54 protein-coding genes, 1 pseudogene and 1 riboswitch (1 of these 56 only partly in view) are annotated in these 57,090 nt (G+C 64.4%); of the genes and pseudogenes, 30 read left to right on the top strand and 25 right to left on the bottom strand.

From position 1 onward, the window contains the following. From A39O_RS0119485 to A39O_RS0119455, 7 genes are all read left to right on the top strand, one after another. Nucleotides 1-345: the end of a TonB-dependent receptor gene (locus A39O_RS0119485; protein ID WP_020506345.1), read on the top strand. Its footprint begins 1,263 nt before the window's first position; 345 of the gene's 1,608 nt are visible here — the last part of the coding sequence; its start codon lies beyond the left edge, outside the window; it ends in the stop codon at nt 343-345. Nucleotides 346-366: 21 nt separating this feature from the next. Next, nucleotides 367-507 carry a hypothetical protein gene (locus tag A39O_RS41005; protein WP_157640278.1) on the top strand — a complete coding sequence of 47 codons (141 nt, stop codon included), beginning with the start codon at nt 367-369 and terminating at the stop codon, nt 505-507. Between the two features lie 181 nt (nt 508-688). Continuing rightward, a complete protein-coding gene (locus tag A39O_RS0119475; protein WP_020506344.1) occupies nt 689-1,579 on the top strand; it encodes a metal ABC transporter substrate-binding protein in 891 nt (296 codons plus the stop codon). Continuing rightward, nucleotides 1,576-2,178 (top strand): ATP-binding cassette domain-containing protein, encoded by a 603-nt coding sequence (locus A39O_RS0119470; RefSeq protein WP_020506343.1) that lies wholly within the window; start codon nt 1,576-1,578, stop codon nt 2,176-2,178. The genes A39O_RS0119475 and A39O_RS0119470 overlap by 4 nt, the downstream gene beginning before the upstream one ends. A gap of 197 nt (nt 2,179-2,375) precedes the next feature. Continuing rightward, a complete protein-coding gene (locus tag A39O_RS0119465; protein WP_020506342.1) occupies nt 2,376-3,185 on the top strand; it encodes a metal ABC transporter permease in 810 nt (269 codons plus the stop codon). A gap of 431 nt (nt 3,186-3,616) precedes the next feature. Then, complete coding sequence (locus tag A39O_RS34320; RefSeq protein WP_211211635.1) at nt 3,617-4,381, top strand: RpnC/YadD family protein; 765 nt, start codon at nt 3,617-3,619, stop codon at nt 4,379-4,381. A 273-nt stretch (nt 4,382-4,654) separates the two neighbouring features. Further along, complete coding sequence (locus tag A39O_RS0119455) at nt 4,655-7,366, top strand: ATP-binding domain-containing protein (protein ID WP_020506340.1); 2,712 nt, start codon at nt 4,655-4,657, stop codon at nt 7,364-7,366. 292 nt (nt 7,367-7,658) lie between these two features. Here A39O_RS0119455 and A39O_RS42245 read toward each other — a convergent pair whose 3' ends face one another. The 6 genes from A39O_RS42245 to A39O_RS0119425 all read right to left on the bottom strand — a co-directional run bounded on the left by A39O_RS42245 (nt 7,659) and on the right by A39O_RS0119425 (nt 13,823). Next, a complete protein-coding gene (locus tag A39O_RS42245; RefSeq protein WP_020506339.1) occupies nt 7,659-7,799 on the bottom strand; it encodes a hypothetical protein in 141 nt (46 codons plus the stop codon). Between the two features lie 169 nt (nt 7,800-7,968). Further along, on the bottom strand, nt 7,969-9,792 hold the full coding sequence (locus A39O_RS0119445) for a UvrD-helicase domain-containing protein (RefSeq protein WP_020506338.1): 1,824 nt from the start codon (nt 9,790-9,792) through the stop codon (nt 7,969-7,971). Nucleotide 9,793: 1 nt separating this feature from the next. Then, nucleotides 9,794-10,576 (bottom strand): hypothetical protein, encoded by a 783-nt coding sequence (locus A39O_RS0119440; RefSeq protein WP_157640277.1) that lies wholly within the window; start codon nt 10,574-10,576, stop codon nt 9,794-9,796. 151 nt (nt 10,577-10,727) lie between these two features. Then, complete coding sequence (locus A39O_RS0119435) at nt 10,728-11,120, bottom strand: type II toxin-antitoxin system VapC family toxin (RefSeq protein WP_157640276.1); 393 nt, start codon at nt 11,118-11,120, stop codon at nt 10,728-10,730. Between the two features lie 889 nt (nt 11,121-12,009). Then, the gene (locus tag A39O_RS0119430; RefSeq protein WP_020506335.1) at nt 12,010-12,654 is read right to left on the bottom strand and encodes a DUF3226 domain-containing protein; all 645 of its coding nucleotides are present in this window, start codon (nt 12,652-12,654) and stop codon (nt 12,010-12,012) included. Continuing rightward, entirely contained in the window at nt 12,651-13,823 is a 1,173-nt protein-coding gene (locus A39O_RS0119425) for an AAA family ATPase (protein ID WP_020506334.1), read from the bottom strand. The genes A39O_RS0119430 and A39O_RS0119425 overlap by 4 nt, the downstream gene beginning before the upstream one ends. Nucleotides 13,824-14,382: 559 nt before the next feature. Here A39O_RS0119425 and A39O_RS0119415 point away from each other — a divergent pair. The 3 genes from A39O_RS0119415 to A39O_RS0119405 all read left to right on the top strand — a co-directional run bounded on the left by A39O_RS0119415 (nt 14,383) and on the right by A39O_RS0119405 (nt 16,129). Further along, complete coding sequence (locus A39O_RS0119415) at nt 14,383-15,057, top strand: histidine phosphatase family protein (protein ID WP_020506332.1); 675 nt, start codon at nt 14,383-14,385, stop codon at nt 15,055-15,057. A 188-nt stretch (nt 15,058-15,245) separates the two neighbouring features. Further along, nucleotides 15,246-15,785 carry a DUF2887 domain-containing protein gene (locus tag A39O_RS0119410; protein WP_026199541.1) on the top strand — a complete coding sequence of 180 codons (540 nt, stop codon included), beginning with the start codon at nt 15,246-15,248 and terminating at the stop codon, nt 15,783-15,785. Continuing rightward, nucleotides 15,770-16,129 carry a DUF4351 domain-containing protein gene (locus A39O_RS0119405; protein WP_020506331.1) on the top strand — a complete coding sequence of 120 codons (360 nt, stop codon included), beginning with the start codon at nt 15,770-15,772 and terminating at the stop codon, nt 16,127-16,129. The genes A39O_RS0119410 and A39O_RS0119405 overlap by 16 nt, the downstream gene beginning before the upstream one ends. A 47-nt stretch (nt 16,130-16,176) precedes the next feature. Here A39O_RS0119405 and A39O_RS43630 read toward each other — a convergent pair. From A39O_RS43630 to A39O_RS0119380, 5 genes and pseudogenes are all read right to left on the bottom strand, one after another. After that, nucleotides 16,177-16,403: pseudogene (locus A39O_RS43630) on the bottom strand (helix-turn-helix domain-containing protein). Between the two features lie 48 nt (nt 16,404-16,451). After that, a complete protein-coding gene (locus tag A39O_RS34310) occupies nt 16,452-17,339 on the bottom strand; it encodes an energy-coupling factor ABC transporter ATP-binding protein (protein ID WP_020506329.1) in 888 nt (295 codons plus the stop codon). After that, nucleotides 17,336-18,088, bottom strand: coding sequence for a cobalt ECF transporter T component CbiQ (gene cbiQ / locus A39O_RS0119390; RefSeq protein WP_020506328.1), 753 nt, complete (start codon nt 18,086-18,088; stop codon nt 17,336-17,338). Before cbiQ ends, A39O_RS34310 begins: the two co-directional genes overlap by 4 nt. Further along, the gene (locus A39O_RS34305; RefSeq protein ID WP_020506327.1) at nt 18,075-18,416 is read right to left on the bottom strand and encodes an energy-coupling factor ABC transporter substrate-binding protein; all 342 of its coding nucleotides are present in this window, start codon (nt 18,414-18,416) and stop codon (nt 18,075-18,077) included. Before A39O_RS34305 ends, cbiQ begins: the two co-directional genes overlap by 14 nt. Then, nucleotides 18,413-19,084, bottom strand: a complete 672-nt coding sequence (locus A39O_RS0119380; protein WP_020506326.1) for an energy-coupling factor ABC transporter permease — start codon at nt 19,082-19,084, stop codon at nt 18,413-18,415. Before A39O_RS0119380 ends, A39O_RS34305 begins: the two co-directional genes overlap by 4 nt. Before the next feature lie 148 nt (nt 19,085-19,232). Beyond that, nucleotides 19,233-19,432: riboswitch (cobalamin riboswitch) on the bottom strand. 29 nt (nt 19,433-19,461) lie between these two features. On the opposite strand from A39O_RS0119380, the gene A39O_RS38810 reads away from it, so the two are divergent. The 3 genes from A39O_RS38810 (at nt 19,462) to A39O_RS0119365 (ending at nt 20,923) form a co-directional block, all read left to right on the top strand. Continuing rightward, entirely contained in the window at nt 19,462-19,647 is a 186-nt protein-coding gene (locus A39O_RS38810) for a DUF1826 domain-containing protein (RefSeq protein ID WP_322786458.1), read from the top strand. Between the two features lie 134 nt (nt 19,648-19,781). Further along, entirely contained in the window at nt 19,782-20,318 is a 537-nt protein-coding gene (locus A39O_RS0119370) for a hypothetical protein (protein ID WP_020506324.1), read from the top strand. Further along, a complete protein-coding gene (locus A39O_RS0119365; RefSeq protein ID WP_020506323.1) occupies nt 20,315-20,923 on the top strand; it encodes a ParA family protein in 609 nt (202 codons plus the stop codon). The genes A39O_RS0119370 and A39O_RS0119365 overlap by 4 nt, the downstream gene beginning before the upstream one ends. Before the next feature lie 244 nt (nt 20,924-21,167). Here A39O_RS0119365 and A39O_RS0119360 read toward each other — a convergent pair whose 3' ends face one another. Beyond that, nucleotides 21,168-21,767 carry a YceI family protein gene (locus tag A39O_RS0119360; protein WP_020506322.1) on the bottom strand — a complete coding sequence of 200 codons (600 nt, stop codon included), beginning with the start codon at nt 21,765-21,767 and terminating at the stop codon, nt 21,168-21,170. Nucleotides 21,768-22,079: 312 nt separating this feature from the next. Between A39O_RS0119360 and A39O_RS0119355 the strand changes: the two genes are divergently transcribed. From A39O_RS0119355 to A39O_RS0119345, 3 genes are read left to right on the top strand one after another with little or no spacing between them, the layout of a single operon-like run. Further along, entirely contained in the window at nt 22,080-22,805 is a 726-nt protein-coding gene (locus A39O_RS0119355) for an ABC transporter ATP-binding protein (RefSeq protein WP_020506321.1), read from the top strand. 24 nt (nt 22,806-22,829) lie between these two features. Further along, complete coding sequence (locus A39O_RS0119350) at nt 22,830-24,101, top strand: ABC transporter permease (RefSeq protein ID WP_020506320.1); 1,272 nt, start codon at nt 22,830-22,832, stop codon at nt 24,099-24,101. A gap of 20 nt (nt 24,102-24,121) precedes the next feature. Continuing rightward, entirely contained in the window at nt 24,122-24,742 is a 621-nt protein-coding gene (locus tag A39O_RS0119345; protein ID WP_020506319.1) for a DUF3299 domain-containing protein, read from the top strand. A gap of 10 nt (nt 24,743-24,752) precedes the next feature. Here A39O_RS0119345 and A39O_RS0119340 read toward each other — a convergent pair whose 3' ends face one another. Both A39O_RS0119340 and A39O_RS34300 read right to left on the bottom strand, forming a co-directional pair. Next, a complete protein-coding gene (locus A39O_RS0119340) occupies nt 24,753-25,430 on the bottom strand; it encodes a lytic transglycosylase domain-containing protein (RefSeq protein ID WP_020506318.1) in 678 nt (225 codons plus the stop codon). Between the two features lie 30 nt (nt 25,431-25,460). Then, a complete protein-coding gene (locus tag A39O_RS34300) occupies nt 25,461-26,096 on the bottom strand; it encodes an NUDIX domain-containing protein (RefSeq protein WP_020506317.1) in 636 nt (211 codons plus the stop codon). A 248-nt stretch (nt 26,097-26,344) separates the two neighbouring features. On the opposite strand from A39O_RS34300, the gene A39O_RS0119330 reads away from it, so the two are divergent. Then, nucleotides 26,345-26,872: a YcbK family protein gene (locus A39O_RS0119330; RefSeq protein ID WP_026199540.1), complete on the top strand. Its 528-nt coding sequence runs from the start codon at nt 26,345-26,347 to the stop codon at nt 26,870-26,872. A 393-nt stretch (nt 26,873-27,265) separates the two neighbouring features. On the opposite strand, the gene A39O_RS0119325 is transcribed toward A39O_RS0119330, so the two are convergent. Then, nucleotides 27,266-29,092, bottom strand: coding sequence for an RNB domain-containing ribonuclease (locus A39O_RS0119325; RefSeq protein ID WP_026199539.1), 1,827 nt, complete (start codon nt 29,090-29,092; stop codon nt 27,266-27,268). 114 nt (nt 29,093-29,206) lie between these two features. On the opposite strand from A39O_RS0119325, the gene ygfZ reads away from it, so the two are divergent. Next, nucleotides 29,207-30,238 (top strand): CAF17-like 4Fe-4S cluster assembly/insertion protein YgfZ, encoded by a 1,032-nt coding sequence (gene ygfZ / locus A39O_RS0119320; RefSeq protein WP_020506314.1) that lies wholly within the window; start codon nt 29,207-29,209, stop codon nt 30,236-30,238. A gap of 205 nt (nt 30,239-30,443) precedes the next feature. Here ygfZ and A39O_RS0119315 read toward each other — a convergent pair whose 3' ends face one another. From A39O_RS0119315 to prfB, 3 genes are all read right to left on the bottom strand, one after another. Beyond that, nucleotides 30,444-30,896, bottom strand: a complete 453-nt coding sequence (locus A39O_RS0119315) for an REP-associated tyrosine transposase (protein WP_026199538.1) — start codon at nt 30,894-30,896, stop codon at nt 30,444-30,446. A gap of 298 nt (nt 30,897-31,194) precedes the next feature. Next, nucleotides 31,195-32,730, bottom strand: a complete 1,536-nt coding sequence (gene lysS, locus A39O_RS0119310) for a lysine--tRNA ligase (protein WP_040528235.1) — start codon at nt 32,728-32,730, stop codon at nt 31,195-31,197. A gap of 32 nt (nt 32,731-32,762) precedes the next feature. Next, a protein-coding gene (gene prfB, locus A39O_RS0119305) for a peptide chain release factor 2 (protein WP_157640279.1) occupies nt 32,763-33,861 on the bottom strand; the annotation gives its coding sequence in 2 pieces (ribosomal slippage) (nt 32,763-33,785 and nt 33,787-33,861; 1,098 coding nt in all). 146 nt (nt 33,862-34,007) lie between these two features. On the opposite strand from prfB, the gene A39O_RS0119300 reads away from it, so the two are divergent. The 8 genes from A39O_RS0119300 to A39O_RS0119265 all read left to right on the top strand — a co-directional run bounded on the left by A39O_RS0119300 (nt 34,008) and on the right by A39O_RS0119265 (nt 40,904). Further along, nucleotides 34,008-34,724, top strand: coding sequence for a transposase (locus A39O_RS0119300; RefSeq protein ID WP_026199536.1), 717 nt, complete (start codon nt 34,008-34,010; stop codon nt 34,722-34,724). Nucleotides 34,725-34,732: 8 nt separating this feature from the next. Then, nucleotides 34,733-36,586, top strand: a complete 1,854-nt coding sequence (locus A39O_RS0119295; RefSeq protein WP_020506309.1) for a hypothetical protein — start codon at nt 34,733-34,735, stop codon at nt 36,584-36,586. Then, complete coding sequence (locus A39O_RS0119290) at nt 36,583-37,152, top strand: hypothetical protein (RefSeq protein WP_157640275.1); 570 nt, start codon at nt 36,583-36,585, stop codon at nt 37,150-37,152. The genes A39O_RS0119295 and A39O_RS0119290 overlap by 4 nt, the downstream gene beginning before the upstream one ends. Nucleotides 37,153-37,166: 14 nt before the next feature. Beyond that, nucleotides 37,167-37,742, top strand: coding sequence for a flavin reductase family protein (locus tag A39O_RS0119285; RefSeq protein ID WP_020506307.1), 576 nt, complete (start codon nt 37,167-37,169; stop codon nt 37,740-37,742). Between the two features lie 236 nt (nt 37,743-37,978). Continuing rightward, a complete protein-coding gene (locus A39O_RS0119280; RefSeq protein ID WP_020506306.1) occupies nt 37,979-38,569 on the top strand; it encodes a hypothetical protein in 591 nt (196 codons plus the stop codon). 28 nt (nt 38,570-38,597) lie between these two features. Continuing rightward, nucleotides 38,598-38,897, top strand: a complete 300-nt coding sequence (locus A39O_RS0119275; RefSeq protein WP_020506305.1) for an HPr-rel-A system PqqD family peptide chaperone — start codon at nt 38,598-38,600, stop codon at nt 38,895-38,897. Continuing rightward, nucleotides 38,894-39,814, top strand: coding sequence for an HprK-related kinase A (locus tag A39O_RS0119270; protein WP_020506304.1), 921 nt, complete (start codon nt 38,894-38,896; stop codon nt 39,812-39,814). The genes A39O_RS0119275 and A39O_RS0119270 overlap by 4 nt, the downstream gene beginning before the upstream one ends. Next, nucleotides 39,801-40,904: a nucleotidyltransferase domain-containing protein gene (locus A39O_RS0119265; RefSeq protein ID WP_020506303.1), complete on the top strand. Its 1,104-nt coding sequence runs from the start codon at nt 39,801-39,803 to the stop codon at nt 40,902-40,904. The genes A39O_RS0119270 and A39O_RS0119265 overlap by 14 nt, the downstream gene beginning before the upstream one ends. Nucleotides 40,905-40,953: 49 nt before the next feature. On the opposite strand, the gene clpB is transcribed toward A39O_RS0119265, so the two are convergent. Next, complete coding sequence (clpB, locus tag A39O_RS0119260; RefSeq protein ID WP_026199534.1) at nt 40,954-43,554, bottom strand: ATP-dependent chaperone ClpB; 2,601 nt, start codon at nt 43,552-43,554, stop codon at nt 40,954-40,956. Nucleotides 43,555-43,677: 123 nt separating this feature from the next. Here clpB and A39O_RS0119255 point away from each other — a divergent pair, with 123 nt between their 5' ends. From A39O_RS0119255 to A39O_RS0119245, 3 genes are all read left to right on the top strand, one after another. After that, a complete protein-coding gene (locus A39O_RS0119255) occupies nt 43,678-44,304 on the top strand; it encodes an HD domain-containing protein (RefSeq protein ID WP_020506301.1) in 627 nt (208 codons plus the stop codon). Between the two features lie 193 nt (nt 44,305-44,497). After that, the gene (locus A39O_RS0119250; protein WP_020506300.1) at nt 44,498-46,726 is read left to right on the top strand and encodes a patatin-like phospholipase family protein; all 2,229 of its coding nucleotides are present in this window, start codon (nt 44,498-44,500) and stop codon (nt 46,724-46,726) included. Between the two features lie 99 nt (nt 46,727-46,825). Next, on the top strand, nt 46,826-49,018 hold the full coding sequence (locus A39O_RS0119245) for a patatin-like phospholipase family protein (RefSeq protein WP_020506299.1): 2,193 nt from the start codon (nt 46,826-46,828) through the stop codon (nt 49,016-49,018). Nucleotides 49,019-49,128: 110 nt separating this feature from the next. Here the strand turns inward: A39O_RS0119245 and A39O_RS0119240 are convergent, their stop codons facing one another. The 6 genes from A39O_RS0119240 to A39O_RS0119215 form a co-directional block, all read right to left on the bottom strand. After that, nucleotides 49,129-50,196, bottom strand: a complete 1,068-nt coding sequence (locus A39O_RS0119240) for an acyltransferase family protein (protein WP_157640274.1) — start codon at nt 50,194-50,196, stop codon at nt 49,129-49,131. Nucleotides 50,197-50,228: 32 nt separating this feature from the next. Then, on the bottom strand, nt 50,229-51,560 hold the full coding sequence (locus A39O_RS0119235) for a phenylacetate--CoA ligase family protein (RefSeq protein ID WP_020506297.1): 1,332 nt from the start codon (nt 51,558-51,560) through the stop codon (nt 50,229-50,231). Between the two features lie 11 nt (nt 51,561-51,571). Further along, nucleotides 51,572-52,009 carry an ACT domain-containing protein gene (locus A39O_RS0119230; RefSeq protein ID WP_020506296.1) on the bottom strand — a complete coding sequence of 146 codons (438 nt, stop codon included), beginning with the start codon at nt 52,007-52,009 and terminating at the stop codon, nt 51,572-51,574. 93 nt (nt 52,010-52,102) lie between these two features. Next, nucleotides 52,103-53,437, bottom strand: coding sequence for a phenylacetate--CoA ligase family protein (locus A39O_RS0119225; RefSeq protein ID WP_020506295.1), 1,335 nt, complete (start codon nt 53,435-53,437; stop codon nt 52,103-52,105). A 306-nt stretch (nt 53,438-53,743) separates the two neighbouring features. Continuing rightward, nucleotides 53,744-54,238, bottom strand: a complete 495-nt coding sequence (locus tag A39O_RS0119220) for a 2-oxoacid:acceptor oxidoreductase family protein (RefSeq protein WP_020506294.1) — start codon at nt 54,236-54,238, stop codon at nt 53,744-53,746. A gap of 9 nt (nt 54,239-54,247) precedes the next feature. Then, entirely contained in the window at nt 54,248-55,888 is a 1,641-nt protein-coding gene (locus tag A39O_RS0119215) for a thiamine pyrophosphate-dependent enzyme (RefSeq protein WP_020506293.1), read from the bottom strand. Between the two features lie 587 nt (nt 55,889-56,475). Here A39O_RS0119215 and A39O_RS0119210 point away from each other — a divergent pair. Continuing rightward, nucleotides 56,476-56,775, top strand: coding sequence for a hypothetical protein (locus A39O_RS0119210; protein ID WP_020506292.1), 300 nt, complete (start codon nt 56,476-56,478; stop codon nt 56,773-56,775). Nucleotides 56,776-57,090 lie beyond the last annotated feature (315 nt).

Genomic DNA, 57,090 nt, shown 5'->3' with positions numbered 1-57,090 from the left:
CGCTCCAGCCCCCACCCGGAGGCGCTTGGCGCATCCCGCGACTTCACCAGCGACGGACTCTATGCGCAGGCGGTTTACGGCTTTGCGCCCAAGTGGACCGCGGGCCTGCGCTACGACATCTTCGGGATGACCAACGAGGTGAGCGGCGGCACGACCTCCCAGGACTTCGGCTCATCGAACCGCTGGACGCTGGACATCACCTGGAATCTCTCGGAATTCTCGCGCCTGCGCGCCCAGTACGCGAAGAACGACATCCTGGAGGAGCCGGGTCAGCGCGAACGCTTCGACGCCTTCTATCTCCAGTTCCTGATGAGTATGGGGAGCCACGGGGCGCATACCTTCTAACGGCGAAGGCTCCTCAAGCGCATGAGAACCCTGTGGGAGCGGCCTCCGGCCGCGATGGGGCACACCCTGAACGCCCAGACCGCGCGATCCCCCGCGGCGGCCTCGATCAAGATGCCGGCCACTTGGGCTCGCCGGGTGCGTAGTCAGGCCATCCTGGCCTGACACCATCAGGGCTGGAAGCCCTGACTACGCACGCCGCTGGTCGGGATTACGATCAAGGCCCCCGCGGCCCTGTCGCGGCCGCAGGCCGCTCCCACGGGGGAACTTCATGTCTCGGATGCGGTGTGCATCCTTCAATGACCGTTGGCCATGCTGCCATGACCGTCACTTTTTGGAGAGTATTATGATCGGACGTTTTTGCACCGCCCTGATCGGGCTCATAGCCCTGGCCGCGGTCCCGGCCGCGGCGCTCGAAATCGTCGCCACCGCGCCCAGCATGGGCGCGCTGGCGCGCGAAATCGCCGGCCCCGGCGCCCAGGTGACGGTGCTGGCGGGGCCGCAGCAGGACCTGCATCGGCTCCAGGCAAAACCCAGCATGATGCGCAGCCTGCGCGACGCTGACCTGCTGGTCGCCATCGGGGCCGAACTCGAAGTCGGCTGGCTCCCGGTGGCGATCAGCAGTGCGGCCAATCCCCGCATCCAGCCGGGCCGCCCAGGCTATTTCGAGGCGGCTGCCCAGGTGGATCTGCTGGATAAGGGCGGGTCGGCGGACCGTGCTCAGGGGGACGTGCACCCGGTGGGCAATCCACATATCGATCTGGACCCGGTGCGCATGGCGGCGGTCGGCCAGGCCCTGGCGGGGCGCCTGGCCCAGCTCGACCCGGCCGCTGCCGCGACCTACCGCGCCCGCGCGGAAGCCTTCGCCACCCAGGCGGCGACCCGCACGGCCGGTTGGCGGGAGCAGTTGGCCGGGGCGCCCGGCGCTGTGCTCTATCACCGGGATGCCCTCTATCTGCTGGACCGTTTCGACCTCCCCTTGCTCGGCACTATCGAGCCGATCCCCGGCGTACCGCCGACCGGGCGCCAGTTGAGCGCGCTGACCGCCGCACTCAAGGGCGGCCGGGGAGTCATCCTCTATACCCCGTATCAGTCGCCCCAGGCGCCCCAGGCGCTGGCGCGCGACCTGGGTTGGACGGCCATCCAACTGCCGCTGGAGCCGCCGGCGGACGCGGACGGCAAGGGCTACCTGGATCATCTCGGGCGCTGGGTCGCGGCGCTCGCGAGTGCCCGGTGAGCGGCAACCCGGCGGCAGCGCCCCTGCTCCGACTGGAGCAGGTGGTGGCGGGCTATGCAGCGCCGGTGGTGGGGCCGATCTCGTGCAGCATCCAGGCGGGGGACGTCCTGGGGTTGTGGGGCACGAACGGGAGCGGCAAGTCCACCCTGCTCAACGCCATCGCCAATGCCGCCCGGATTTTCTCCGGGCGGATCGAGCGCGCACCGAATCTCACCCTGTTCTACCAGGAGCAGCGGCCGGTGCGCCTCCCGGCCATGCCGCTGACCGGGCGTGACCTGCTGCGGTGTGCCGCCGTCCCGACCCACCGACCGCCGCCGGGGCCCTTGAGCCAACACCTCGATCGGCGCCTCGACCGGCTGAGCGGCGGCCAGTACCAACTGCTGTGCGTCTGGGCGGCGCTCGCCGGGTCGGCGGAGCTGGTGTTGCTCGACGAGCCCACGAACAACCTGGACCCCGAACACGAACGTTTGCTGGCGCTGCTGCTGGCGCAACCGCCGGCGTACCGCGACGACCGGCGCGCGGTCCTGCTGGTCAGCCACGAACGCGCCTTTCTGGAGAGCGTCTGTTCGCGGGTTCTGGAGCTTGCCCCGGATGCCTGACCGTACAAATCGCACAGCGACCCCGTGGGAGCGGCCTCCGGCCGCGATGCGATGCCGCGGTCAACGCCAACGTTCGCTATCCCGCGCGGCTCCATCGCGGCCGGAGGCCGCTCCCACGGGAGACCCGCACCTCACGAGGTGGGTCATCGCCTACCTATGACTGTTCGCGTGTCAACGACTCTGTTCAGGCTGATCCAATGAATTGGGAAATCTATGCAGATCCACTGTTCCGGCTGCCCTTCGCGGCCGGCTTGCTGATCGCCGGGGTATTGCCGGTTCTGGGCGCGCTGCTGATGTTGCGCGAGGAATGGCTGGCCGCCCTGGGGCTGGCGCATCTGGCCGCTGCCGGCGCCCTGCTGGGGCTTGCCGTCGGCGCCCCCGCCATGCTCGGTGCGAGTCTGGGAGCGCTCGGCGGCGGGGCGGTGAAGTCGCTCGGCGGGGCGCGCGGGAACACGGCGTACGGTTTCATGATCTTGATCGGCTGGTCGGCGCTGCTGCTGGCGGCGGCCAATACCTCCGCGGGCGATGCCTTGGGACAGGCGGTGATGGACGGTCAGATCTATTTCGCCGGCTGGACTGAACTGGCCGCTGCCGTGCTGCTGACCGGGCTGGCCGTGACCGCCCTGCCCCGGCTCATGCCGCGGCTGCTGCGCGCCCGCTTTTTTCCGCGCCACGATACGGCCAACCGGCTGCCGGCCTGGCGCTGGCACCTGGGGTTCGATCTCCTGGCGGCATTCGGCGTGGCGGTCGGGACGGCGACCCTGGGCTTGCTGGGCGCGTTCGCCCTGGTCCTGGTCCCCGCCTGGGCGGCCTTTCGGATCGCACCCGGATGGGCCTGGACACTTTGGCTCGCAGGGCTCATGGGTGTCGCAGCCTATCTCGCAGCTTTCGTCCTCGCCCTGGGGCTCGATCAGCCCTTCGGGCCGGCGCTGACGGCGGTCTGCCTTGCGCTCGGCGGCTTGATCGGCGCGCTCAGCCGGCCGGCACAGGGCCGCCGCGGCGCGTGATGAGTCCGTTGACTTCACCTTTAAGCGATGGGCGCCCCGGCCGCGCCCGCCGCGCGACACGCGCGACTATTGGGCAAGCATTCCTCGTAGGTCGGGTCAGCGCAGCGTCACCCGACGTTTCTTGCGTCTGGTGGCACCACGCGACGGTATCCGCGTCGCGACGTGCTCCCGAATTGGAGCCTGGGCGCCAGATCGTCGTTCCGGCCGCCGGAAGACTGGAGGCCGAGGCTTTAGCCGGTCGACATCGCGCCTGCGTGACCCTAAGGATCGGTGTCGCGAAACTCTGCGCTCGGGTTAAGTCCGACAGACTGCTAAACCGCGCCCAGGACGGGATGCGTAATTTTGGCATCGGTGCGGTGTCAACCGCACCGGCCAAGCGTGCGGCTAAAGCCGCACCGACAAATTACGTTTCTCGCACTGGGCGTGGTTTAGTGCATGTAGAGGTGCAGGGCGAGCCGGAGGCGGCCTTCGCCGAACGCATGTTCGTGTACAACCATCGGCTGCGCGATGCCCGCGGCGTACCGGTGGCTAGCCTCGCGGTCCTCGCCGATACCAGCCCGCGCTTCCGCCCCAAGCGCTACCGGGATAGTCTCTGGGGCTGCTCCATCGACTTTCGCTTTCCCGTCGCCAAGCTGCTGGACTGGGACCGGCCCGCGCGGTGGGCGGAGCTGGAGCAGAGCCACAACCGCTTCGCGCTGGTGGTCATGGCCCAGATTCGCGCCAAGGACCGGGGCGATGCCGACCAGCGGCGGGCCTGGAAGCTGCGGTTGATCCGGCTGATGTATGATCGCGGCTATGACCGCGGCACGATCCTGGAGCTGTTTCGGGTCATCGACTGGATGATCCGGCTACCCGCGGAGGCCGAGGCCGCCTTTCGCAAAGACCTCTACGACTTCGAGGCGAGCAAGCAGATGCCCTATATCACGACTGTCGAACGTGCGGGAATCAAGAAAGGCCTTCGGCGGGGGCTCCAGCGGGGGCGCCAGCAAGGGGTCCGGCAGGGGGTCCAGCAGGGGGTCCAGCAGGGGGTCCAGCAAGGCGAGGCCGCATTGCTCCTGTGGCAGATCGAGAAAAAGTTCGGCGCGGACGTTGCGCAGCGCTGTCGCGGCCGGGTGGAGACCGCCGACAGCGACGACCTGCGGATCTGGTCGGAGCGCATCCTGACGGCGGACAGCATTGCGCAGGTGCTCGACTGAGCGAGCAAGTGGTCTGAGAGGTTGTGAAAGAAGATAATGGACTAGGCTCAGCAATTCCCGGCGAACGCTAACCCACTGAAAAACGAGCCGCATTTTTGCCAATTTTCGGTGGATTGCAAGCTGGGTTTAGTTAAATCAGGCACTTCACTCTTGTTCGCCGGGAATTGCTGGACTAGGCTCAATTAAATTCTTTTCCGTCTTCAAATTTAATTGAGCCTGGTTCCTTATCCCTGAGGCATCCTATCCCCTGTTCTAGAGCAACCGGAGCCAACGATGAAGGAAGACGACAAGGGTTACATCCAAGGGGTCGCGACCGAAGCCCTCGATATCTTTGCAACGGTCGCGGGGCAGGCGCGACAGAGGCTCGAAGATGGTTTCCATGGGATTCGCCCAGATGACCTGACCGACTTCAACGTCGCAACCGACCGAAACGCACTCGGGCGCATACAGCAGCTCAATCAAGAGAAGTATCGTAATCTCGTCACCCTGCGCGATGAGCCGGCCATTGCGCGAGTGGTTGTCGATGACTTCGGCGGCAACCGCGAGACCTATTACATCTGCCGCACCGCACCGCCTTCAGGCATCGGCACCGCCAGATTTGCGAGCAATCGCGCCCCGATTGCCCACATTGCGGCGCTGGAGGTGGGGCAGACCGCCACCCTCCCCGACGGTCGCAAGGTCGAAGTCGTCGAACGCTCCCTGCTACGACCGAGACGAGAGAAGGATGTTTGGGATTCACGCGATTCCATCGTCGAGTCGAAGGGTCTTGGTCCTCTCACTATTGCGTCCCTGCGGGCCTTGCTGGAAGAACTGGCGGTCGAGGCCGACGGGGACGTGCTGGGGCAACTGCTGGCGGAGGATCAGCAGGCAGCCAACATCGTGGAAGGCATCAGGCGCAGTGTCATCACCAAGATGGAACTGCGCGACCGCCCGGTGCTGGATCAATATCAGGACGAGATCTTTCGCCTGCCCTTGAACAAGCGCCTAGCCCTCCTGGGTCCCCCGGGGACCGGTAAGACGACGACCCTGATTCGCCGTCTTGGACAAAAGCTCGATCTGGAGTTCCTTGACCCCGGTGAGCGCGCAACGGTGGATCTGGTGGCGGCCGAAGGTGGTCTGCCGCACACTGATAGCTGGATCATGTTTACGCCAACCCAGCTCCTCAAGAAGTATCTCCAAGAGGCATTCAATCGGGAAAGCATCGCCGTGCCCAATAAGCGCATCCGCACCTGGAACGACTTTCGCCACGAGTTGGGGCGCGAGGCATTTGGCATTCTACGCACAACAACCGGCAGCGGCAGCTTCGTCCTCAAGGATACGACCACCTATCTGTCGACGGACACCCAGGCGCAAGCAATCGGTTGGTTCGACGACTTCGAGCAGTGGCAGCGGGCCAGGTTCCTGGAAGAGCTGTCACAGTCGGCACAACGCCTTGAGGAGGATCGGGATACCGCCGTCTCCGCGCTTGGAGAAGCGCTGAGCGCTGTGCTGAGGCGCAGCCAATCCGGGAGCGAGGCGGCCACGCTGATCGCGCTGGCGACGGAGGCGGATAAGGCCGCCGAACTGCGGAGCAAGCTCAAAGGCGAAACGGATCAGGCGATCCGCGGCGCCTTGAGTGTGCAGGTTAGAAAGGACAACGGCTTCCTTGATGCCCTGGGTGATGTCATCGAGCGGATTAAGGACCAGTCAGCCTCGGATGACGACGACCTGGATGAACAGGACGAGCAGGACACAGAAGACGAAGAGACGACACCCTCGGCGACCAAGCGGCAACGTGCCGTGACGGCATATATGCAAGCGGTCCGCGCCCAAGCCCGCGCGACCGCCACCGGTCGGAGCATCAGCAAGAAATCGCGAAACGGGGTTGTCTTGGAATGGCTTGGGGACCGGGCCCTGGAGCAGGCATCCCGGGGCGAGATTGGCATCAGCCTGGTCCGGCAGACCCATCTTCAACGCTTTGCCAACCCGGTTCGGGATTACTTCCACCGCATCCCGTCGCGCTATCGGGCATTCCGGCGAGCCCGACAGCAAGAGGCCCGCTGGTACCAGGGCCAGGCAATTCCGGCCAGCGAACTGGATCCCCTGGAGCTTGACGTGATGCTCCTGAGCAACGTGCGTGGCGGCGGTGATCTGCTGCGCGACCCACGCATCGCGAAGAATCTGAATGACCGTCGCTGGGCTGTGTTGGAGCCCCTGGCGCGCCGGAATCAAAACCAAGTCCTGGTCGACGAGGCCACCGATTTCTCGCCGGTCCAGTTGGCGTGCATGGCCGGACTTTGCCATCGTTACACCCGGTCGTTCTTCGCCTGCGGGGACTTCAACCAGCGCCTGACGACCTGGGGTACTCGGTCTCGTGGTGATCTGACTTGGGCGATCGGCGATATAGATATCAGGGAGATCAACGTCTCCTATCGCCAGAGCCGACAGCTCAACGAACTCGCCGGTGCGATTATCCGGGCGGCGGGGGGGGTGGGCGACGTCGGGGTACTACCGGAGAAGGTGGACAGCGAAGGGGTCAAGCCCGCGCTGCTGGAGTCCGCAGGCGATTTCCTCGTGGTAGTCGATTGGCTATCGGCGCGGGTTCGTGAGATAGAGCGGTTCGTCCGTCAGCTACCGTCCATCGCCATCTTCGTTAACCAGGAGTCCGAGGTGCAGCGCACCGCCGATGCGCTGGACGCGGCACTTGGCGCAGACAACATCCGAGTCTCTCCTTGCCCCCAGGGCCAGGTCATGGGGAACGACAGCGACGTTCGGGTCTTCGCGGTGGAGCATATCAAGGGCCTTGAGTTCGAAGCGGTGTTCTTTGTCGGCGTTGATCGACTGGCGGACCTTCATCCGGAGCTCTTCGGCAAGTACTTGTATGTGGGAACGACACGTGCGGCAACCTATCTTGGAGTTGCCTGCGTTGGCCTTCTGCCCGCCCAAATCGCAGGACTGCGGGAAGTGTTCGTCCCGTCCTGGGAATCCGGGCGGGAGGACGCTTAAGGGAACTAAATGCAGTGTCAGCAAGGGCAGGAAATAGTGGTCAATAGAATAGGGGAATAGAGCGTATGCCGGGGTAGGCCACGATATTTCCGCGGGCAGTCGCGCGACGCTCCGAGCTGCTCGCAAGACCGTCCCGCAGAGATGCAACGCCGCCCCAGATTGCGCTATTGCCCCATCCGGGCTATGCCCCTGAAGCGGGCGCCCACCGGTCGGACTGTTCGGGTATCCGGACCCGCTGGAGCCGAGCCTGCAGCCCGGATCGGGCGAGCGCCAAACGGACACCGAACGAACCTCAGTCCGGTGTCGCCACCCGCGCCCGCAACGCCTGCTCCGCCAGTCCGGCGACGGTCGCATCCTGCCATTGGTCGCCTCTCCAGCGGGTGTAATCGACTGGTTCCCCATGCATGCCTGCGATAAAACGTTCGGCATCCATCGGGCCGAGCGCGGGGGTCAGCGCCAGGGGGCCTAAGTTAATGCACTGCGTTGTGTTCGATGGAACTCAGCCTTTCTGACAATTTCTACTGTACCGCTTGACCGTCACTGTCACCGGATGGCTCGGCCGTTTCCCTCTCCCGGGTTGCATGGCGTAAGAAGGCGACTCATCATGGTCGTTCGGTTTTTCTGATAGAAGTTCGTACCAGATCGATGCGGTCTATCAATGATCGGAATTGCATGAAGCCCTCCGGGCCGAATGATTGGCGCACTTTGGGATTGTTCTCACAGTCCGCTATTGCATCTCCGATGTTCGCCCACTCTACCGGGGTCCGGTTCACCGTTTTCTTCTTGCCTGGCACGACGTTGCGCAGCTTCTCGATAAGCAGGCTGCTTAGCCCAAGAGCACCTTCGGTGTAAAGAAACTCTGGTCCCGACATATCGAACACGCGCTTCAACTCACCCTCGTCGTAATGACGGGTATTTTCCAGACGTGAAGGCACCCCACATCCGACAGCAGGTTCTTTATCGAGATATTGGCCCCACTCCTCCAACAGAAAGTTCGCATCCGCACTCGCCAAGAGCGGCGAGCATGATCCGGAATAAGAAACGATGAGCTGATTCTTCGCACGAGTCATTGCGACGTAAAAGCGAGCCAAATCTCGAAACCGTTCCTTTTGTGGTTTGAGCGGATCAGGAATCACCTTGTCGCTACAATTCACAATGATCATTGTGTCGAACTCAAAGCCTTTGGTATGCTCCAAGTCGCTCACATAGAGCGCGTTGTCAGTGATAGTCACGTTCCCGTCAAGCACTGGAACGTTGAGTTTCGTGCCAAAGTTCTGAATTTCGTAAAGGCTATATCCGCAGAAGGAGATGCAACCCTTACTAGTCGGCTCTTCTTCTTCGCTTGTCCTCAGATACGCAAGCGCGAAGGCGATCTCTTCTTCTAATGATGATGCCCTGAGCATAAGGGGAGGTGCCGCACTGAAGTCCGCATACTCCGGATCCAGAATCTCAAAATCTCCAGAGTCAAGCATTTCCTCGCTCAGATTACAATAAAGGACACCGTAGGCCGCGAGTAAGATTTCCCGGCTGTTGCGGTAATTTTTCTTAACCTGCATATTGAATAAGCTGGGAATCTCGATACCTGCCTCGCGAAAGCTTCGATGCTTTGCCGATACCTGCTGAGCCGCATCACCACAGAAAAATAGGTCGTTCTCTGCCGGACTGACGAACTTTCGCACCAACTGATACTCCATGGTTCCAAAGTCCTGCGATTCGTCCACCAAAATACAGCGATACAGCGGCTTGAGCCGGTCAATGTATTGGTAAAGTGCTGTGGCGATACCAAGGTAGTCCGTGACGCCGATATCACACATCTTCTTTTCCCAAAATTTCAGTCCATCAAGGAGCAAGGTGCGAAACCTTGCGTCGAGGGGATAGCCCCTGCCGTGCCTTTCAAGGTCGAGATAGCGTTTTCGATCTCCGCTTGGAACCGCACTGCGAATCCAGTCAAACTCCTCGCGGATGTATTTCTCTGCGTCAATATTTCGCGCAATCACTGAATCGTGCACTGGGTGGAGTACCTTGGCGCTAGAGTTGTTAAGCTCACAACGATAGTACTCCCTCCAAATCTCATCGATATGCTCCATGCTCTTCCATGTGACGTCGTCGTAGAGCTTATCGTTCTCCGGCTCAAACCGGTGCAGCAGTTCCTGACAGAGCGAAAAAAACGGCTTAACGTCAATACGCGACCGAACATCCACCGGACAAGCGGCTTCCACCATTTCGTTGATCAATCGGGCAAGCTGGCGATTCAGCGTAAGAATCAGAACCCGCTCGCCCTCGTACGTGTCGGCGAGGCGCACGGCGCGCTTAACGACAATGCATGTCTTTCCGGAACCGGAAACGCCGCTAAGCTTTGCAGGGCTTGAGAAATCTTTGTCAACAACTTCCTGCTGATCCGGATGCAGAAAGAGCATCCAGTCCATATTAGGATGCAGACTTGACAAAGTGCTCGAACACCCTTTGGAAGCGAGGATCGTCTGCGCGGATCGTCTTGATCGTCTCGCTGTCAGCAAGCCGTCTTATCTCATCTTTAGTTAACTCGACGATTTCGCGAGTTTCTCCCAGAAAAAGTTTCGCGCGATCAATGGCCTGTCTACGTTTATCTTGGCGTAACAATGAAAATACGTCATAAATAGCCTGTGCCCTGTCGATATCATCAATTGCCTTTGTGATTTCGTAGATGTCCGACTCTTCGTTGATCGATTCAAGTTCCTCGAGTTTGCGTACTAGCTGACGAGGCAACCCTTGGACAAGGCGGTCGAAATAGGTCTCAGGAGTTAGTCCTTCGTACAACTTACCCTTGGTGAGAGCCGACGGTCCCGTCAGGGCTGACTCAATGCCGAGTCCTCTTGGGGTTCTTTGAACATCCACCATGCGACCATGCTCGTCGGCCGCTAGGGTGAGTCCACGATTACGCTCTAACCAAGCGTCGCAGGCGGTATGATCTCCGGCGAAGCAGAATAGGGTGACATCCTTTTCGGTAATCGTGATGAGGCGGGCAAACCCTATCAGATCGTACTTCAAGCACTTACTCACGCGATTCTCGCCATGTTTGGTCTGCCTGAAACCTGCAAATGGGTAAGTGTCAGGAACCCCTATGCCACCAAGTATTGCCCTGACCTGTAGTGCTGCCTTTTGAAAAAGCCCTCCTTTTTGATAAAGATCTCTAACGCTAGACATAAAGTCTTTGTGATGCCGATATTCCATGTTGACCTCCTCTCATGCAGCCGCAGCAATTCCGGGGACAGTTTACTGACCTGGTGGGAAAGCGGGAGCGGACAGCGATTGGCGGCCCGAACTCCCGACCATCGCGCGTCGCTGCAACACCGACCCGGAGTCCGTTATCGCTCCATCCGGGCTAGACATCTAGGGCTGTATGGCCTCCAGAGAGCCGCCCAGTACATCGACCCCCATCCCTCCGGCGGCGAGCCTCAATCGATCTGGTCCAGAATTCGTCGCAACCGTAGTGCAGGACGGTCGCCAGGTGGAGTGCGTCGGGGGTTTTCAGTCCGTAGCCTGCCCGCAGTTGACATGCTCGATCGAAGATGCGGCCGTCGCTGCCAAGCCAGCGTTGCGCCGCAAGGAAGTCCTCGTCATCCGCAACCAGCTTGGTATTCGACTCTCGCAGCGGCTTGATGATCGCCTCCAGACGCACAAGGGGCGAGACGCACAGGAGCGTGTCGCTGCTTCGCGCCAAGAATTCGCGTGTCCGCTCGCTGAGCCGCCCGGCATCCTCGATCAGGTAGATCACGATACAGGTATCGAGATAGGCACGGCGTATCAATGGTCCCCCCAGTCCTCACGGAGCGCCGCGATCCGGCGCTGCACCTCGTTCGGGTCGCTGACAGGGCGTTGGGCCAAACGCGGGGATGCAACAGGGCCAAGGCGTCGGCCGCTGTCCCCCCGGCGGCAGGGGACGCCGTGCGGCGGCCGGACGGATCGGCAGCAGGGTCAGATAGGGCGGCTCCAGCGGGCGGACCCTTCCGTCTCGGTCGATCACGACTTCGATCGTTGTCAGCATGACTTAGCCTCGTGAGTACAGATGCGGCAGTCCTCTGCTGAGATAAATCAGCACGGCGACATGCCTCCGATGCTCAAAGCGACAGGCGGACAGCATACTACCTACAAGCGCAGCGCGCTGCTTGATGGTGCCAGAACCCGCCAACCTGGCTCCCGGGCAATCAGGACCGCCAGTTCGTCGCGAAACAGCCGTCGGGAAACAGCGGGCCGAAAAGATGCCAGGCTCAATTCAATCCACCGGACGCAGGCGAGTTTGATTCGGCCTGAATTTAATAGAGATAGGCCCGAATGGCACTCAGTTAAGGGCGAGACCTTAATATATCAGTGGCTTGCACTGGCCGGTCGGCGTCAAGATTCTGACTTCTCAGAAGCGGCACGCCTGGCTTTCGTGCATCTGCGGAGATCCGGGGACAATTTACTTATCTCTCCGCTGGCCACGCCGACCGAATTGAGTAAACTGTCTTCGGAATTCGCGGCCGTAGCGATCGAGATCGTCGCCATCGCGCCCAGTGACGGTGCAAGCCGGACCGCAGCAGGACCTACACCGGTTCCAGGTCAAACAGCGCGTCGGCCCAGTGGCATGTAGCGAACCCGTCAGGCTTACAGCAGCGGGCCGGAAGTCACGCGAAGAGTCGTTCCATCCAGGCCACGAACCGGCGTGCCGCAGCGGCGTCATGGGCGAAAGTCGCCGCCCGGATCGCGGTGCCGAAGGGCTGGCCGGGCTCTTTCTGCCAGGCTAGCCACGTATGGATGTGGGCCTTGATGAAGTCGGATGGTGTGAATCCGGCGCCCAGTCGAACGGCGCGCGTGGTGCTCTCCTCGGCCCAGGCCCAGCAAGGGTCGGCTGGCGGCACGAGCAGGGCAAGGAAGTCCTCAAGCTTGCCCGGGTTCTGGTTGTCGGGCATGAGCCAGACGCCAATTCGCTTGCCGTCCATCCGTTCGACCACCGTACCTTCTGGGTCGGGCCGGGTCGGCACCGGGAAACCCTCGTCGGATAACAGGTCGCATACCGACTGCCACCGACGTTCGGGCGAGAAGTCCGCATCCAGGACGACCCCGACCCGGCGATAAGAACGGACCGCAAGCGGCAGGGACTCCAAGGCCAGCGTGTCGCCTTTGGCGTCTGCGACGAAGGGATAGTGAGGAGCAGGGTTGTCCCAATCCCAGCCGTATTTGGCAGTCAACGCGATGATCGACCACTGATCGTCCCGCCCCTCGACGATCAGTCGATGGGGCGCGCTCGACCTCACCTTCGATGCACTCATCCCCGCACCTCGATGTGATGGCGTGCGGCGATCTCGATGTCCGCGGCCGAGTAGCGCACCGCGGCGGGCTCGGTCCGGTCGATGCGGTGTACCGAGACCTCCGCCGCCAGGTCTGGGGCGTCGGTTTGGAGCCAGGCTAAGGCGCGGATGCAGTCGCCGCTGTGGGATGTGGCGAAGACCTGCACATCGAGCCGCCGGGCGGACTCGATGACGAAGCGCCACATGGACTCCAGCGTGGTGTAGTGGAGTCCGGTATCGATCTCGTCGATCAGTAGTACGCCCTTGGCCGAGAAGGTCATGTAGATCGCTTGGGCAAGCAGTCGCTTCATCCCATCGCCCAGACTGCCGAGGGGCATCCGTTGCTCTTCACCCATCAGCTTCACAAAGGCGGTGCTTTGCGAGCCTTGCCCGATGAACGCGAGCCGCTGGATGGCGGGCTCGATGATCTGCAATGCTGAGATGACCTTGTCCTCCTCCGGGCTAAGGACGAGCAAATCCCAGATGGCCTGAAGAAACCCCGGCGGGGCACCTTCGGTACCGAGGAACCAAACTCTTACAGGTTTGTCTTTTCTCATCGCCGATATTACAGCGGAGACACTTGCTAAAGCGCCGACTCCCTCTCTGCTTTTGTCGTTTGGAGGCAGCAAGGGTTTGGGCGCTTCACCGCGAGTGAGATTTGCGGTAGATCCAAAAAGGAACCCATTCTCTCCGATCGGAACGGGAGGCTTACCTTCCGGATTGTCCGGCCCGGTCATCACCAGTTCAAAGGGGAGTCCGACTCCGACCAGGTCAATCAATGGATCAAGCTTCGCGGGATCCGCTTTATTTGGCCGAATACTGCAACCGACAACCCGGGCGGTATTGCCGTAACCGGCACTCAACTTGAACGACACGCCGTCGCGGATCTGATGTCCATGAAATAGATGGCTCAAATCGACATCCCAACCGGTCGCGCTCTGGCCGGGCGACTCAGGCCAAATCTCACGTCGCCGTATGGGACTGCTCCACAGCGAAGCGAGTTTCCCGCCCAACGCCACCATTTCCACCGCATCCAGCAACGAGGTCTTGCCTGCATTGTTCTTCCCGACCAGCAGGTTGACCCGGGTCAGATTGGGGAGATCGAACGAGTCGAAGGCCCGAAAGCCTTCGATCTTTAGTGAGTCGTACATGGTCAGCGCAACCTTTGTCTCTGAGGAGCGGCGGGGCTCGCTAGCGTCTAGCGCCCGGCGACGGCGCTACAGTAGCCCAAGCAGAGGTCCGGACCAAGCCGGGAGACGGCATCGCCCTTCTACTTGCTCGACGCCATCGCTCGATCGACGTAGGCTCCGCGTCCGCTTCAGGTATTTCCGGTGCACGACGTCCGGACACCGAACGCAGGGCAAGGTCCGACCGGCGGGCGCTGCCCCGGCGCGCGGATCAGGTGCCGCCGTCCACGAAAGTCAGGGCAAACCGGCTGCACTCGCCTTCGACTCCAGCGCCCGGCTGCTCGCCACCTCCGGCGCCGAATACGACACCGTCCGGAGCTCGACAGACCTCTTGCCCAGGCGAGCGTTGAACCAAGTATCCTGTTGCCGTATCGGGTGAGTTGCCAGCTTTTTCCTGTTGCATTGGTCAGGCTTCACGCCGATGGTGAAGGTGCCGGGGTCCGGCGACAAACCCTGGCTCTAGCCGGCGAGCGGTCACGGTTCAGCCCCCGTCGACCACTGCCCGCCCCAACGGAGGTTTCATATGCCGACCCGAATCTATCTGGTGCGCCACGGCGCGACCGAACTGACCGCCGAGGACCGGTTTGCCGGCTCCACTGAGGTAGCCTTGTCCGAAGAGGGGCGCACCCAGGTCGCGGCGCTGGCGCAGCGCCTGCGCTGCGAGCGCCTGGACGCGATCTACGCGAGCCCGATGCAACGTACCATGGAGACGGCGCGAATCATCGCTGTACCGCATGGGCTGGAACCGCTTGTCCAGCCCGATTTACGAGAGATCGCCTACGGGCACTGGGAGGGTCGCTCCCGCGACGAGATCGAGGCCGACTACGCCGACGAATACGACGCCTGGCAGGAAGACCCGCTCACCGTCGCGCCGCAGGGTGGCGAGTCCGGTATCGACGTGCTGGCCCGCGCCTTGCCGGTGCTTCGCCGCATCGTGCAGCACCATCGACACCAGGCGGTGCTGGTGGTTTCCCACAAGGGGACCAATCGGCTGCTGGTCAGCAGTCTGCTCGGCTTCGATGCCCGCGGCTATCGCGACCGACTCGACCAGAGCCCGGCGAGTCTGACCATCCTCGACTTCGCCACTGACGTGCGTGCGCGGTTGCGGCTGTTCAACGACGTCTCGCATTACGAGGGGGTGCCGGCCCGTGTGCTACAGAAGCGGCTGTCGCGTTGGTGGAGCCGCCCCGCCTGCTGACGGAGGGAAATAGGTGACGTACCACGGAATCGCTATCCCCCAAGCAATCTGCGGGGTCGCGTCGCTGCTGGTTTTCCCGGCAGTAGGCTTCTTTTCCAATGGCGAGTGTCACAGCGGACTTCTCGCCGATCCGGCCAACGAGCACTCAGGGGCAGACCACGGTTTCCTTTGCCACTAAGAGACACCGTATGAAGACCGACCGCGAGATCTATACCCTGCTGGGGGCCGACGCCGAGACCCTGGCGATCCTCACCGACGGCATCCGGGTGCGCGGACCGTATCGATTCGAGGCCCTGGAGGTCAAAGGGCTCGACCGGCGCACCGACGGCGTCCTGCTGCCGGAGGCGCCCGACGAGCCCATCTGGGTCATCGAGTTTCAGGCGCGGGACGATCCCAAGATCTATCACCGCTCGGTGGTAGAGTTGGGGCTGGTCGGCGAACGCAACCTGGGGCGCGTGGTGCGCGGACTGATCTTGTTCGCCACCCCGGCGCTCGACCCCCGCACCGAGCCCTGGTACGCCGCCGCGCGGCAGCCGGACGCGCCGTTGCGCGTGGCCTATCTGCAGCCAATCCTGGAGGCCCTGGAGCGGCGCGAGCCGGGCATCCGCTGCTGGCCGTGTTCCTGCCCTATCGGATCGCGGACCCGGAGCGACTGCGCCAAGAAGGGCCACGGGCCCTCGGGCGCATCGCCGCCGCGGCGCTGCCGCAGGCCGTGCGCGAGCGCCTGACCGACGTCTTTTTTTCGTGGCTGACGGTGCGCTTCAGCCATCTGAGCTATCCGGAGATTCTGACCATGTTTGGGATCCAGACCCCGTTTGAAGAGACCCGGACCTACAAGGAATTGGTGGCCATCGGCCACGAGAAAGGGCTTGATGAGGGGCGCGAGGAGGGCCGCCGCGAGGAAGCCGCGAACCTGCTGCTGCGCCAAGCCACGCGGCGCTTCGGTCCGCTGCCCCCGGAGCTTGAGGTCCGCCTCGATGCGCTGCCGCTCGCGCGCCTCGAAGCCCTCGCCGAGGCCATCTTCGACCTCGCCAGCCAATCGGACCTACGGGACTGGCTGGGCAGGCCCTGAGCGGAACAGCCGCGGGACCTCAGTTTGTCCGGGAATCGCGGGGACCGTCAGGCCGCGGCCAATTCCCGCAGTACCTCGGGGTGCCGCTCGGCCACCTTGAGCAGGGTCTTGGCGGCACCGCTGGGCTGGCGTCGACCTTGCTCCCACTCTTGCAGCGTGCGCACCGACACGCCCATGAGCGCGGCGAACTGCGCCTGCGACAGGCCGGATTGCCGCCGGGTGGCGTGATCGGCGAGTACACCACAGTCCCGAGGCCGGCGTTCATCTGGCGGATCGATTCCAGTAGCTTCTCTCCGAGCGCATCGCTGCCTGCGCTGGCCCGTCATGCCTTGAACGCGTGCGGCGAGCGCGGGCATCTCGCCGTAGGGGCGGCCTTCGCACTCTGTAACCGGGCGATCAGGGCGGCCGGCGTGCGCGGCGGAGGTTGCGGGTCTTCCGGACCACCGCCGAACCCCAGGGCAACGGCCAGGGCCAACAGGGTGGGCGTTCGCAGGTGCGCGGCGCGCAAGCGTTCCGCATCCGCGAGGGTCGCCAGGGCTTCACCCTGACAGACCACGAGGCCTTGACCCAGGATGGCCACGTCATCCGCCCAGCCATAGGCCAGGTCAACATCATGGGTGGAAAACACCAGGGTCGTGCCGGCCAGACACAGTTGTTCCAGGGCGGACAGCAGGTGGGCAACGCCCTGGGGGTCCAGCCCGGCGGTGGGTTCGTCCAGAATCAGAACCTCGGGTCGCATCGCCAGCACCCCGGCGATGGCGACCCGCTTCTTCTGGCCGAAGCTCAAGGAATGGGTCGGACGCTCGGCCAATGCGGCGATGCGCAGGGTCTCCAACGACTCGGCGACCCGGGCGCGCACAACCGCCTCCGGCAGTCCCTGATTGAGCGGGCCGAAGGAGACATCCTGCTCGACGGTGGCCGAAAAGAGTTGGTCGTCGGGCTCCTGCAAGACCAACCCGACCGTGTTGCGCCAGACGTTGAGGGCCTGACGGCCATACCCCGCGCCCGCGCCGTCCAGTAAGACCTGGCCGCGGGAGGGCTTCAGCGTGCCGTTCAGGTGCAGGAGCAGGGTGGTTTTGCCGCAGCCGTTGGCACCCAGCAGGGCGAGCTTGCGGCCCCGCGATACCTCAAGGTCCAAACCGCTCAAGGCAACGATGCCTCCAGGGTAACTGTATTCCAGCCCCCGGGCAGACAGGATGACCGGGTTCATGCCAAGCCCCGATCCAGCAACACGGATCCCAGGGCGACCGCCAGCAGCAGACCCCCAATCCCCGCCAGCCGGCGCCGGGACAGGGGACGCTCCGGCGTCAGGACGCGCAGTTCGCCGACGTACCCGCGGGCGGCGAGCCCGACCTCCAGGCGGCGCGCCCGCTCCAGGGCCCGTTGGAACAGGGTCGCGATCAGGAGTCCCAGTGATTTGAGACTACGTGGCCGGGTGCTGTAACCCTGCCGCGCGGCCTGTGCCTGCTGACCCGCCAGTGCCCGCTCCGCGAAGATGAAGATCAACCGATAGATCAGGAGCGCGATCTCGACCACGGCGGCCGGCACCCCCAAGCGGCGCAGCCAGGGGACCAGTTCCGCGACCGGAGTGGTCAAGGCCAAAAAGGCCAGACAGGACAGTGCCCCGAGGGAACGCAGGGTCACCTCCAGGGCGAGCGTCGCCCCGGCCGGGGAACAGGAAAGGTGTAACCCGTCACGCAAGTCGAGCGAGAGCGCCAGAAAGGGCGCGCTGGTGAGCATGAACCCCGTCGGCAGAGCCATGACCCCCAGGAAGGCGCGCATGGGAACAGCGGCCCCAACCACCGTCGCACCGGCCATGAGGAGGCATAGCAGGGGTCCGGCGGTCAGGGGCGGCAGCGTCAGGGCCAGGACCAGCCCCCCGCCGGCGAGCAACAGATGCTCGCCGGGGTGGTGACGGCGCCAGCGATTGGTCCAGGCGTGCCGGTCAATCGCGAGCATCGACGGCCTGCGCGTCGAGCCTGGCCGGGTCTGCGTCCGATTTGCGCCGCTGTGACTCACCGCGCCGCAGACCGAGGTAATAGCCGAGCAGACCCGCCCCCAGGGCCGCCTGCAGGGCAAACAGCAGGCTTTCGATCTCTCCGCTCGGCGGCTCCCACAGGGGCGTGAACCAGGGCTGGTAGTCCGGATTCGCCGCGGTGATCGCGGTCTGGGCTTGGGCATCGGCCCCGGCGAAGGGCTCGGCAAGCCCGCCGGGCAGCGGGAGGATCAGCGGCAGGGCGGCAATGACCACCACCGCGGCCAGGAGCAACAGATTGGTGCGTTTCATCGCACCACCCCCGGAGCGAAGGCCAGTTCGTCAAGGTCGTCCCGGCTGAATTGGATCAGCAGGTTGACCACCAGCACGGTGAGCAGCCCCTCGATGATGGCCAACGGGATCTGGGTCAGCGCAAAGACGCTCCCGAACTTGGTCACGGCGCCCAAGAAGCCGCTGACCGGATCGGGGAAGGCGAGCGCGAGCTGCACCGAGGTCACCAGATAGGTGGCCAGGTTACCCAGGGCGGCGGCCAGAAACACGCCCAGCGCCAGGGGGCCGCCCAGGGTGCGGGCGAGCCGGAACACCCCATAGGCGACCCAGGGGCCGGCGATGGCCATGGAGAAAATGTTGGCGCCCAGGGTGGTCAGGCCACCATGCGCCAGCAGCAGGGCCTGGAACAGCAGCACGATGGCCCCCAGCACCGCCATCACCGCGGGGCCGAAGAGGATGGCCCCCAGCCCCGTGCCGGTGGGATGCGAACAACTCCCGGTCACCGATGGGATTTTGAGTGCGGACAGCACGAAGGCGAAGGCGCCGGCGCTGGCCAGGAGCAGCTTGGCCCGCGGATGCTCGCGGGTGACCCGCGCGACGCTGCGCGCGCCCATAACCAGAAACGGCAGGGACGCAAGGCCCCAGACGGCAGCATGAACCGGGGGTAGGAACCCCTCCATGATATGCATGACAACGATCGCTCCACAGTGAAGGGGCGGATCGCTCTGGGGAGAGACCACGGGACACCCAGGCCAGCCAGCCACCGGCCGGCCCTGGGAGTTCCAGGCAAGCGGAAATCTTGCATCTCGCCACCGGAACACCCCGCCCGGATTGACTGATCGACACCCGACACCGGCAGGTCTCCTGGCTTGCAGGTCGGCGCCGACACCCACCTTCCCGGCGCCGTCCGGCGGCCAGTGGTGATTTCGGGTGCGACTCGCTGCGTACAGTTGCGGGGGCAGCCATGGCTTTGAACCATGTTCCCTTTTCATCCCCCGGGGCGTGACCGCGGGGGAACCGGTGTCGTTCGCTTCTTACTTTAAGACCTTCCTGTTCGGCTGGTCAAATCAGCCTCCGGGTCGGCCATGAGTCCATCCTCCGCCACGGGCACCCGGCGCGCATGCAGACCGGCTGGGTGGGCCTCATGAAGGGCGCGATCTATCCGGACAACCGAGCCTTGGGGCTGGTGCATCGCTCGCCCCCCATCGCCGGCACCGGTGAGACCCGGATACTCTATTGCCTAGACGCCTGACGCTCGGCGGCCTGATCGACTCACTCCATCAATGCGCTCCATCAATGCGCTCCACCGGCCGACATACGGCCGTGGCGTCGAATGATGGGTTCATTGGCTCTACCTGCCTAACTCAGCCAACCACGGAGACTGCCATGACCTTGATCCATCGCTACCGTCCGCTGACCTCGCCGCTGCTGGTCGTTGCCCTGACCGTCGCCGCGGCCGGGCTGGCCCCGCATGCGACTTGTGCCGCCGACGTCGCCAAAATGGAAGCCGAGCACACGTCCTGGGCCGAGGACCACGCCCGCTGGAGTGCCGAGATTGCCGACGCCGAGACCGCGCATCGTGCCGCCGAAGCGGCGGCCTACAAGCTGTTATGGCTGATCAGCCGGCACCGCAGTGAGATCGCCGCAGATGCCACCGAAATGCGCGCACACGGTGAAGCGATCACCGCCCATGAACAGGCGCTCGCTGCCGGCACGGACACGGTTGCGCTCGACGCGCAACATGCGCAGATGGCGGCCAAGCATGCCGCACATGCCGCGGCACATGCCCACGAAGCCGACCTGCACGGCAAAATTGCGGCCATTGTCCGCCAGATCGAGGCACTGCCACCGACAGCACCGGGCCACCCGAGCGCCGACGGCCCGGCAACCCACCCTGCGGGGTCCCCGTCGGCCGGCCAGTGAGGGCATCGGCGCCCGGCCCGCGGCGGACCGTCTTCTGGCATCAAAAGGGCGGCACCGGCAAGACCACGCTCGCCATTGCCTATGCCGTCCGCCTGGCCATGGACGGCCACCGGGTCCTGCTGATCGACACCGATCCCCAGGGCACCGCCACCGCCTGGGGTGAACGCTTTGCCGCGCGCTGGGGCTTGGTCGTGCGCGGCGCGTGCGGCACCGCGATCTGGCGCAGTCTCGCCGACCGGATGCCGGGTTTCGACCACCTGGTGCTCGACTGCCCCCCAACCATTACGAACGGGACCATGGACACCCTCATCGGCGCCGATCACCTGATCATCCCGGTGCGTCCCGCCTTGCCGGACCTTTGGGCGCTGGAGGATGTGGCGCAGATCCTCGCCGATCTGCGCGTCGGCGCCGCGGCACCCCGCACCCGTGTCGTCTTCAATCAGCATAGCGGGGAGGATCTGACGCCGCTCGTCGCTGTCGTTGTCGGGCTCGGCCTTCAGGCCTTGCCCGCGCCTATCCCGGCGGCTCCGGCCTGGTCAGCCTTGTTTTCCGGAGGCGGACCGCCATCCGGCATTGCCGCCTTGTTCGACGCGGCGAGCGGATGACGGCGTCCCGCACCGCCACCCGGCGCGTGGTGGCAGCCACGCCCGTGGGAGCGGCGTCCCGCCGCGATGGGTGCCGCGGTAACCTCAAACGGTAGAGCTACAGCCCGGCCCCATCGCGGCGGGACGCCGCTCCCACAGGGTCGCTACGCGACATTCACGGTAACGCCTCGACCGCCGGTGCACGATGTCCGGGCACCGGACGCGGGGCAAGGTCCGACCGGCGGGCGTTGCCCCGGCGCGCGGATCAGGTCCCGCCGTCCACGAAGGTCAGGACGAAATTCACCGGCACCGCGTTGCTGATGGCCGCGAGACCGGCCAGTTCGCGCAACTTCTCCACGCCGTCGCTCATGCCGAACTTGGCCGCATCGATCACCAGCGGTTTCACGCTCGCCACCATCACGGTGTTGGCGGAGACCTTCGCGGCCTGCACCACCAACACCATGGGCTGGGTCTGACCGTGCAGGGACAGCACGCCCTCGGCGGTGATCTCGGCAATCTCGCCGACGGCCATCGACTTGATCCGCTCCGGGTCGATCTTGGCGGTGAGCACGGCTTCTTTGTAGTCGGCGGTGTCGAACAGGAACTCCCGCATCCGCTCGTCGCGGATGGGTATCAGGGTCTCGACGCTGTCCAGCATCAGGACGATTTTCGCCTGGCCGTCGGGTGCGATGGTGCCGGCGATGTCCTTGAACGTGTGAATCTCGGCTACGTCCTTGCCCTTGATGGAAATGAAGGCCAGGTGCGAACGGGCCGGGTCGAGATTCCAGTCCGCCCAGGCTGGGGCGGCGGAGAATGCATAAGCGATCGCGACGAATCCGAGCGTGGTGAGAGCGGGACGTTTCATGGTGTTCCTCCAGGTTGTTATCCACCCCTGAAGGTGGCGCACCGCGGCCGGAACACAAGTGACGATCATAGTGACTTCGTACCTGATATCCAGACAGACCCTTGGTGTAGGGGCGGGTTTGAAACCCGCCCCTACGTCCGGTTATCACGTCCGAATGCGATGCGTAGGGCGCAGGGTCGGCGACGACCGGCAACACCTCCACCGGGATCCGGCTGAATAACGTGCGGAAGACCGAAAAGTGCAGGCTCGTCTGGTACAATGTAACATTCGCGCCGCCTGAACCCCTGGCCGCACCGACTCACTTGATCGATCATGACCGCTGCTCCCCTGCTTCCGCCCACCCCGGCGGCGATTGCCATCCGTGACCTGCGCTTTCGCTGGCGGGCGGACTTGCCGCCGGTGTTGGCTATCGACTCCCTGGACATTCAACCGGGTGAGCGGATTTTCATCGAGGGACCGAGCGGCAGCGGCAAGACCACCCTGCTGGGGCTGCTGTCGGGCGTACTGCCCGTGGTCGACGGGACCCTGACCGTGCTGGATCAGCCGCTGCATCGCCTCGGCGCGGTGGAGCGCGACCACTTCCGCGCCGACCACGTGGGCTATGTGTTTCAGATGTTCAACCTGATTCCCTATCTCTCGATGCTGGATAATGTCACCCTGCCCTGCCGCTTCTCGCGGCGGCGGCGCACCCGCGCGCTGGCGCGCGGCGGCAGCCTGAACGCGGAGGCGGTGCGCCTGCTCGCTCATCTGGACCTGGACGACCCCGCCCTGCGCGCCCGCCCGGTGACTGAACTCTCGGTCGGTCAACAGCAGCGGGTGGCGGCGGCACGGGCATTGATGGGCGCACCCGAGATCCTGATCGCCGACGAGCCCACCTCGGCGCTCGATGCCGACCGGCGCGCCGGCTTCGTCGAACTGCTGTTCCGCGAATGTCGGGAGGCCGGGCTGACCCTGGTCTTCGTCAGTCACGACGCGAGTCTCGAAGGGCTGTTCGACCGGACCCTGCGACTCGCTGAACTGAACCTCGCGGCGGCCTGAAGGACACTGGGGCGAACACGCACTATGCCAATTCTTATACTCGCCTGGAAAAGCCTGCTGAACCGGCGCTTCACCGCGCTGCTGACGCTGCTGTCGATCGCCTTCAGCGTCACCCTGCTGATCGGGGTGGAGCGACTGCGCGGTGAGGTGCGCGAGGGCTTCACCAATACGGTCTCCGGCACCGATCTGATCGTCGGCGCCCGCGGCGGCCAAATCAACCTGCTGCTGTACGCGGTGTTCCGCATCGGCAACGCCACCAACAACATCTCCTGGGAGAGTTATCAGGCGATCACAAACCTCCCCAAGGTCGCCTGGACCATCCCGCTCTCATTGGGTGACTCGCACCGGGGCTTTCGCGTACTCGGCACCACCGCGGCCTATTTCGAGCACTACCGCTATGCCCGCGACCGCGGGCTCACGCTGGCCCAGGGTGAGCCCTTCGCGGACCTCTACGATGCGGTCCTGGGGTCCGAGGTGGCGCGGACCCTGGGCTACCGGCTGGGCGACCCGATCGTCATCGCCCATGGGACCGGGGATGTGAGCTTCGCCCGTCACGCGGACAAACCCTTTCGGGTCGCCGGCATCCTGGCCCCCACCGGGACGCCGGTCGATCGCACTGTCCATGTCAGTCTTACGGCCATCGAGGCCATCCATGTCGGCTGGGAGTCGGGTGCCGCCGCCCCGGGCCGCTCCCCCGACGCGGAGCAGACACGCGCGCTGGCGGCAACCGGCGCCCTGACGCCGAAAGCGATCACGGCGGTCCTGGTGGGACTCAAGTCGCGCATCGCGACCTTCCAGGTCCAACGCGCCGTCAATGACTATCCGGAGGAACCGCTGCTCGCGATCCTTCCTGGGGTCGCGCTGGCGGATCTCTGGAGTCTGATCGGTATCGGTGAACGGGCCCTGTTGGCGGTGTCCGCCGCGGTCGTGGTGGTCGGGCTGTTCGGGATGCTGACCGCGCTGCTGACCAGCCTGAACGAGCGGCGCCGGGAGATGGCGATCCTGCGCTCGGTGGGCGCGCGCCCGGCCCATGTGCTCGCGCTGATCCTGGGGGAAGCCGTCTTCCTCACCCTGGTCGGCGCCCTGCTGGGAGTTGCGTTACTCTACGGCGTGCTCTTGCTGGGCGGACCCCTGATCACCGACCGGCTCGGGCTCTTCATCGGCATGGGGCCGCCGAGCGCCGCGGAGGGTCTGTTGCTGGCCGCGGTGGTCGCGGCCGGTATCCTGGTCGGACTGATTGCCGGCTATCGCGCCTACCGCCTGTCGCTGTCCGACGGGCTGCTGATCCGCATTTGAGTCATTGGAGACCCTGGACTATGCGTCTGATAGACACCCTGGCAGCATTGGTATTGGCGGCCGGCATAGCGGGCTGCGACGGCCAATCGGAGAATGGCCAATCGGATCACGGCAAGGCCCAGACCGAGACCGCGGAGACGGTCGCGGCCCCGAAGCTGACGGCAGCGACCCCCCAGGACCTGGACTGGGACACCCTGATCCCGGAGGACTGGCAGCCGGACACACTCTTCGACAAGTACGACCTCAACAGCCTGCAGGACGATGACCCGCAGGCTAAAGAACTCATGGCCAAACTCAAACAGCTCTGGGCCGAGGCCCCGGTGGTGCCCGCACTCGACGGTAAACTGGTGCGGCTACCCGGCTTTATCGTCCCCGTGGAGTCGGAGTCGACCAAGATCACCGAATTTTTGCTGGTTCCCTACTACGGCGCCTGCATTCACGTACCGCCGCCGCCGGCCAACCAGACCGTCTATGTCAAACTGGCGCCGGAGCAGGCCTTCGAGGGCGAGCTGTTCGACACCGTCTGGGTCACCGGGACCCTCAAGGTCACCCCGACCAGCAGTGACCTGGCCGACGCCGGCTACCGGATCGAGGCCACTGGAATCGCACCTTATGAGAAAGAGGACGAGCCGAGCCAGTAGGGCAAGCGCCTCATCCGCCGGCCTGCCGCTCGTACCCCATGTGCTGAAGCACCTGGCGCACATAGTTGCGCGTCTCGGAGTAGGGCGGGATCTGATAGCCGTTGCGGATGACGGCGTTTTCCCCGGCGTTGTAGCCGGCCAGGGCCAGCGTGAGGTCCTGGCCGAACAGATCGAGCAGATCGCGCAGGTAGGCCGCCCCGCCACGCAGGTTCTCGATCGGATTGAAACTGTCTTTCACCCCGTAGCGCGCCGCGGTGCCCGGCATCAGTTGCATCAGACCCTGAGCCCCGGCGTGCGACACGGCCTCGTGATTGTAGGCGGATTCAGTGCGGATCACGGCGTGGAGCAGTTCCGGACTCAGCTTGTTGAGCCGCGCATAGGCGTTGATCAGCCGTTCGAAACGGGCGCGACGGGCCGCCAATGACTCGCTCGCCGCGGCCGACTTGGAAGAGGACGGGGCCGGGTTTGCGGCCGGCCGCGGGTTCAGACTCGCCAGCCGCTGGCGATTCTCGTTGACCAGACCGCGCGACTCGCGCTTCCACTCCAGCCGATATTTGGCGCCCTTGAGCGGCGCGTCGGTGAAATAGGTATTGCCCTTGGCATCCACATATTTGTACACGTCCGCCCGGACGCCGGTTACGGCGCACGCCGACGCCGCGAACACCAGTGCCAACATGATGATCGGCATGCCACCCCCCCCCTGTTCCCCGGATTCGAGTCACTGCGCGAGATCGGCGGCGGCTGACCCGCTCGGCTCGGCAGCCCACAGTTCGCGGATCCGATCGCGGTTCAACGCCAGCCACTGGATCGCAATGATAAGAGTGGCCGCGGTGAGCCGCCCATGACCAAGATCATGGATCACGCGATCCAGACCGCGTAAAACGACGCGTGTGTATTCGCCCTCGTGCGGATTTCCCGCCGTCGCGGGGAGGTCGGTGTCGAGCAACTTGCCGCAGTAGATGTCCACACACTCGTCGCTGAAGCCGGGACTGGTGTGACAAACGGCAATGCGGGTCATGGCCCCGATCCGACATCCGGTCTCTTCCAGCGCCTCCCGCCGAGCTGTTTCCGCCGCACTGTGTCCCGCCGCAATCACGCCGCCCGGCGGCTCCCAGGTCAGGCCGCCGGTGGTCGAGTGCCGGGTCCCGACGCGGAACTGCTCGACCAGCACGACCTGACCGGACACGGGATCGAAGGGCAGCACGACTGCGGCACGCAGGCCATCGATACACTCTCGGTCTACGACGACCCGCGCCTCCGAACCCGGCACGGCCAGACCGAGACGGTAGCGATTGAGCCTCAGAAACCCATGACTGAGCGGCTCACTGCGAATGATCTCAACGTTCGTCGTCATGATCGAACCTTAGCACTGATTTCGGTGAACCGCGAGACCGCCCATCGGAAACAAATCTGAAGCCGAATCAAGTAGTCGCTAAGTCGCTCATTATTTCCCGATTTTTCTCGTAGGGTTATATTGACTTCTTAGTGTGTTGCAAGAATCGACGAACGGATACCGATTCAGGTCAATTTGCTATTGCTTTTCCGATCGAGCCACCTATAATCGGCTTGCACCATCACAACGTCAAATGTACCGGGGGGAACATGAATCGACGTTATTTCCTGGGGTTATCCCTGTCCGCCGTAGCGGCGCCGGCGCTGGCAAGACGGCCGGCCGAACGCCCAAGGGCACTGTCGCTACACCACATGCACACCGATGAGCGTGTCTCTTTGGTGTACCGGGTCGGCGACCACTACAAACGCAGCGCGCTGCAGGAACTCAACTGGTTCCTGCGGGACTTCCGCACCGGCGACAAGGTTGCGATCGACCCGCAGTTGTTCGACCTGCTCTACGACGTCAAGGCATCGCTGGGTGACACCGAGGCCCGCTACGAGATCCTGAGCGCTTACCGCTCACCGCAAACCAACGCCATGTTGCGCCGGACCGGCCATCGGGTCGCCCGCAACAGCCTGCACCTGTCCGGTCAGGCACTTGACATTCGCTTCCCCGACTTGGCCACCAGAGAGATCCGCGACGCCGCACTGGCCCTTGGCCGCGGCGGAGTGGGCTACTACCCCGGCTCGGACTTTGTGCACATCGACACGGGTGCGGTGCGGCACTGGCGGGCTTGATCGAACCGATCCCGGTCGCGAGCCAGTCGGGCTGAGCGGCCCGATGATCGGTGATCCGACCAATCGCTAACGACGCGGGGCCTGGGCCCCGCGTCGTTTTTTTGCGTGGGTGCAACCGGTACGGCTAGGACGCGCGGAAGTTCAACACAGAAACCTTAAGCCTTTTGTGCAATTTTATTAATTTCGTCCATTGATTTTTCCAGGCGAGACGTGCGTCGCGCCTGACGTATCGGCGGGCGACGGTCGACGGTGGCTCGACGATCAGGCATCGCGGCCTGATATCCAGACACGTCAAACCGCGCCGGCTTGGTGTAGGGGCGGGTTTGAAACCCGCCCCTACGTCCGGTTATCACGTCCGAATGCGATAACATCGCCTACCCTGCTGGGCGCGGTTTAACCCAACACCCGAAAGCTGACTGTCTGGTCCGGCACGTCAACCTCTCTGACGGCCACCCGAATGCCCTGATTCAGATCGGGTTCATCGCGTAACCGCAGCCGCGTCTCCAAGGCGAGCGCGCCGATCAGGGCCACCCCCTTGCGTTCCTCCTTCCCGACGATGATCGCCTCGCCCTGCCAGTCCGGGTGATCCTTGAGAAAGACCAGCTTCCAATGCAGATTCGAGAGCCGTTCGGCCCGCCGGACCGTGCCCGCGGCCGCCTCGGCCTCGCCGATCCGCTCGGTCACCTGCTCCGCGGTCAGCAGCGGCTGGCCGGACAGCCAGGCACAGAGTTGCTGATGGACGAGAAGGTCCGAATAGCGCCGCAAGGGGCTGGTGGCGCGCGTGTAGAGCGGCAGTCCCAGACCGGCGTGCAGGTCCGGGGTGATCAACATGCGAGTCGGCTTGAAGGTTCGCCGCCGGGCATACATGGCGGCGAGGTCGCGCGGCTGATCGCCGGTGTCCGGCGCCACCTGCGTGGCGTAACTGATCGGAATCGCGTGCTCCCGACAGAACCGCGCCACCCCCTCCCCGGCCATCAACATGGCCTCGGTGACCAGCCCCCGACTGGCCAGACGCGGGAGTGGCCGGATCGTCACCCGACCGTCGACGACCCGCACACTCACCTCCGGCAGATCGAGCGAGATCGCCCCCAGGGCGACCCGCCGGGCACGGAAACGGTCGGTCAGCGCGCACATGGCGGCGAATGGCGCTTCACCGAGTCGGCCATCCACCGCGTCATAGGTCAGTCGCTGGGCGCGAATCCAGGTCCGATGCACCTCGATATCGGTCAACTCGCCCTGCGCATCGCAACGCAACGCAATCGACAGGGCAGGCGAAACCGGCTGCAAGCCCAGCCCCAACTGCTCGGTCACGCCCTGGGGAAGCATATTGATGACCCGCTCGGGCAGATAGAGGTTGCTACCGCGCGAGCGCGCCTCGCGCTCGACGGCGCCGTCCGGCGCGACCAGCGCCGCAACGTCTGCCACATGGACCCAGAGCCGGTCGCCGTCGAGGCTCACCGCGTCATCCGGATCCTGGTTGCCCTCATCGTCGATCGCGTAGGCCGGTAAATCGGTCAGGTCGAGGCGCTGTTGATCCGGTAACGCGGGGACCGGCAGGTCCGGATCCGCCGTCGGCACGGAACAGCGCCCTGGATAGGGATTATGGCGATCCGACCAATGCCCCACCTGAATCAGGGCGCGATGGGCATTGACCGGGGTCTGCTCGTGGCCCAAGGCCTCCAGGACGCGGCTGCGCTCGCTTTGGCCCAGCGCCAGACGCTCCACCTCGGTGAGACGGCCGGCGTCCTGCGGTGCCGGCGCGGCCTGCGCCATGCGCCCGAGAAAGGCCTGCCACTCACGCTCGGCGACCGCCTTGGCATCACGCTGGGCGCGGTCGTGCTCGACCTCGGCCCGCGGACGGGCACGGATGGCGCCGGGGGTGCCGGTGAAGCTCAGCCCCTCCGCCACCAGTTGCCAGGCGGCCCAGGCGGTGACCGGGGTGAAGGCGGAGAAGGCGAGTTCGGCCAATTCCTGGAGGCTGATCTCGCTGCCCTCCAGCAGCTCCCAGGCGGCCTCGACCTCGCCTTCCTGCGGCACGAGTTCGCTCAGACTACGCAGCGGCCCTGGATGGAGCAGTTCCAAATCCTTGGCGCGGACGCGCTTGGACTGCCCGCCTTCGAGCGCGATTTCGATCTTTTCGCCCACGCTGACGACACGGGCGGGATGCACCTTGTAAAGCACCAGGCTATCTGCCGGCGGACTGGGTTGATGTGACGACAAGTGGCTGAATGCTCCGCGTGATGCAAGTGAGGGACTGGGGCTTTGGGTATGATACCCCCGATGCCGTGATCGACAGGCGCCGATGGGCGGCGCCGCAGCACGAGGGTAGCGAAGATGAATCCTGATTGGCGCGCTTTTCTAACCGCACGTGGCGCCGGCGGCGGCGCGGACGCGCACGAACCGGCGCCGGGGGCGCCCGCCGACGCGGACTGCACCCGTTATGATCTCTCGCACTTAGGGCTGATCGCGGTGCGGGGCGACGATGCCGTGACCTTCCTGCAAGGCCAGTTGACCAATGATGTCCGGGCCGTCTCGGATACCCACAGCCAACTGAGCAGCCACTGCAGCCCCAAGGGCCGGATGCTCGCCTTATTCCGGGTCCTGCGCCTGGGTGACGCGATCATGCTCCAACTGCCGCGCGAGCGGGTCGCCGACACACTCAAACGGCTGCGGCTGTTCGTGATGCGCGCCAAGGTCAGACTCGAAGACGAAAGCGACGGCCCGATCCGCATCGGCATCACCGGCAGCGGCGCGGTCGGCGCCCTGGCGGCGCTCGGGCTTGCGCTGCCGGAGTTGGACAATGCGTTGGCGGTGACCGACGAGGTCACCGTGCTGCGCCTGCCGGCCCCGGTCCCGCGCTTCGAACTGATCGGCCCGTTCGAGCGGCTCGCGCCCCTGTGGGATGCGCTGACACCCAACTCAGTGATGGGCGATACGGACGCCTGGGCACTGCTCGACATTCGAGCCGGCATTCCCACCGTGTATAACACCACGGTCGAGACCTTCGTCCCGCAGATGGTGAACATGCAACTCATCGATGGCGTGAGCTTCGACAAGGGGTGTTATGTCGGGCAGGAGGTGGTCGCGCGGATGCGCTATCTGGGTACACTCAAGCGCCGCATGTACCTGGCGGAGGTCGAGAGCCCGACACCGCCGCAACCCGGCGATGAACTCCACTCGGCTGGAAGCACCTCGGAACAGGGTGCCGGCCGGGTGGTCGATGCACGTCCAATCGGCGGGGGCCGCTATGCGCTCCTGGCGGTCGTGGAGATCGCGGCGGCCGAGGTCGGCGACGTCAGACTGGGCGCGACCGGTTCGCTGCTGCATCTCACGGCACCGCCCTATGGGTTTTCAGCCGAGTCTTGATGACCGCATCCGTGTCGCGAGCCAGATCCGCAAGACCGTCTCACCCCCGATCTCCTGCCGATCTAATCGCAACCCCGTAGGAGCCCGCTTGCGGGCGACCGTTCCCGATGACCGCTGACGGTCGCCCGCAAGCGGGCTCCTACCGCGCGCCCGCCGTCGTGCAGCGGGCTCCTGTAGGAGCCCGCTTGCGGGCGACCATCTGCGCCTATATCCATCGCGCATCCCAATGCGGATAATCCCGAACCGATTGCACCAATCCCGCTCGGACCGGATTGGCGATGACATACCTTGCGACAGCCCGAAGATCCTCTTCGTTGCGCAGCGCATGATCGTGGAATCCCTTTTGCCAAAGCCGCCCGGTGTGGCCCAACGCTCGGTTGATGGCGATCGCCGAGCGTGATTTCACCCGCAGGATCAGCCGCGACAGATCCGCATCGCCGAGTTCCACCAGCCAATACAAATGATCGGGCATCACCACAAACGCCCAAGTGACCGCCCAGCCCAGCGCGTCCGCCGCTCGAAGTTCCTGTACCAACAGGCGAGCGCACCAGAAATCCGCGAAGACCGGACGCCGACCTTGCGTGACGGTCGTGATCAAATAGACCTGCCCCGTTTCGGACCAGCGGCCTTTGCGCAGATCACATCCATGGGGTCCAATACGCGTAGGAGCCCGCTTGCGGGCGACCGTTCCCGAGGACCACTGACGGTCGCCCGCAAGCGGGCTCCTACCGGTCATGGCGCCATGTCCTAGTCCTTCGCGCTGTAGGAGCCCGCTTGCGGGCGACCGTTCCCGAGAACCGCTGACGGTCGCCCGCAAGCGGGCTCCTACCGGTCATCGCGCACCCGTCGTGAGCGGCGCCATGTCCTGTCCTTCCCGCTGACTGTCGCCCGCAAGCGGGCTCCTACGCATGCCCACGGATCGCCTGCCCGACCACGCACGGCAGATGGGTCCGCGCTCAGTCCTCCGGCCGCATGTGCGGAAACAGCAGCACATCGCGGATCGAGGGTGAGTCGGTGAACAGCATCACCAGACGGTCGATGCCGATGCCCTCGCCCGCGGTGGGCGGCAGGCCGAATTCCAGGGCGCGGATGTAGTCGGCGTCGAAGAACATGGCCTCCTCATCCCCGGCATCCTTCTGCGCGACCTGATGGCGGAAGCGCTCGGCCTGATCCTCGGGGTCGTTCAGCTCCGAGAAGCCGTTGGCGATCTCGCGCCCGCCGATGAAGAACTCGAAACGGTCGGTGACCAGCGGGTTTTGATCATTGCTGCGGGCCAGCGGCGAGACCTCGGTGGGGTACTCGGTGATGAAGGTGGGTTGGATGAGCTGGTGTTCGCCGGTCTGTTCGAAGATCTCGATGTGGATGCGGCCCAGCCCCCAGTCGTCTTTGGCGTGAATGCCCAGGGTCGCCGCGCTGCGCCGCGCGGCATCCAGGTCGTCGATATCGGCCGGCGTGAACCCCGGATTGAAGCGCAACACGGCGTCGCGCACGCTCAGACGCTCGAACGGCAGACCAAAGTCGAACCGGGTGCCCTGATAGTCGAACACCGGGGTGCCCAGCACCGCCTCGGCCATGCCCCGCAACAGGTCCTCGGTCAGGTCCATCAGGTCGCGGTAGTCCGCGTAAGCCTGATAGAACTCCAGCATGGTGAACTCGGGATTGTGGCGGGTGGACAGGCCCTCGTTGCGGAAATTGCGGTTGATTTCATAGACGCGCTCGAACCCGCCGACCACCAGCCGCTTGAGATAGAGCTCCGGGGCGATCCGCAGGTACAGCGTCATATCGAGCGCATTGTGATGGGTCACGAAGGGACGTGCGACCGCCCCCCCCGGGATCACGTGCATCATCGGCGTTTCCACCTCCAGGAAGGCTCTGGAGTTCAGATAATCGCGGATGTACTGGATGATGGCGATGCGGGTGCGGAAAGCGGCGCGACTCGATTCGTTGACGATCAGATCCACGTAACGCTGACGATAGCGGGTCTCCTGGTCGGCCAGACCATGCCACTTCTCGGGCAACGGCCGCAGCGCCTTGGTCAGCAGCCGCAGCGATTGACAGCGCACCGACAGTTCGCCGGTCTTGGTCTTGAACAGAGTCCCCTCGACGCCGACGATGTCGCCGATATCCAGTTCGCGCTTGTAGACGGCATAGACGTCCTCACCCAGGAGCTCGCGCTGGACGAAGATCTGGATGCGGCCCGACATATCCTGCACGTGGGAAAAGCTCGCCTTGCCCATGATCCGGCGGCTCATCAGGCGGCCGGCGATGATGACCCTGACCGGAGCCGCCTCCAGCGCCTCGACCGCCCAGTCGCCATAGTCGGCGAGCAGGTCACCGGCGAGCGCGTCACGCCGGAAATCGTTGGGAAAGGCGTTGCCCTGGATGCGCAACTGCGCCAGCTTCTCGCGCCGCTGGGCGATCAGCTTATTATCGTCCCGACGCTCCTCTGACGCGGGCGCGCCGCTCGACTCGCCCTGGATCGATTCAGACATCTCCACAGACATCTCCATGGTTCTCCGGAAAGTTACAGGCCGCTCTTCAAGCTCGCCTCGATGAAGGGGTCAAGATTGCCGTCGAGCACCGACTGGGTGTTGGCAATCTCGACACCGGTGCGCAGATCTTTGATGCGCGATTGATCCAGCACATAGGAGCGGATCTGGCTGCCCCAGCCGATATCGGACTTACTGTCCTCCACCACCTGCTGGGCGGCCCGGCGCTTCTGCATCTCGAACTCGTAGAGCTTGGCCTTGAGCTGCTTCATGGCCTGATCCTTGTTCTTGTGCTGCGAGCGCTCGTTTTGGCATTGGACCACGATCCCGGTGGGATTATGGGTGATGCGCACGGCGGATTCGGTGCGGTTCACATGCTGGCCGCCGGCGCCGCTCGCCCGGTAGACGTCGATGCGCAAATCCGCCGGGTTGATCTCGACCTCCACGGTATCGTCGATCTCCGGGGAGACGAACACGGACGCAAAGGAGGTATGACGGCGGTTGCCGGAGTCGAAGGGCGACTTGCGCACCAACCGGTGGACGCCGATTTCGGTCCGCAGCCAGCCGAAGACATAGTCCCCCTCGAAATGGATGGTGGCGGACTTGATGCCGGCCACCTCGCCCTCGGAGACCTCCAGCAGTTCGGTCTTGAAACCGCGCCGCTCACCCCAGCGCAGATACATGCGCAGCAGCATCTCGGCCCAATCCTGGGCCTCGGTCCCGCCGGAACCGGCCTGGATGTCGACGAAGGCGTTCTTGTCGTCCATCGGCCCGGCGAACATCCGGCGGAACTCCAGTCCGCCGACGCGTTGCTCGCACCGCTCCAGGTCGCGGATCAGATCCGCCGCGGTCACCTCATCCTCTTCCTCGGCGACCAGGGCCAGCAGGTCGTCGGCGTCGATGAGCGCGGCCGTCATCTCATCGACGGTCAGCACCACGGTTTCCAGGGCCGCGCGCTCCCGACCCAGGGTCTGGGCCCGCTCCGGATCGTTCCAGACCGTGGGATCTTCGAGCTCGCGCAGGACCTCCGTCAGCCGCTCTTTGCGCTCCTCGTAGTCAAAGATACCCCCTAAGGGACGCGACGCGCCCCTTCAGGTCATTGATCGTGTTGGCAATAGGATTGATGTCCAAGATCTTTACTCCGGTTGATCGAACCTGCGAGTATACGGGCAGATGCGGGGTTGGCGCCACGACCGGCGGCGATGACGATGACGGAATTGACCGGGCCTGGGGTCGTCTATACTTCACATCATGCCAATCAACCGTATCCGACCCCACTCATGGCACGCCTACCCCGCTTTGTTTTGCCAGGTGTTCCGCAGCATGTGATCCAGCGCGGCAACAATCGTCAGCAAATTCTCTTCAAGGAAGAAGATTACTGGTTTTTGTGGGAAAAAATCGGTTCGGCCGCCGAGAAATTCGATTGCAAAATTCATGCCTACGTTCTGATGCCGAATCATTTCCATCTGGTGTTGACACCCTTCAGCCAGGACGGCATTGGTAAGCTGATGCAGTACGTCGGACGCTACTATGTCCAGTACTTCAACAATTGCTACGACCGCACCGGCACCCTGTGGGAAGGCCGCTACCGCGCGACCCTTTTCGACCCCGCCGCCTTCCTGGTGCCGATCAGTCAGTACGTGGAATCCAACCCGGTTCGTGCCGGGCTGGTCGCGGCCCCGGCCGATTACGCCTGGTCGAGCTTCGCGGCCAACGCGACCGGTGCGGAGGACCGCCTGATCACCCCCCATGCCGCTTTCGAGCGACAAGGCCGCAGCCCGAAGACCCGCCAGACGGCCTATCTGAAAGGCTTCGGAAAGCCGCCGGATGAGGCCCTGTTGAATCGCATCCGCGACGCCACCAACAAAGCCTGGGTACTGGGTGATCCCGAATTCTGCACCCACATCGAGAAACAGGCGGACCGCCGCGCGTCACCTCGTCCACGCGGCGGCGACCGGCGTTCCGCCGCTTATCGGGAAGCCACCGGACGCGCATAATCCAGCCTATGAATCTCGACGACGCACTCCGTCCGGAAGGACAAAGCCCCTGGACACGGTTTCTGGGGACCGGCTTGCCCGCGCGCACCCTGGATTTGCGCTTCGATTGCCTGCTGCCCCGAGGATCACGTCATCGTCCAGACGTGGACCCACAACGTGTCAGAACGCTCTACGCCACCGAGCGTGAGAATCCCTGGGCGCTCCTGGCAACGATTACGGAACATGCCCGGCTGGTCAATCGCAGTCGGGTCGCAATTGATACCCGCTTCCAACTGGCGGAGATCGGACTGGCGGCAGTCGCCAGAACCGGCCGCGGGCTGGTCACCGAACAACTCGCGCGCCGCGGCGGCGTACCCGAAGAGTCCGGACATCAGGAAGCCCTGACCGCGATTGCCGCGGCCTTGAACGTTCTGCTCACGGCCTACCAACTGGTCTTCCAAACCGATTACGGCAAAGGCCGCTTCTGGTACGTGCGGGCGCGGCGCCGCGTCCATCAGTGCGCGCATCGCCTGCTCGAGGTGATCGGGATGATCCAGCACGTGAACGCCCTGCGCTACCAACGCCTGGACGGTGACCTGTGGCGCACCGCCAATACAGTCTATCGGGTGATGCTCGATTACGAACTGGTCGAAATCCCCCAGGACACGGTGGGCGCGCTGGTTGGCGCGCTCGCCGGACGCCAGGCGCGCAGCATCCAGGACCTTTACGCCGCACTTCAGGTCCCGGAGATCATCGGCTGTCTGACCTGGCCGGAGGCACTGTTTCCGTTCGCCCTGGACTATTGCCGTCTCGTTCGGGACGGCGTACGACTCCTCCCGTCCGATGGCTCCGCCTGCGGTGAGTTCCAGATGCTGACCGGTTGTTATGCGGACCGGGAGCCGGCGCGGGAGCCGGTGCCGGAAAACCTGGGACCGGCCATCCTGATCGATTACGCGAACCTTGCGCTGCAGGCCAAAGCCGATTTCGACCAGTTGCGCCGGGCCCGCGCCACCCGCAACCCGCAGGGCCTGCCCCGTCGCTTCGCGCCCCTGCATCCGTCGCAGTTGTTGGCCGCGGGCTATCTGCTGATGGGCATCGCCGAGCGTAGTCCACTCGCCTGGACCGCGCCCGGCAGCCGCCCCGCGGAGCGGGACCTGCGCATCCATGCGAGCTTTCCCGATGTCTATGACCACCTCCTGGCGATCTTTGAAACGACCGGGCGGGTCGCCGCCACCCGTGAACTCTCCGACATGTTCGCGCAACGCTCTGCCGCCATCGGCGAAGACCACACGGCGACCGCGGCCAGCCTCTGGTATATCCTCCAGGAGGCGCCCGATTACCTGCGTCTCCACACGCAGGAAACCCGTTTCACGCATCGCCTGACGATCGGCTCCTTCCTCGCCTACGGGGTCGGCGAGGCCGGCATCCGCCGCCCCCGCCTGGGCAAAGTCACACGCATCCAGCGGCCGGACACGGGCATGGTTCAGGTGGACGTGGCCATCATCGCCGAGTACGCCCGTCCGGGCGCTATCCGTCCGTTCGAAGGAACCATGGCACCGAGCGTTACCACCCCCACCGCCGCCCCCATCCGGGTCCTCTTGACCTACGGGGACGCCGCGGGCTGGGGTCTGCTGCTCCCCGACCAGGCGCAGTTTTGGGAAGATTCCACGGTATTGCTGGTCAGTGGCGGCAAGGATATCGGCCTTGAATTGGGCGAACTACGGGATCTGGGTGAGGGGTACTGTCTGTTTCGGCTCAAAGCACGACTGGACCAGGGCGTTCGCCCCGCCTACCCGACGCCGCCGGCCGGCAATGCCGCCGGTACCGATGCGGTTGCCGCACCCGCAGACCAGTCGGCGCCGCCGGCAGAGGCACCGGGATGAGGCCCAGGCGCGGACGATCCACCCATCCTCGACGACTGACCGTCGGCGGCCTGGGTTGTGCGCTGTTGCTGGTCTGGGCGAGCACCGGGGCAACGACGCTGCGGGATTCCGGCTATGGCGACGGCAGTCTGGTCGATCGCGGCGGCAACTACTATTATCCGCAACCGGACGGCAGCTTCATGGATCCTTACGGCGCCAGCTACCACCCGCTGGGGGACGGAGTTTATGCGGACGCCATCGGCAACCGGATCGAGGATGGCAGACCACCGGAGGCCCTCCCGGCGGACCAACCCCGCGATCCACACGGCGCACCAGCGCGCATGGAGGGCAGCGCGCCGGACGCCGGCGCCTGGCCGTCGGAGCAAGACCATGACCCGGCGCCCGCCCGCCCCGACACACTCCCGGTCGATCGCGACGATCACGCCGGCAACGCGTTGTTCGGCTCCATGTATCTGGAGGATGCCGGAGACGGATATCTTGAGATCACCCCCGAATCCTTAGCCGCCGACCCGCGGCTGGCCCCGGCGCCGCAATCATCATCAAACCCTGCCGCACGCCAGCCCTGACTGATCGAAAAACCATGAACCAGGACGCGATTGCCGCCGTCTTTCACCTCTATGATCCACCCGTGTGGCTGGTGACCGCCGCCCACGGCGGACGCCGCGGCGGCCTGATCGCCACGTCGGCGGTCCGTGCGTCGATCGTCGCCGCGCAGCCGCGGATGCTGATCGCCATCGCCCGCCACCATCACACCTGGGGGCTGATCGCGGGCAGCGGGCGTTTCGCCCTGCACCTGTTGCCGCTCGGCGGTCTGGATGCGGTTTGGCGTTTCGGACTCCAGAGCGGCCATCAGCAGGATAAATTCGCCGACTTGCCGCCGGAGACGACGCCGGACGGCAACCCGCTCTATGCCGACTGTGTCGCCTGGCTCGACTGCCGGGTGGAGGAGACGCTCGATATCGGCGACCGCAGTGTCTACGTCGCCGCGGTCACCGAGGGCGCGGTGCCGGGAAACGGACCAGTCATGAGTGTCGCCACGCTGCTGCGCGATGCACCCGGCGAGCGGCGCGCGGAACTCGATCGACGCTATGCCGCCGATCAGGCCAGTGACCGCGAGGCGATCCAGACCTGGCGCCGGGATCGGGGTCTGGCCTGACGGGTGCCTGCCGCTGCGGAGATCCGCACCCTCCGCCAAGGAGCACTGACCTGATTCGACGCTGCCGTTATACTTGGAAGATACGCAAAGAGATCCGGCGATCGAGTGTCAGCTTTTCTTACACCGCGGTCGTCCGCAGCGGCAAAACAGGAGTCCGTCATATGACAGATCAAGTAGATTGCTCGATGGTATGAGATTCGCTTGCGCTCACTTGATCACGGCCTTCAGGAGTTACGATGATCCATCAGCCCTTGGAACCCAACACGGAGCGCGAGCCGATTCTTCAGGGCCGACGGCGCTTGCTCCAGGCCGCGGCGGCCGCGGCGCCGCTCATCGCGACACTGCCGAACGGGGCCGCGGCGGCGACCGCCAGTACCGCTCAGTGCATCCTGGCATCACGGGCCGCCAGCCCGGACGACGTCATCCCCGGCCCGGCGCTCGATACGTTCGTGCGCCAGCATGGCACCATGACAATCTTCCACCTCGACGAGGACACGGAAACGAAAGAGACGGTCTACTCCATCGCGGCCGCCCCCCGCCCCGGCACCTATTACAAAAGCGATGGCACGGCGTTCGACACCACCGGATGGACCAAGGACAGCGAGAGCGATGTTCTGCTGTTACGTGTATTCCAGCCCATTAGCGACACCTTCGATTCAGTCGGAAACCCGACCTCGGTGGCTGATTGCGGGAGCACCTCGATCCTCCCACAGTGTATCTTCCCGGTGACTCAGCAGGACCCGGGCTCGGGCAACATGGGCATCACCGCCAGTTGCCTGTGCTCGGTCAACCCGAGTCTGGTCGCAGGGGCCTGTGGCGCGCCCTAGCCGCGAGCCTGATCCGGTCGGGGGCTGGATGAAGGGAACGACGCCAGGCGGCGACCGCTATCTCAGCCCGGCCGACACGCGCGTAGTGGCAACCTGGGGCGCCGAGAGCAGTGTGTACTGCCGCCGCACCGGCGATACTCACCTGCTGAGCATCCTCCCAGCCGAGTTGCTCGCAATGCTGCCCCCGGAGCCGACCGACCTCGAGACCATCACCACCCGCATGGCGCGCTCCTGTGCGCAACCCGTCACCCCGGAATGGACCGCACGCATCCGTTCCATGCTCGACGAACTGGTCCGCCTCGAACTCGTCGACCGGTTACCGGAGTGACCCTGACGGAGCTGATGCACGCGCAGGACCGGCGCGGATGCGTCGGCGACGGTTTGTTTTACCGCTCCGGACCCTTCATCATCGCGTTGCGGACCCGACTCGCCGACACGCTCGACCTGTTGGAGCAATTCTACGGCCCCTGCTGGGCCAGCCGCGACCCCGCCGTCGCGCATTTTCAGGTTGAGGTCAACAGCGCATCAGGACTCCGGCGCTGGTGGCGTACCCAGGCCGTATTCGCATTGGACGGCCTGCACCCATTCGAGCCCTTCCCCCGCGAACACGCCTTTCCGCTGCTGGAATGGGGCCTGAATTGGAGCATTGCCACGCGCGCTCACCTGTATCTGATGCTGCACGCGGGTGCACTGGAGCGCAATGGTCAGGCATTGCTGCTGCCCGCGATGCCCGGCGCGGGCAAGAGTACGCTCAGCGCCGCCCTCGCCTACCGCGGCTGGCGGCTGCTCGCCGACGAGTTTGGACTGATCCGCCCCGCTGACGGTGCCATCGTGCCGCTGCCGCGCGCCATTCCACTGAAAAACCGGTCGATCCCGGTCATTCGCGAGTTCTTGCCGGACGCCTTCCTCGGGCCGGTCTTCCCCAAGACCAGAAAGGGTGATGTGGCTCACCTGCGGCCACCGCTCCCGAGCCTGGAACGTCAGACCGAACCGGCACAGCCGCGCTGGATTACCTTCCCGCGGTTTGTGCCCGGCTTGAGACGGCCGCAACTCAAGCGCCTGGAGAAGAGCCTTGGATTCACCCGCCTGGCCCAGAACGCCTTCAACTATCGCCTGCTCGGCGAGGACGGGTTCACCACCCTGGTCCGCCTGGTGCGTGAGTGCGCGTGCTTCAGCCTGGAGTATGGCGATCTCGACGCGGCCATCGCGCTGATCGCGGAGATCACCGCGGATGCACCCGGCTAAGCTGCACCCGCTCTTGCGCGGCGCCCGCGAGCCGTCGGCCGTCGTGCACTTCTCGGCGGACGACTGGAACCGCTGCCTGCGTGCGGCACGCACTGAGCGTGTGCTGGCGCGACTCGGTTATCGCATCGCGGATGCCGGTGCACTGGGCCGCTGCCCGGCGGCGGCCCGCGATCAACTGATCGCGGCGCGCGCCTATCCAGGCTTCCTCCAATGCCGGATCGCGCACGAAGTCTCGCAGGTCCGCCGCGCGCTCCCCGCCGCCGACGGCGACCTGATCCTGCTCAAGGGTGCCGCCTATCACTGCGCCGGATTGCCGCTGACGCGCGGGCGGCAACTGCGCGACCTCGACATCCTGGTGCCGCGCACGCGGATCGACGCCTTTGAGCGCGACCTGCTGGCCGCCGGCTGGGAATCGCAACCCCTCGATGAGTACGACCAACGCTATTACCGTGACTGGATGCATGAGATTCCGCCGCTGCGGCATCCGCAGCGGGGCGTCGAGGTCGACCTCCATCATCGGCTCCTGCCCCTGACCAGCCGCCTGCGGCCGGACCCTGATCTCCTGTGGGAGTCCGCGCTCCCGGTCGCCGGAATGCCCGGAGTGCGGGTCCTGAGCCCAGTGGACATGCTGCTGCACACCGCCACCCATTTGTTTCATGACGGCGCGATCCGGGGTGGACTCAATGACCTGTGGGACATCGATGAACTCTTGCGCCACTTCGCAGCGCAACCGGCGTTCTGGGAGACGCTGCCGGAACGGGCCGCGCGCCTGGATTTGGGCCGCCCGCTGTATTACGGACTCCTGTTCTCGCGTGCGCTCCTGGGCACTCCGATCCCGGCGGCCGTCCTGACCGACGTCGGCCGACGCTTCGCGCCAGCCCGGCCGGTCAACGCACTGATGCACACGCTGGTGACCCGCGCGCTGCCGCCGCAGGAAGGCCGGTCCGCGCTCACCGGCCTGGCCAATTGGCTCTTGTATGTCCGCTCACACTGGCTGCGGATGCCGCCGCACCTGTTGCTGCCGCATCTGATCCGCAAATCACTGCGGCGGCTTGAGCACGCCGGGGACCACAGTAGGGGCGGGTTTTAAACCCGCCCCTACATCCAATTGTCGCGTTGGACGACAACGATCGCAGTGGTTAGCCGACCACTTCCCCTTGCAGCACCCGATCGAAGCGCAAAGCCCCATCCGCGAAGTCCACCTCGATCCGGTCGCCCGGGCCGAACTTGCCGGACAGGATCTCCTGGGCCAGCGGGTTTTCCAACTGGGCGCGGATCGCCCGCTTCAAGGGTCGGGCGCCATAGACCGGATCGAATCCCGCATCGCCCAGATGGTCCAGGGCGGCGTCGCTGAGTTCCAGGCTCATGTCCCGATCGGCCAGCCGCTTACGCAGGAACTGGATCTGGATACGGGCGATGGCGCGGATCTGTACTGCACTCAAGGGGTGGAAGACGACGATGTCATCGAGCCGGTTGATGAACTCGGGCCGGAAAGCCAGGCGCACATGCTCCATCACCGCCTCTTTCATCTCGGCATAGTTGGCTTCACCCGCCCGTTGCTGGATCACATCCGAACCCAGGTTGCTGGTCATCGCGATGACCGCATTGCGAAAGTCGACGGTACGCCCCTGGCCGTCGGTCAGGCGCCCATCGTCGAGCACCTGCAAGAGGACATTGAAAACATCCGGATGGGCCTTCTCCACCTCATCGAGCAGGATGACGCTATAGGGCCGACGGCGGATCAATTCGGTCAGGTGACCGCCCTCCTCGTAACCGACATAGCCGGGGGGCGCACCGATCAGGCGCGCCACCGAGTGCTTCTCCATGAACTCGGACATGTCGATGCGCACCATCGCGTCCTCGGTATCGAAGAGGAACGCGGCCAACGCCTTGCACAACTCGGTCTTGCCGACGCCGGTCGGGCCCAGGAAGAGGAAGGAACCGATCGGCCGATTGGGGTCCGACAACCCGGCACGCGAGCGGCGGATGGCGTCGCTCACCGCCCGCACCGCCTCGTCCTGACCGACCACCCGCTGACCCAGTGCCGTCTCCATGCGCAACAGTTTGTCCCGCTCACCCTCCAGCATCTTGGACACCGGGATGCCGGTCCACTTGGAGACGATGTCGGCCACCTCTTCCTCGGTGACCTTGTTGCGCAGCAGTCGGGTCTCGCCTTGCTCTACCTCGCCGGCGACGGCCAACTGCTTTTCCAATTCAGGAATACGCCCGTAGGCGAGTTCGGACATGCGCCCCAGATCGCCGGCACGCCGGGCGGTCTCCATCTCGATGCGCGCCCGGTCCAGCTCCTCCTTGATGTGCGCGGTGCCCTGAACAGCCGCCTTCTCGGACTTCCAGACCTCGTTCAAGTCGGTGAACTCGCGCTCCAGGCGTTCGATCTGGCCTTCCAGGTCGGCCAGGCGCTTCTTGGAGGCATCATCCGACTCTTTCTTGAGCGCCTCCCGCTCGATCTTGAGCTGGATCACGCGACGATCGAGCCGGTCCATCTCCTCCGGCATCGAATCGATCTCCATGCGGATCTGCGAGGCCGCCTCGTCGATCAGGTCGATCGCCTTGTCCGGCAACTGACGGTCCGTGATGTAGCGATGCGATAGGGTCGCCGCGGCCACGATGGCCGGGTCGGTGATCTCGACCGCGTGGTGGACCTCATAGCGCTCCTTGAGTCCGCGCAGGATGGCGATGGTGTCTTCCACGTTGGGCTCGTCCACCAACACCTTCTGGAACCGCCGCTCCAGGGCGGCGTCCTTCTCGATGTATTTGCGGTACTCGTCCAGAGTGGTCGCGCCGATGCAGTGCAGTTCGCCGCGGGCCAGGGCGGGTTTCAGCATGTTGCCGGCGTCCATGGCGCCCTCGGCCTTGCCGGCGCCGACCATGGTATGCAGTTCGTCGATGAAGAGAATGATGTTGCCCTCCTGGCGGGCCACATCATTGAGCACGGCCTTGAGCCGCTCCTCGAATTCACCGCGGAACTTGGCCCCGGCGATCAGGGCAGCCATATCGAGCGAGAGCAGACGCTTGGACTTGAGCCCTTCCGGGACCTCGCCATTGATGATGCGCTGGGCCAACCCCTCGACGATGGCGGTCTTACCCACCCCCGGCTCGCCGATCAGCACCGGATTGTTCTTGGTCCGCCGCCCCAGCACCTGAATGGTGCGGCGGATCTCATCATCGCGGCCGATCACCGGGTCCAGCTTGCCCTGCTCCGCCCGTTCGGTCAGGTCGATGGAGTATTTCTCCAGCGCCTGGCGTTGCTCCTCGGCGTTCGGATCATCGACGGCCTGACCGCCCCGCACCGACGTGATCGCCCCCTCGATGGCTCCTTTGCTGGCACCCGCGTCCCGCAAGGCGGAGCCCAGGACGCCCTTGTCCTCCAGTGCCGCCAGCACGAAAAGTTCGGATGCGATGTACTGGTCGCCGCGCTGCTGAGCCAGCTTGTCGGTATGATTCAGCAGCCGGTTCAGGTCATTGCTGACATGCACGTCACCCGCCGCCGCACCCTGCACGGACGGCAGCCGCTCCAGCGCCTCGCCCAGGGCCGAGCGCAACCGGTTCACGTTCACGTCCGCCTGGGTCAACAGGTGACGAACGGTCCCTCCCTGCTGATCCAGCAGGGCGGTCATCAGATGAATGGGCTCGATGAACTGATGATCGCGCCCCAAGGCCAGACTCTGAGCGTCAGCCAGGGCCATTTGGAACTTGGCCGTCAGTTTGTCCATGCGCATGGTGCAGATCTCTGATGAAACATGTGGATATCCGCAAGTTGCGGACACGCGGTCCGACTTCAAGGGGTTCGGTTCCTAACCGAACAAGACTATCCTTGTTTCCTTTTTGGGACTGATCACCGCATGATCGAACCGGACGCACTGCTCTCCGAGCGCTTCTTCGATGCCCTGCACTATGCCGGGCAACTGCACAACCATCAGGTGCGCAAGGGCGCCAAGGCCCCGTACATCGCGCATCTGCTGGCCGTCGCCAGTCTGGTACTGGAGCACGGCGGCAGTGAGGACGAGGCGATCGCCGCCCTACTGCACGACGCCATCGAGGATCAGGCGGAACATCAGGGCGGGGCCGCGGCGCTGCGCGCCGCCATCCACGCACGCTACGGGGCTACCGTGCTCTGGATCGTCAACGGCTGCACCGATGCCGAGAGCGTTCCCAAACCACCCTGGCGCGAGCGCAAGGAGTCCTACATCCGCCATGTGCGCGACACGCCGGACCCGGCTTACCACCGGGTGAGCATCGCCGACAAACTGCACAATGCCCGCTCCATGCTGCTGGATTACCGCAGTCTCGGCGACGCCCTGTGGGAACGCTTCAGCCGTAGAGAGCCGGCCGAGCACCTCTGGTACTACCGCAGTCTCGCCGAGGCCTTCCGCACGGCCGGCCAGGCCCCGGCGGCCCTGATCGACGAACTGGAGCGGGTGGTGGCTGAGTTGGAATCACTGGTCAATGAAAGGAATGAGCCTCAGTGACGTTGTCGATAAGTAGGAGCCCGCTTGCGGGCGACGGGGGGAGGCACAATGGCTCGATTCCGGCGGATCACGTCGCCCGCAAGCGGGCTCCTACGGAGTTTGATATCGGCGCAGCCGCGTAAAATAACCCCGCGCATCTCAGGTATCCTCCCCCACGCGGCCGCGCGGCCGCGCTGCCCTGTGGAGTCCCCCGATGAGACGCTGGTTGCTGCCGTGGTTCCTGTTGTTACTCTGTTGCATCGCCTTGCCGGGGGTCGCGGCCGACGCGCCCCACCCGCGCATCGGTCTGGTCTTGAGCGGCGGCGGCGCCCGCGGGGCGGCCCATGTCGGCGTGCTCAAGGTGCTGGAGGAACTGCGGATTCCCATCAGCGCCATCGCCGGAACCAGCATGGGCGCGCTGGTGGGCGGCGTCTATGCGGCCGGCCGCAGTGCGGCGGAGATGGAGTGGCACCTGACCAGGGTCGACTGGGACGACTTGCTCCTGGACGACCCACCGCGTCAGCACTGGCCGATCCGGCGCAAGCAACTGGACTTACAGCCGTCGGTCGACCTGAGCGTCGGCTTCCACAAGGGCAGGATCAAATTGCCGGGCGGCGCCCTGGCCGGACAAAAGGTGGAGAACTTCTTCAGCGCGCTGATCGCGGGCACCGAGGCGGTGCCGACGTTCGACGACCTGCCGATTCCCTTCCGCGCCGTCGCCACCGACTTGGAAGACGGTCGCATGAAGGTCTTCGATTCCGGTCCCCTGCCGGAGGTGATGCGCGCCAGTATGTCGGTTCCCGGGGTCTTCGCTCCGGTCGAAATCGGGGAGCGCATCTATGTCGACGGCGGTCTGGTTCGCAACCTGCCGGTGGATGTGGCCCGCCGCATGGGCGTGGATTTGGTCATCGCGGTCAATCTGGGGGGCGCCTTGCTCCCGCGCGATCGGTTGCAGTCGGTGGTTGGGGTCATGGAACAGATGCTCGCCATTCTCACCGAGAAGAACGTCCAGGATTCGCTCGCACAGTTGCGCCCCGACCAGGACATCCTGATCTCACCCGATCTCGACAGCATCAGCTCAAGCGACTTCAAGAGCGCCGCGGAAGCAATCCGCCGCGGCGAGGCTGCCGCCCGGGCAGCGGCCCCGGCGCTGCGGCGCCTGAGCCTCAGTCCCGCGGCTTATGCCGCCTGGCGGGCCGCCCGCGCCCGCCCGACCGCGGACGAGGCACCGATCGCCGCGGTCGAGATTGCGGGTCTGACGCAGGTCAATCCCGCCCTGTTCGCACCCCTGGCCGCCCATCAGCAAGGACGGCCCCTGGACCGTGAGCGTCTGGAGTCCGACATCCAGACCATCTACGGCCTGGGCGATTTCAAGAACATCAATTATGACCTGAATCCGCTGGTTGACCCGACCTTGTCGGACGACCGGAATCGCCTGCTCGTCCGGGCTCACGAAAAGCCCTGGGGACCCGGCTACCTCAGCTTTGGACTCGGTCTCTCCACGGATTTCAAGAGCGACGACCGCTACAGCCTGCGGGCAACCTATCGCCGCTCCTGGCTCAATCCGCTCGGGGGTGAATGGTTGACGAGCGTGCAATTCGGGGACCTGATGGGCCTCCACACCGAGGTCTACCAACCCCTGGCGATCGACCGCCGGTTCTTCGTCGCCCCCAGCCTGAGCATCGGGATGGCCCCGGTGAGTGTTTTCGAGCAAGGTACACGTATCGCGCGTTATGATCTGATCCGTGACGCCATCGGCCTGGACCTGGGCAGTACCCTGCCCGGCGGCAATGCCGAGCTGCGGATCGGTGCTTTCCTCGGCAGCGCAACCCCCAAACGCGATACGAGCTTCCCGAGTATCCCGACGATCCCAGAGCAGTCGATGAACGAAAGCGGTCTGCGGGTCGCTTTCCGGTACGACACGCTCGACAGCGCCACGCTGCCGCGGCGCGGCAACCGCGTGGTCCTGGACCTGCGCGCGCCGGAACCCGTCATGGGCGCGGACCTGGATTTTCAGAGGGTGTCGGGTCATTGGACTGCCGCCTACAGCAGCGGCGCTCATACGCTCGTCAGCCGCGCCGAGTTCGGCGCGGGCTTTGGTGATCCCCTACCCTATTACGACCAGTTCGCGCTCGGGGGCTTCCAACGTCTGTCCGGCTATGCCATCGATGAACTGCGCGGTGATCGCATGGCCTTCGGCTCGCTCACCTACTACTACCACCTGACCCGCTTGAAGCTGCCCCTGACGCGCGGGGTCTATGTCGGCGGCTCACTGGAGGTCGGCACCCTGGAGGACACCGAGCCGGCGCTGACCGCGCCGGGGACCCGCTTCGGCAGCAGCCTCTTCCTCGGGGTCGATACCTTGATCGGACCCGCCTATCTGGGCCTCGGGGTCTCCGGCGACGGTGAAGGCACCGGCTATATCAGCATCGGGTGGCCCTGACCCGCCGTCATGGATTCGCAACGGCAGCACGGGAAGCGGGTCAGGTATGATCCCGCCTATGGACGCGCGGCCCCGCGCCCCCACAGAGTTGCAAAACCGATGAAACGCCTGTTGTTGCTGTTGTTGATTTGCTGCGTCGCGCTGCCGACCGCGGCGCGCGATGCCGCCTACCCGCGGATCGGTCTGGTGCTGAGCGGCGGCGGCGCCCGCGGGGCGGCGCATGTGGGTGTGCTCAAGGTGCTGGAAGAATTGCGCATTCCCATCGCGGTCGTGGTCGGAACCAGCATGGGCGCGCTGGTGGGCGGCACCTATGCCAGCGGCGTGAGCCCGGCCGAGATGGCGCGCCGCTTGACCGAGGTGAACTGGAACAAACTCTTTGTCGACGACTCGCCGCGGGACGACTGGCCGATCCGCCGCCGCGAGCAGAGCCTGCAACCGAACTTCGACTTCAGCGTCGGCGTGCGCGAGGGCAAGCTCAGACTGCCGAGCGGGGCACTGGCCGGACAGAAGGTCGAGCTGTTCTTCGGTGACCTGGTCAAGAACGCCGACGGGATCAAGCAGTTCGATGAGCTGCCGATCCCGTTTCGCGCGGTGGCCACCAATCTGGAAAACGGCGACATGCAGGTGTTCGACTCAGGCCCTTTGCCGGAAGTGATGCGCGCCAGCATGTCGGTGCCAGGGATCTTCGCCCCGGTAGAGATCGGCGAGAACATCTATGTGGACGGCGGCCTGGTGCGCAATCTGCCGGTGGACGTGGCCCGCGCGATGGGCGTCGATCTGGTCATCGCGGTCAACCTGGGCGGATCTTATCTTCCCCGCGATCAGCTGGAGTCGGTCGTGGGGGTCGTGGGACAGATGGTCGCGATTCTCACTGAACAAAACGTCCAGCGATCACTCAAGGAACTGCGCCCCGGCACGGACGTGCTGATCTCACCGGACCTGGGCGATATCACCTCCAGCAACTTCGACCGCGCCGCCGATGCGATCCGCATCGGCGAGATCGCGGCGCGCAAGGCCGCGCCGCGGCTGGCGCACCTGAGCGTCAGCCCGGACGCCTATGCAGCCTGGCGGGCCGACCGGCCGCTGGCCATTCCGGACCGGGCGCCCATCGACGAGGTCAAGGTCGCGGGCCTCGAATTCGTCAATCCGGCCATCTTCGAACCGCTGATCGACCATCAGGAAGGACGGGTGCTGAACCGGAAACGGCTGGAGTCCGACATCGGCAAGATCTATGGCCGCGGCGACTTCAAGAACATCAACTACGACCTGGATCGGACGAACGGCGGCAACCGCCTGGACATCAACGCCCGCGAGAAACCCTGGGGACCCGGCTATCTGACCTTCGGTCTCGGCATCGCCACTGATTTCGAGGGCGACAACCGCTTCGGCCTGCGCGGCACCTATCGCCGGACCTGGATCAATGATCTTGGCGCCGAATGGTATACGACCGCGCAAATCGGCAACGTCACCGATCTCTACACCGAGTTTTACCAACCGTTCTCAGTCGAACGCTCCACCTTCGTGCTGCCCAGCCTGGGATTTTCGCGGGTGCCGCTCAGCGTTTTCAAGGACGGCAAACGCGTCGCGCGCTATGACCTGTCGCGCAGCACGCTCGGCCTGGACCTGGGCGCAACCCTGTTCGGCGGCAATGCGGAACTGCGCATCGGCGCCATCCTTGGCCGCGCCAATGCCAAACTGGATACCGGCGACCCTGAACTCCCCGAACCGGAATCCAATGAAACCGGCCTGCGCGCGGCCTTCGTCTACGACACCCTCGACTCCGCTTTTCTGCCGCGGCGCGGTCACCGCCTGTCACTGGACCTGCGCTCACCACAGCCGGCGATGGGCGCGGACGTCAGCTTCAACCGCGCCTCGGGCTACTGGGCCGGCGCCTTCAGCTTCGGCGACAACACCATCGTCGCGCAGGCCGATGTCGGCACCGCTTTCGGCAGCGACATGCCCTATTACGATCAATTCACATTGGGCGGCTTCCAGCGCCTGTCAGGCTATGCCACGGACGAGTTCCGCGGCAACAACGTCGCCTTCGGCTCACTGACCTACTACCGGCTGCTCACGGCACTGCCGCCGCCGCTGGGCCGCGGAGTCTATATCGGCGGATCACTGGAGGTCGGCACCCTGAGTGAAACCATCGAGCAACTGAACGAATCCGGAACCCGCTTCGGCAGCAGCTTCTTTCTCGGTGCCGATACCTGGCTGGGACCGGCCTACTTCGGTATCGGCCTGACCGGGGACGGCGAGACCACCGGTTATATCATCCTCGGGCGGCCATGAGTCCGGCACTTTGGCTCATGGACTTCCGAGGATAGACTGTCGTTGTCGTATAGCGTTCGCACCTGATATCCAGACAGACCTTCGTGTAGGGGCGGGTTTGAAACCCGCCCCTATGTCCGGTTATAAAGGGAACTCTCGCCCATCTTATATTTCGAAACTGGACCTTCCAATACCTTAAAAGAGATATACGCCGCTGCAGTGGAAGCGAGTAGAACGAACCAGGCGCCGAAATACCCATTGACCCCGGCGTCTTTGACGAACATAATGAATATTGGATGAAAAAGATAAAGACTAAAACTGAGTGCGCCATAGTACATCAGTAACGGAAGAGCAAAAAAACGCTGGATCACTCCTCTGACGTTGACCGCTGACAAGAGGATCAGTGACCAACAAATTGCATATAGAATAAACTGTTTATGAAAATAGTTGTATGGGACACGCTTCCCCAGCAACGAAAAAACCAGAGGCGTCATGATGATAACGCCGAAAACACCAAGGAACCCCGAGTATCTTAAAGTTTCCCTCGCAATTTTGTTCAGCCCGTTTCGGTTGATACCGTCCTGGAGAACAGCAAGAAATACACCAACGATAAATATCGGCAGATAAGGCGACAATCGCGGATCATTTGTTAAGGATTCGCTTTGCGGTGATATGATTTGGGATAACGACATCAGCAGAAAAAAATACAATACTGTTGCACCATAACCATATGACCGGATGAAAACGATGGTCAGCACCAGAAAGGGAAGCAAGAAATAAAATTTAAACTCAACCGCAATACTCCAGGTCACATCTTTGCCTTCCAATAGGAACAAGTGACTCAAGAAACCATGCCAATTCAAGTCAAAAGGTATTCCGACACCACTCCGCCCGAGAGCAGTCGCGAAAAACCAGGTACTCATAACCGCAAGCAACAAATAGAGAGTATAGAGTGGGTAGATGCGAAAAAATCGTCTCTGCCAATAGTGTGACATGACTGAATATGACAATATTTCCTTGCCCTTCTGTAACAAAATCAGCGTAAGCAAAAAAGAACTCAGAAGGAAAAACAGAAATACACCGGACTTTCCTATACCTCCTAAATCAAGGATTGGAACAAAAAACATACCGGAATTACTGGTATGACTAAGAACAACGATCAATACGGCAAACCCGCGAAGACCATCGAGGGAATCCACTTGGAATTTCTTGTCGGATATTTCCCTATGAATCACGTCTCGGTCAACCCCCGCTTATCCATGACCCGCTTCGCCTTGCCGGCAAAGCGCTCGATGCTGCGCGGCTCCACCAGCTCGACTTCGGCGCGGATGCCGGCGACCGTGTGAATCTCACGGGCAATACGCTCACGCAGTGCCTGCATCCGGTCCATCCGGTCGGAGAAGGATTCGCGGCGGATCTCCACCTTGACCGTGACCTGATCCAGGGTGCCGGGTCGGCTGACCTCGATCAGATAATGGGGGGTGGTGCCGTCGACCCGCAACAGGGCTTCCTCGATCTGCGATGGAAAGACATTGACCCCGCGAATGATCAGCATGTCGTCGCTGCGCCCGGCCACCCGGCTCATGCGCAGGGTGTTGCGGCCGCACGGACAAGGCGCGCGGTAGATCCGCGCGATATCGCGGGTCCGGTAGCGAATCATCGGCATGGCCTGCCGGGTCAGGGTGGTGATGACCAGCTCACCAGGTTCACCCTCGGCCACCGGCGCCAGGGTCTCCGGGTCGATGCACTCCACCAGAAAGTGATCCTCTTGCAGATGCATGCCGTTGCGCGCCGCGCATTCGCCGCTGACCCCGGGGCCGATGACCTCCGAGAGTCCGTAGTTGTTGAAGGCGAGGATGTCGAGCTCCTCTTCGATCTCGCGGCGCATATCCTCGGTCCAGGGCTCGCCGCCGAAGTGGCCGTAGCGCAGCGACAAGGCCCGCGGGTCCAATCCGGCATCGCGGGCGGCGTCGGCGATGGTCAGGGCATAACTCGGGGTGCAGATCAGCGCCTCGGGTTGCAGATCGTGGATGATATCGAGCTGACGCCGGGTATTGCCGGAAGCGGCGGGGATGATGGCCGCACCGACCAGCTCGACCCCATAGTGCAGCCCGAAGCCGCCGGTGAAGAGCCCGTAACCGAAGGCGATCTGCACCGTATGCTCGGGTTTCAGACCACCCGCGACCAGGAAGCGCGCGCACAGCCCGGACCAGATGCGCAGGTCGTCGGGCGTATAGGCGACGAAGGTCGGCCGGCCGGTGGTGCCGGACGAGCCGTGAATGCGCGCCAGGTCCTTGCGCGGGACCGCCAGAAAACCCAATGGCTGGTGGCGGCGCAGATCGTCCTTGGTGGTAAAGGGCAGGCGGCGCAGATCATCGAGCGTGCGGATGCTGCGCCTGGTGATGTCATGCAGGGTGAAATGGTCGCGATAAAAATGGACGTGCGCGACCCGCTCGACCAAGTCACGCAAACGCTCCAGTTGCAGCGCCGCCAGATCCGGCCGCGACAGGGTCTCCGCCGGGTCGAAGATGCGGTTTTCGATCAGAAAGCCGGATTGCGGCATGGGTGATTGACTCACGGGAAATGGCTGAAGAGTTCCTCGGCATCGACCACATGCAGGCCGGCGGTCTTGAGGACATCGATCGCCGGGTCCGGGTCCTCGAAGCGGAAGATCAGGATGGCCTTGTCGCCGCGGCGCAGCGAGAAGGCATACATGTATTCGATGTTGAGGCCCGCGCTCTCCAAGACCCGCAGCACCTCGGCCAGACCGCCGGGGCGGTCGGGCACGTCGACCGCCACCACCTCGGTGAGATTGACCACCCACCCGGCGTGCTCCAGGACCTGCTTGGCCCGCTCCCACTCGCGCACGATCAGACGCAGGATGCCGAATTGGGCGGTGTCCGCCAGTGACAGGGTCATCAGGTTGATGCCCTCGGCGGCGATGGCCTCCAGGGGGGCGCCAAGGCGCCCCGGACGGTTCTCGAGAAACAGGGACAACTGTTGCAGTTTCATGCGTCGACACTCCCGATCTTGGTTGCCGCCGACGGCCGTCGGCCGCCGGCTTCCAACCTGGGTTTGAAAGGCGAAATTCGATGGCGGCCGGCGTCAGATGTTGCGCTGGTCGATCACGCGGCGGGCCTTGCCTTCGCTGCGCGCGATGGTGCGCGGTTCCACCAGCCGCAGGTCGACGCGAATTCCGCAGATGTGCTCGATGGCCTGCGCAAGACGGGCACGCACGGCCTCCAGGGCACGGATCTTGTCGCTGAAGACCTCCGCGGTGACCTCGACTTCAACCGCGATCTGGTCCAGCCCGCGCTCGCGGGTGAGGATGATCTGATAATGCGGCAGGGTCCCTTCCACCTCCAACAGGGCAGCCTCGATCTGGGACGGGAAGACATTGACCCCGCGAATGATGATCATGTCGTCGCTACGCCGCCCGATCCGCCGGATGCGCCGCAGGCTGCGGCCGCACGCGCAGGGCTCACTGATGATCCGGGTGATATCGCGGGTGCGGTAACGGATCATCGGCATCGCTTTCTTGCTGAGCGTGGTCAGCACCAGTTCACCCTCGGTGCCGTCGGGCAGCGGCCGGCAGGTCTCCGGGTCGATGATCTCCGGGTAGAAGTGGTCTTCGAAGACGTGCAGCCCCTCTTGGGCGGCGCACTCGCTGGCCACCCCGGGACCGATGATCTCGGAGAGGCCATAGATGTCATAAGCCTTGACCCCAGCCTCGGCCTCGATATGCGCCCGCATGGCGTCCGACCAGGGCTCGGCACCGAAAACGCCGACCCGCAGCGGGAGTTCGCGCAGATCCACCCCGACCTCCCGGGCGCGTTCGATCAGGTGCACGAAATAGCTCGGGGTGCAGCACAGAGCGGACACGCCGAAGTCCTTCAGGACCATGATCTGGCGTTCAGTGTTGCCGCCGGAGACCGGGATGACGGTCGCGCCCAAGGCCTCGGCGCCATAGTGCGCACCCAGCCCCCCGGTGAAGAGCCCGTAGCCGAAGGCGTTTTGCAGAATATCGCCGCGGTGCAGGCCGCAGGCAGCGAAGGTGCGGGCCATGACCTCAGCCCAGACGTCCACGTCCTCGCGTGTATAGGCGACCACGATCGGCTTGCCGGTCGTCCCGGAGGAGGCGTGCAGCCGCACCACGTCGCCCATCGGACTCGCGAAGAGCCCGAACGGATAGGTGTCGCGCAGATCGGTCTTGACGGTGAACGGCAGCTTGGCGATGTCCGCGAGGCTGCCGATGGCGTCCGGCGTCAGCCCCAGATCGTCCATGCGTTGGCGGAACAAGGGAACGTGCGCATAGGCACGCCCGACCACCGCCCGCAGGCGCCGCAGTTGCACCTCTTGCAGGCGCGCCTCGGGCAGGAAGTCCGGCGCACTGACGGGATGAAAGCCCCCCGCCGCGTCGTTCCAAAGCTCGGTTTGCATGGATGCTCGTCTCCTGAAAGCAGTGGTTAGTGGTTAGTGGGGCCTTGATCGTCGTTTCGGCCGCCGGAAGACCGAGGCCGAGGCTTTCGCCGGTCGCCATCGCGTCGACGCGGCCCTGGTCAGGCTAACAGCCATGGAAGGAACATCAGCCACCCCGGACGATGAATGTCCCCCGTGGGAGCGGCGTCCCGCCGCGATGCGGTGCCGCGGTGACCGCGAACGCTGCGGTGACACGCCCGGCCCCATCGCGGCGGGACGCCGCTCCCACAGGGTCGCTGCGCGACTTTCACGGCGCCACTCACGGGCTCAGGCCGCGGTCGCCCGCTGCGCCGCAGCGGCCCGGCCTAGCGCAAAGGCCTGGTCATTGAGCGTGTGCAGCTTGGTCTCCAGGTTGGCATGGATGGCCGCGTCCCAATGCTCCCGGGGGATTTCCAGCAACGCCGACAGCGCTCCCAGCAGGGCGACATTCAGGCTCTTGCGGGTCTTGAGGACGTTGGGGCCGATCAGGTCCGGACCGATCAGCGCCCCGCCGGGACGCAACACGCCGCGGTTGATCTCCACCTGGGTCTCTTCCAGCACGACCAGCACATCGGCCTCCCCCGCGGGGACCATCGGACTCCACACCTGCGCACCGAAGCGCACGTCGCTGCTCACCGAGCCGCCGCGCTGGCTCATGCCGTGGAGTTCACTCTTCTTGACGTCAAAGCCGGCCCGGAAGGCGGCATCCGCCAGGATGTCGGAGGCCTTGAGCACCCCTTGGCCGCCGAGCCCGGCGATAACGATATTCGTGACTTTATTCATCGCGCGACCTCAATCGTCCGCCAACTGGGACGGACAGGCGGCCTGCAGCCGATCGGCCGCGGCCTTCTCATAGAACCGGATCTTGGGGGCGGCCAGCACACAGGGCTGACGGGCCACCACGAGCGAGGTCTCGGACCGGGACAGCAAGTCCTTGAGCAACCGCTCCAGGGTGCCCTCCTCCGACTGGAAGTGCACCACATGAACGTTCTGCACCCCCATGGCGCGCGCCAGATCCTCGAAACAGATTTTACCGGTCGGGTCGTGGTGCAGGGTGCGCCCGGTGCCCGGATGCTCCTGCTGGCCGGTCATGGCGGTGGTGCCGTTGTCCAGGATCATGACGACATGGCCGGTCGCGGGCGGGTTATAGACCATCTCGGCCAGACCGGTGATGCCGGAATGGACGAAGGTGGAGTCGCCGATGACACTGACCACCCGCCGCGCCTGATCTTCCGGCAGGACATGCCGCAGCCCCAAACCCACGCCGATGCTCGCCCCCATGCACACGCAGGTATCCATGGCCTGGAAGGGCGGCAGCACCCCCAGGGTGTAGCAGCCGATATCCCCGGCGACGATACAGTTCATGTCGCGCAGGACCTCGAAGACGCCCCGGTGCGAACACCCCTGGCACAGCTCCGGCGGCTTGCCTTTGGGCGGCACCGGCTCCGGTGTCTGGTCGTGCGTCAGGATGCGCCGCACCCGCTGCACCGTCAGCTCGCCGAAGCGGAAGGACTCGGGCTTGCCTTCCGCCGGGATGCCGGCCGCGCCCAACGCCTCGACCAGCACCGGATCGCCCTCCTCCAGCACCACGAGCCGGTCGCAGCCATCGGCGAAGCGCCGGATCGTCTCCAGCGGCAGGGGATGCGTCATGCCGATGGTGAGCAGGCGCGCGTGCGGCGCCGCCTCGCGGGCATGCACGGCGGCGATGCCGGTGGCGATGATGCCGAGCTCGGACCCGCCGTCGAAGACCTGATTCGGCCCCTGCGCATCGTTCCAGACCGCAATCGCGGCGATCTTCTCGCGCAAGCGGCGATGCGCCGGCTTGGCATAGGCCGGGATCATGACCCGCGACGGGATGTTGCGCTCGAAACCCGGCTCGGGCGAAAGATGGGGCGTCGCGCCGGGCCGCACGATGGTCTTGGAGTGACAGACGCGGGTGGTGATGCGCAGAATCACCGGGATTTGCCAGCGCTCGGAAATCTCGAAAGCCAGCAAGGTCAGGTCATAGGCCTGCTGGGAATCGATGGGCTCCAGCATGGGCACGGCCGCGGCCCGGGCGTAGTGGCGGTTATCCTGCTCGTTCTGGCTGGAGGCCATGCCCGGATCGTCCGCCGAGACCAGCACCAGCCCGCCGGCCAAATCCGTATAGGTTGCCGTGAACAGCGGGTCCGCGGCCACGTTCAGCCCGACATGCTTCATGGTCACCAGGGTCCGCGCCCCGCCGAAGGCCGCGCCCAGACCGACCTCCAGCGCGACCTTTTCATTGGGCGACCACTGCGCCCGGCCGCCGAGGCGGTCGAAGGTTTCCAGAATCTCGGTCGATGGGGTCCCCGGATAACCGGTACCCAGCCGGACGCCGGCATGCAGCGCCGCCAGGGCGATCGCCTCGTCGCCACTCAACAGTTCACTCGACAGTTGCGGTGACTCGCTCATGGTTCAGTTCGCCCTCGCGGACAGTCATTTGGAAACCCGCGATTATCCGCTCCGCTCCCGCATCGCGGCAAGGGCGGCGCTGCCCGGCGCGGAGTCTGTATCTTCTTTACATGAGAGCCGCCTGCACCAGCGCCGGGAACGAATCGTTAGCGATCTAGATAAACTTTTGTAAACAGCAAGCTATGCAATAGCTGTTGCACAAAAATTACAGTTGCAGGATAACCGATCGCCTGCTATTCTGTGTTTCAATTCAGCAAGCGCAATGGCTGACATTTCGTGACTTCAGGCTTCAACCGCCATCATGAGACGATGACGAAGTTCGGAACTGGAGGTCAGTCACTTGCGTCGGCACCGGCTCGCCTGAGCCCGCGGGGCATCGGGCGACACCGCCGGTCCCGACCCTACTCTTGGAGTTCGTTATGTCCGTGCGGCTTCGCCGGTCCTCACTGCAGGGCTTTCTCTCTCTGGCCCTACTGTGTGTAATGCTCCTCGCCAGTTGCGGCCCCGCGACTCCACCGCCCCCTGAGGCAGAAACACAACAGCCGCAGGAACTGATCAAACAACGGGCAGAAGCGCGCTGGAACAACATGATCGCGCGAGACTTTGCCGCGGCCTACGCTTACGAGACGCCGGCGTATCGGGCGACGGTCAGCCTTGATCAGCACCTGTCCCGGTTCGGCAGCGCCATGCGTTGGTACGGCATCACCGTCGATCAGGTCACGGTGGCCCCTACCGGCGATCGGGCCGACGTTCTGATCACGCTGCAATACGAATCCGAGGTGCCGCTGGCCGGCCAGCCCGTTCATGGCATTCTATCCTTGACCGAGCACTGGATCCTGACCCAAGGGAACTGGTGGCTGGTCGCTGACACGGACACCGCTGAATAGGCTCCGTCAGACGGCGCCCGGCACCGGCCGGTCGTCATGTCGAAGCATGAGCCTCTAGCGGTGTCCGCAACCCCCTGAACTGAAAAGCCGCCCGGCGGTGGAAAACTTTCGTTTACCCCAGCCCGGAACGAACAATCAGTCAGTTGCGCGGGTGGGCTGGGGCGGCGGGCGAAAATTCNCCCCAGCGTAGCGGCGGGGTCGTGCAAAAAGGCGGCCGCCAAGGGATCATATCGTTATCGAGACGATCCTTTGCAGGAGGACCCCATGGCGGCCATTGAACCGAGCTTATTTGACTGGCGCGATGTTGACGCGCGC

The organism is Lamprocystis purpurea DSM 4197 (genome assembly GCF_000379525.1).
Lineage (GTDB): Bacteria > Pseudomonadota > Gammaproteobacteria > Chromatiales > Chromatiaceae > Thiodictyon > Thiodictyon purpureum.
This window is presented reverse-complemented; position numbering and strand designations above follow the sequence as displayed.

Excerpts from the sequence above, each read along its gene's own strand:
- A39O_RS34310 (WP_020506329.1), bottom strand. The coding sequence starts at position 17,339 with ATGAACCCGGTCATCCTGTCTGCCCGGGGGCTGGAATACAGTTACCCT.
- A39O_RS0119275 (WP_020506305.1), top strand. The coding sequence starts at position 38,598 with ATGAAGGGAACGACGCCAGGCGGCGACCGCTATCTCAGCCCGGCCGAC.
- A39O_RS0119230 (WP_020506296.1), bottom strand. The coding sequence starts at position 52,009 with ATGAAACTGCAACAGTTGTCCCTGTTTCTCGAGAACCGTCCGGGGCGC.
- lysS (WP_040528235.1), bottom strand. The coding sequence starts at position 32,730 with ATGTCTGAATCGATCCAGGGCGAGTCGAGCGGCGCGCCCGCGTCAGAG.
- A39O_RS0119330 (WP_026199540.1), top strand. The coding sequence starts at position 26,345 with ATGAATCGACGTTATTTCCTGGGGTTATCCCTGTCCGCCGTAGCGGCG.
- A39O_RS0119245 (WP_020506299.1), top strand. The coding sequence starts at position 46,826 with ATGAAACGCCTGTTGTTGCTGTTGTTGATTTGCTGCGTCGCGCTGCCG.
- A39O_RS0119350 (WP_020506320.1), top strand. The coding sequence starts at position 22,830 with ATGCCAATTCTTATACTCGCCTGGAAAAGCCTGCTGAACCGGCGCTTC.
- A39O_RS0119370 (WP_020506324.1), top strand. The coding sequence starts at position 19,782 with ATGACCTTGATCCATCGCTACCGTCCGCTGACCTCGCCGCTGCTGGTC.
- A39O_RS0119440 (WP_157640277.1), bottom strand. The coding sequence starts at position 10,576 with ATGGAATATCGGCATCACAAAGACTTTATGTCTAGCGTTAGAGATCTT.
- A39O_RS0119290 (WP_157640275.1), top strand. The coding sequence starts at position 36,583 with ATGAGGCCCAGGCGCGGACGATCCACCCATCCTCGACGACTGACCGTC.
- A39O_RS0119235 (WP_020506297.1), bottom strand. The coding sequence starts at position 51,560 with ATGCCGCAATCCGGCTTTCTGATCGAAAACCGCATCTTCGACCCGGCG.
- A39O_RS0119340 (WP_020506318.1), bottom strand. The coding sequence starts at position 25,430 with ATGCCGATCATCATGTTGGCACTGGTGTTCGCGGCGTCGGCGTGCGCC.
- ygfZ (WP_020506314.1), top strand. The coding sequence starts at position 29,207 with ATGAATCCTGATTGGCGCGCTTTTCTAACCGCACGTGGCGCCGGCGGC.
- A39O_RS42245 (WP_020506339.1), bottom strand. The coding sequence starts at position 7,799 with ATGGATGCCGAACGTTTTATCGCAGGCATGCATGGGGAACCAGTCGAT.
- A39O_RS0119465 (WP_020506342.1), top strand. The coding sequence starts at position 2,376 with ATGAATTGGGAAATCTATGCAGATCCACTGTTCCGGCTGCCCTTCGCG.
- A39O_RS0119255 (WP_020506301.1), top strand. The coding sequence starts at position 43,678 with ATGATCGAACCGGACGCACTGCTCTCCGAGCGCTTCTTCGATGCCCTG.
- A39O_RS41005 (WP_157640278.1), top strand. The coding sequence starts at position 367 with ATGAGAACCCTGTGGGAGCGGCCTCCGGCCGCGATGGGGCACACCCTG.
- A39O_RS0119415 (WP_020506332.1), top strand. The coding sequence starts at position 14,383 with ATGCCGACCCGAATCTATCTGGTGCGCCACGGCGCGACCGAACTGACC.
- A39O_RS0119410 (WP_026199541.1), top strand. The coding sequence starts at position 15,246 with ATGAAGACCGACCGCGAGATCTATACCCTGCTGGGGGCCGACGCCGAG.
- clpB (WP_026199534.1), bottom strand. The coding sequence starts at position 43,554 with ATGCGCATGGACAAACTGACGGCCAAGTTCCAAATGGCCCTGGCTGAC.
- A39O_RS0119345 (WP_020506319.1), top strand. The coding sequence starts at position 24,122 with ATGCGTCTGATAGACACCCTGGCAGCATTGGTATTGGCGGCCGGCATA.
- A39O_RS0119445 (WP_020506338.1), bottom strand. The coding sequence starts at position 9,792 with ATGGACTGGATGCTCTTTCTGCATCCGGATCAGCAGGAAGTTGTTGAC.
- A39O_RS0119455 (WP_020506340.1), top strand. The coding sequence starts at position 4,655 with ATGAAGGAAGACGACAAGGGTTACATCCAAGGGGTCGCGACCGAAGCC.
- A39O_RS0119430 (WP_020506335.1), bottom strand. The coding sequence starts at position 12,654 with ATGAGTGCATCGAAGGTGAGGTCGAGCGCGCCCCATCGACTGATCGTC.
- A39O_RS0119355 (WP_020506321.1), top strand. The coding sequence starts at position 22,080 with ATGACCGCTGCTCCCCTGCTTCCGCCCACCCCGGCGGCGATTGCCATC.
- A39O_RS0119295 (WP_020506309.1), top strand. The coding sequence starts at position 34,733 with ATGAATCTCGACGACGCACTCCGTCCGGAAGGACAAAGCCCCTGGACA.
- A39O_RS34300 (WP_020506317.1), bottom strand. The coding sequence starts at position 26,096 with ATGACGACGAACGTTGAGATCATTCGCAGTGAGCCGCTCAGTCATGGG.
- A39O_RS0119285 (WP_020506307.1), top strand. The coding sequence starts at position 37,167 with ATGAACCAGGACGCGATTGCCGCCGTCTTTCACCTCTATGATCCACCC.
- A39O_RS0119265 (WP_020506303.1), top strand. The coding sequence starts at position 39,801 with ATGCACCCGGCTAAGCTGCACCCGCTCTTGCGCGGCGCCCGCGAGCCG.
- A39O_RS0119300 (WP_026199536.1), top strand. The coding sequence starts at position 34,008 with ATGGCACGCCTACCCCGCTTTGTTTTGCCAGGTGTTCCGCAGCATGTG.
- A39O_RS0119380 (WP_020506326.1), bottom strand. The coding sequence starts at position 19,084 with ATGCATATCATGGAGGGGTTCCTACCCCCGGTTCATGCTGCCGTCTGG.
- A39O_RS0119425 (WP_020506334.1), bottom strand. The coding sequence starts at position 13,823 with ATGTACGACTCACTAAAGATCGAAGGCTTTCGGGCCTTCGACTCGTTC.
- A39O_RS0119280 (WP_020506306.1), top strand. The coding sequence starts at position 37,979 with ATGATCCATCAGCCCTTGGAACCCAACACGGAGCGCGAGCCGATTCTT.
- A39O_RS0119225 (WP_020506295.1), bottom strand. The coding sequence starts at position 53,437 with ATGCAAACCGAGCTTTGGAACGACGCGGCGGGGGGCTTTCATCCCGTC.
- A39O_RS0119360 (WP_020506322.1), bottom strand. The coding sequence starts at position 21,767 with ATGAAACGTCCCGCTCTCACCACGCTCGGATTCGTCGCGATCGCTTAT.
- A39O_RS0119250 (WP_020506300.1), top strand. The coding sequence starts at position 44,498 with ATGAGACGCTGGTTGCTGCCGTGGTTCCTGTTGTTACTCTGTTGCATC.
- A39O_RS0119215 (WP_020506293.1), bottom strand. The coding sequence starts at position 55,888 with ATGAGCGAGTCACCGCAACTGTCGAGTGAACTGTTGAGTGGCGACGAG.
- A39O_RS0119220 (WP_020506294.1), bottom strand. The coding sequence starts at position 54,238 with ATGAATAAAGTCACGAATATCGTTATCGCCGGGCTCGGCGGCCAAGGG.
- A39O_RS34305 (WP_020506327.1), bottom strand. The coding sequence starts at position 18,416 with ATGAAACGCACCAATCTGTTGCTCCTGGCCGCGGTGGTGGTCATTGCC.
- cbiQ (WP_020506328.1), bottom strand. The coding sequence starts at position 18,088 with ATGCTCGCGATTGACCGGCACGCCTGGACCAATCGCTGGCGCCGTCAC.
- A39O_RS0119210 (WP_020506292.1), top strand. The coding sequence starts at position 56,476 with ATGATCGCGCGAGACTTTGCCGCGGCCTACGCTTACGAGACGCCGGCG.
- A39O_RS0119475 (WP_020506344.1), top strand. The coding sequence starts at position 689 with ATGATCGGACGTTTTTGCACCGCCCTGATCGGGCTCATAGCCCTGGCC.